This is a genomic window from Microbacterium sp. UBA3486, from assembly GCF_002377845.1.
Taxonomy (GTDB): Bacteria; Actinomycetota; Actinomycetes; order Actinomycetales; family Microbacteriaceae; genus Microbacterium; species Microbacterium maritypicum_A.
Genome location: NZ_DFQP01000098.1, coordinates 1 through 54,676, shown reverse-complemented (window position 1 = coordinate 54,676; position 54,676 = coordinate 1). Strand labels below are relative to the sequence as shown.

The following is a 54,676-nucleotide window of genomic DNA, read 5'->3' as shown; positions in this document are numbered from 1 at the left end:
GGGGCGGGCCGGCGGGGGCGGGGCTCGGGGCGCGAGGGCGTGGGGGCGTGGGCGAAAACCCAGACGAACTGCTCCGGCTCGGGCGCGCCTCGCCACAACACGCCGCAGGCGACGCTAGTGGTCTCCGTTTTCGCCTCGGCGCTCTGGGCACGCCTGCTCGACAGGCGCAAGATGTGCTATAGCATCGACCCCATGACTCGTCGCGCACTGATCACGGGGGCCAGTTCCGGTATCGGGACGGCCGCCGCCCTCGAACTCGCCCGCGAGGGTGCCGCCCTCTGGATCACGTATGCCGGACGCGAGGCGGAGGCCCTCCGCGTCGCCGACGAATGCCGTGCGGCTGGGGCGCCCGAGGTGCACGTGTCGCGCCTCGACCTGCGCGAGCGCGAGTCGATCGACGCGCTGGTCGGTGAGATCACGGACGCGTGGGGATCGCTCCATGTGCTCGTCAACAATGGCGGCGTCTGCCCGTACACCCCGTACGACGACATCGATTTCGATGAGTGGGACATGGTCCTCGAGACCAACGCTCGCGGTACCTTCTTCCTGACTCGCGGCGCTCTCCCGCTGCTCCGGGCCGCCGAGGGCGACCGCTCGGTGATCAACATCGCCTCGATCGCCGGCCAGGTCGGCGCGCTGCAGACCGGCATCCACTACGCCGCGAGCAAGGGCGCGATCCTCGCGATCACCCGCAGCTTCGCGCGGCACCTCGCGTCCGAGGGCATCCGCGTCAACGCCGTCACCCCCGGACCGGTCGCGAGCGCGATCACCGACCAGCTGCAGGGCGCGGGGCGCGAGAAGCTCGAAGCCGGCATCCCGCTCGGCGCGTTCGGACAGCCGGAAGACGTCGCCTGGATCATCGCATCACTCGCGTCGGAGCGCGCCCGGTTCATCACCGGCGCCACCTACGACGTCAACGGAGGAGTTCGCATTGACTGACCGCACCGCACTCGACCGCACCGCACTCGACACCGTCCAGGCACAGCTCGACGCGTTCAACGCACACGACCTCGACGCGTTCGTCGCGACCTATGCCGAGGATGCCGTGATCACCGGCATCGCGCCCGAGCCCGTGGCAGGATCGGCCGCGATCCGCGCGTTCTACGAGCCTCGGCTGCAGAACCCCGAGCTGTCGTGCGTCATCGAGACCAGCGTGCTGTTCGGCACCCGGTGGGTCGTCGCGCAGGAGCAGGTCATCAACGCGGGCGTCGCGACCGAGACCATCGCGACGTTCGACATCGTCGACGGGCTGATCGCTCGCGCGTCGATGCTCAAGGCCTGAGGCGCGGCAGCCTCCCGGGAGGAGAACTCCCTGTGGGGAGGAGCTTTCCTGCTCAGGAGTCCTCCCGACAGGGAGTTCTCCTCCCCACGCGGTGCGGCTCACTCGTGCTCGGGCAGGATCGGGGACGACCAGCCCGGATCACGACCCAGCTGAGCCGCCCGCGACACCGAAGTCGAACCGTAGCGGTCGCGCAGGGTGTCGAGCACGGTGTCGAGGCGGGCTTCATCGCCCCAGTCGATCGGCAGTTCGGGCTGCACGCGATCGGCGCGGTCGAGCTGCGACAGCGAGATGCCGATCAAGGTGATGCCGCGGTCGGTGATCTCGCTCTGCGCCGCGGCGAGCAGCGTGCGTGCGAGGGTGAGCAGGACGGCGGTGCGGTCGGTCGGCGCGCGGAGTGAGCGGGAGCGGGTGGCCTTCGAGAAGTCGCCGAAGCGCAGACGCAGCACGACGGTGCGACACACACGATCGCCGTCGCGGAGGCGGCGACCGAGCCGGTCGACGATCTGGGTGAGGATGAGGTCGAGTTCCTCGGGCGAGCGGGGGCGGTTGCCGAGAGCGCGCTGCGAGCCGATGGATCCGCGGCGCCGGGCGGTGTCGACCGGCCGCGGATCCCGCAGACGAGCGAGCGCATGCACGTGCGCCCCCGCGGCCTTGCCCAGCATCCGCTCGGCGGTGGCGGCCTCCAGCTCGGCCAGCTCTCCGACCGTACGGATGCCGTAGCGGTGCAGCTTCTCGGCGGTCACCGCCCCCACACCCCACAGGCGCTCCACCGGGAGGGGAAGCAGGAACTCCTCCTCGCGTTCGGGCTCGACGACCAGCAGACCGTCGGGCTTGCTCACGGCGCTGGCGACCTTGGCGAGGAACTTCGTGCGTGCGACCCCGACCGAGATGGCGAGCCCCGCTTCCGCCCGCACGCGTTCACGCAGCCGTGCCGCGATCTGCTCGGGGCTGCCGGCGATCCGCCTCAGACCCCCGACCTCGAGGAACGCCTCGTCGATCGACAGCCCCTCCACGAGCGGGGTGGTATCGCGGAAGATCGCGAACACGTCCTTGCTGGCGGCGGAGTACGCCTCCATGCGCGGCGGAACGACCACGGCATCGGGGCAGAGCTCCCGCGCCTGTCGGCCGCCCATCGCGGTGCGGACGCCGCGCGCCTTCGCTTCGTAGCTCGCGGCCAGTACGACTCCGCCGCCCACGATGACGGGTCGGCCGCGCAGTTCGGGCGCATCACGCTGCTCGACAGAGGCGTAGAACGCATCGAGGTCGGCGTGCAGCACCGTCGCTTCCCCACGCATCCCGTTCTCCTGTCGACGTGCGGATCGTCGCACGGACCGGCGACATCGGGATGGGTGGCGACTTCGCCCTCTCGCCCGGGATGTTGCGGTGTCGGTGCTCACGGATATCGTCGGCGCGTGCCGGAACCGGTGATGCAGTGGTGGGCGCGACGGCAGTTCTCCCGCGGTCGCGCTGTCCCGTATGAGGTGGGCACCTATCGCGCCGGGTGGGCGGCGTATCCCGAACTGATCCGGCAGTACCACCCGGAGCTCAACCACGGCATCGTGCTGTCGCAGATCCCGCTCGCGGCCGACGTGCTCCTGTGCTGGGAGTGCGCGGTCGGGCACCGGTTCGCCGCCACCCCGACCGAGCAGCGCGAGCGTCCTGGACAGGTGCGGCGCCGCTCCGCATGGTGCCCCGAGTGCTCTGCGCTCGCCCGCCCACGGCCGGTCGTGCTCGGCGAGGCTCGCGCGCTTCCACGTAGAGCCCCTCGCCCGGCGCCCGTACTCTGCACGAAGACGCCCGACCTGCCTGCGGGAACCGCGTTCGTCAGCGAGTGCGCCCCGAAGCCCGCGTCGGCCGTGGAGGGCCGCCTGCGAACGGAGCTCGGGGCGGTAATCGCCTTCGACCCGTCCGTGAACGCCGTGAAGGTGTCGCGCCCGTTCTTCCGCCACACCGAGGTCTGGCCCGACATCGTGTTTCCGGAGCTGCGGGTCGCGCTCGAATACGACACCGTCGGCCGTCACGGACTCGAGCACGTCGGCAAGCGGCAAGATGCCGATCTGCGCAAAGACCGCGCCCTCCGTGCCGCGGGCTGGGAGGTCATCCGCATCCGCACCGGGAAGCTCGAACCCCTCGGTCCGCACGACCTGGCGCTGTCGTCGGTGAGCGCGAAGAGCATCGCCCGGATCATCGACGAGCTGCGGGCCATCCGCGGGGCGCTGTTCGTGGACGCGTACCTGCGGTGACGCATCCCGCTCAGGCGTCGAAGCGCTCCCGCAACCCCGGATCGAGCGCGATATCCCCGAAGGATGCCGTCCACGCCCCGTCGACCGCGATCGACTGCCCCGACAGGTACGGAGCCTCGTCCGACAGCAGGAACGCCGTGAGCGCTGCCACCTCTTCGGCGCGGGCGATGCGGCCCATGGGCGGCCCCTCCGCGAGCGCTCGCTCTTCAGCCTCGGGGTCGGCCGCGCGCGCGATCTGCGCCTCCAGATGCGGGGTGCGCACGCCGCCAGGAGCGACGGTGTTGGCGCGGATGCCGAGACCGCCATACGACACGGCCACGCTGCGGGTCAGGGCGTCGATGCCGCCCTTGGTGAACTCGTAGGCGGCGTGGTCTGTGAAGGACGCGCGGCCGTGGATCGAGCCGATGTTCACGATCGCGCCCGGCACGCCCTGGTCGACGAAGGCCGAGACGGCGGTCGAGCAGCCCCAGATGTAGCCGAAGCCGTTGATGTCGAGCACCTCGCGCACGGTGTCTTCATCGAGCTCGTGCAGCGGTGTGCGCTTGGTGATGCCGGCGTTGTTCACCCAGCCGGCGAGGGGCGCTCGGGCGCGGGCGGCAGCGGCGGCACGCTCGTGCGCCGTGCGATCGGCGGCGTCGCCGAACACGACCTCGGCCACGATGCCGTCTTCGACCGAGCCGGATCCCGAAGAGCGCTCGAGCCCGACCACGATCCACCCATCGGCGGTGAGGCGTTCGGCGATGGCGCGGCCGATGCCCTTTCCGCTGCCGGTCACCACGACGCTTCGAGCAACGGAGCTGCGGGGGGCGTCTGTCATCTCAGTCCCTCTCGAATCGGAAGACGGTGGGGTCGAGCGCGAAGCCGAGGCCCGCCGCGTCCGTCGGCCGCACCCTGCCGTCGAACGACGGACCGCCGAGGATGAACGATGGCGCGGGATCGTACGGGTTGACTCCCCGGGCGAACGTCTCCACACCGATGCCCAGGTGCGCGGTGACCTCAGGATAGACATGCCCCGACACGGGCACACCGCGCGAGGCTGCCCAATCGATCATCTCGCGGGCAGGGGTCACGCCGCCGATCGCGACGACGTCGAGTCGCAGTACGTCGACACCGCCGACCTCGACCAGCGCCTTCAAAACGGCGGGGTCGGTGACCTCATCGCCCACGGACACGGGGAGTCCCGACTCCCGGCGGATGCGCGCGACCCCCTCGGCGTCTTCGGGGAGCAGGGGGTCTTCCACCCACGCGAGGCGCGGGTCACCCCACTGCGCGATCTCGACCAGAGCGGTGTCGGCGTCCGGCCAGCCGAAGCCCACGTCCACGACCAGACCGGTCGCATCGGGAAGCTCGGCGTTCAGCAGGGCGAGCAGTTCACGCATATATGCCGGATCCGGAATGCGGGAGATCTTCACATTCGTCCAGCCCTCCGCCTGTGCGAGAACCTCATCGGCCACCTCGCGGGGAGTCCGCTCGGCAGACGGGTACGCGGCGACGAGCATCGACTCCCGCGGAGCGTCACCCGTGCCGAGCAGCGTCCACAGCGGCACGCCCGCACGACGCGCGGCGATGTCCCACAGCGCGACGTCGACGAGCCCGATCGCGCGCCGCACCAGACCCACCCTTCCGACGATGGCACTGCCACGCAGCATCCGCTCCCACGTCGCCGCGGGGTCGTCGGCATCGGCACCCACCGCGTGCACGGCGACGAGGCGGTCGACGATCTCGGCCATCGGCGCCTCCCGCGAGAGGCAATAGGCCACCCCGGTCGTGCCGTCGTCAGCCGTCGCCTGCACGGCGCTGTACTCGCGGCGGGTCACCGTCATCGCCCCCAGGTGCAACGGTGCCGGGAGCGGCAGCACGGCCGTGGCCGTGTCGATGCGGGCGATCGCGCTCATTCGGGCTTCTTCGCCAGCGGCACGCCGTAGTCGACCATGAAGCCGCCGTCCACGTAGAGGGTCTGTCCGTTCATGTAGCGCGACTCGTCGGAGACGAGGAAGCTGACCGCGGCGGCGATCTCGCTCGCCTCGGCCAGGCGCTTCGCGGGGATGCGCGACAGGATCGTGTCGAGGCTGAGGGTGCCCGCCTCGACGCCTTGGCGGAAGACGCCGGTGTCGACGTAGCCGGGCGCGACCGCGTTGACCCGCACGCCGCGCGACGCCCACTCGGCACCCGCGGTCGAGGTCAGTCCGATCACCGCGGCCTTGGTCGTGGCATAGGGCGCACGACCGGCCGAGCCGCGCGACGAGATGGAGGAGATGTTGACGATGCGCCCATCGCCGCGCTCCAGCATCCGCTTCCCTGCCGCCTGCAGCGCCGAGAACACCCCGTGCAGGTTGACGTCGACCACGGCCGACCATTCGTCCCAACTGAGGTCTTCGATGCCGCGATGGCGCTGGATGCCGGCGTTGTTGACGAGCACCTCGATCGGCCCGAGCTCGACTTCGATCTCTCCGAACACACGGTCGACGCCGGCATGATCGGTGACATCGAGCTCGCGCCACAGGATGCCGGCGGGGTTGTCGTCGGCGGTGAGGCCCGGCACCCGGTCGGCGGCGACGACGAGGTAGCCGTCTGCGGCGAGGCGCTGGCCGATCTCCCATCCGATCCCGGCGGATCCTCCGGTGACGACGGCGACGGAGCCGGCAGGGGTGGGGGCGGTCATTGCTCTCCTCAGGTTCGAGTTTTGCTATAGCAAGTGTATCGGGGGCGCCGTCAGTGGTCGAGCAGCTCCGCCACGACCGCCACCGCATGCGTCTCGAGCAGGTCGAGCGCGCCCGGCGCTAGGGGCGTCTGCCACGCCTGATACGCCCCGCGGTCGTAGGCATCGCGCGTCGGCAGGTACACGAACCCCGGGCCGTTCGTGAGGTTCATCACCACGATCGGCGTCGCGGGGAACCGCGCGCGCAGCGTGGTCTGCAGCCGCGAGTACGCCTCACCCGGATGCCCCACGATCACGGCATCGCCGAGCCTCCAGGCCCAGACAGGGTGCCGCACGGTCGGACCGTCGATGTATCCGTCACGCAGATTGCGCGCGCGACCGAGACGCTCCTCCCGCGAGCGCGGGTCGATGTCCTTCCACTCCTCGGCGAGCGCGTCGAGCGTCGGCAGGTCGCGCAGCGGAAGCTCGACGCTCGTGACCGAACCCGCCGCATCCTCCCCGCCGTCCGCCGTCCGGCCCGTCCAGATCGCGAGCGGTGCACCGGACTCGACGATGCCGTCGAGCGTCAGCTCTTCTCCGGGAACGGGAAGCGCGTCCAACGCCGCGAGCACCGCGTGCCCGAGCGAGCGTCCGTGTCGATCGGCGACCGCGACGTCGCCGGTGTACTGCTCGCGCGGAGCCAACTCTCCCGATGCCCCCTGCACGAACAGGCAGGGCGCCCCCGTGGCCGACTCGATGACCTCGCGCATCGCCCCGACGTAGTCCGGCGACACCTCACGGCTCTGCCAGGCGAGCGTGGTCGGGTGGCACGCGTAGTTCACGAGCGTGCCTCGCACCGCACCGTCGACGCTGAGGCGTCCGATCGTGACGGTGTCGTCGGCCGTGCCCTGCGGGTTGTACCCCACGAGAGGGCGGCCGTCGACGTCGAGCTCACGGTCGGCGGCCAGGGTGCAGGTGCCGGTCGTCCACTCGATCAGGCCGGGGACCGCACCGTCGAGCGCCTCGCGCCCGGCGGCGACCCCTGCAGCGGCGAGCGCTTCGAGATATCCGGGGATCAGCTCGCCGCCCGGAAGATGCGCATCGGCGGCGCACAGCACCGCACCGGCATGGGTGTGCGAGAGCGAGAGCATCAGCTGGTCGGGGTCGAGCCCCAGCCCGTCGAGGATCGCCCCGCGCACGCCCTGCTCATCGGCGACGCGACGCCACCAGGTGCCGTCCACCGCGAGCAGCACGCGCGGGAGGTCGTCGGCGGCGATCACGGCGAGCGCGGTCAGCTCGAACGGACGATGCGCCCCCTCGGACCGCTCCCAGTCGGCGGGCCCCCAGTTCTTGGCGCGGATGCCGACCGGCGGTGTGATGTCGCGTCGGGCGACGCCGATGCGCGCCCGCGTGCGGGGGATGCGGATGCGGGCGCCGAGATGAATCGCCGCCACCATCGCATCATCCATCGAACACCCCGCCTCACAAGCAACCTTTGCTATAGCAGAGCCTACCGGCCGACGCGGTCCGATGATGCCCGTTGGCAGTTGCGCCGTGACGCATCTCACCAGAGCAGAGAGAGAGAGAGAGAGAAGAAGGTGGTCACCGAGGCTGGGGACCTCGGTGACCTTCGGAAGAGGACGAAGACCGACGCCGGCGCCCGCGTGGGGTTCAGGTGAGCCGCGTTATAGATGTCGATCAATGTCCTGATCCGCTACTCGCGTCCCCCCAGCGCGAGAGTCTGATCACGTCGCACGTCGTTGTCGACGCGCGACGGCGATTGCGTCCTGGATGCCATGTCTCAGGTTCGTTCCCGATCGCGCCCAGTCCGTACCTGGCTCGTACTCGCTGACGCGCGTCCATTACACGCGATCGGCGCGATCGGCACGTGAAACTTCACCCGTATGGGGTGAAGAACCCCGACGGCGGTGCTACGTTGACCGTGTGTCGTCCTCCCGCGCGGCTCCGCAAGCCGCAGTACACGCGCGCTTCACTCCGCCCGCTCGGCAAGGTGACTCGGTCGAAAGGCCACGGCTGAGAGCTATCCTCACGTCGGCCGTCGCCCGTCGGAAGTTGACGGTCGTGAGCGCGCCCGGCGGGTACGGCAAGACATCAGCGGTGGCCGACTGGGCCGCGAACACCGACACAACCGTCGCATGGATCACGCTCACCCGCTTCGACAACGAGCCATTGCGGCTGGCCTCCGGAATCTTGTCCGCGTTGCAGGCTGCTGCACGAAGATCCACCGACACGCAGTATGCCGCGCTCCTCGCACTCGATCCCCACCCCACCGACCTCGGCGAGACCTACCACGCCCTCTGCGAGACGATGGACGAGTTGGAAGGGCCTGTCGTGCTCGTCGTCGACGACGCGCAGCGCGCAGGGGCGCCGCAGCAGTGGGGATTGCTCGACGCGCTCATCGATACCGCGCCGTCCTCATTGCGACTCGTGCTCATCGGCACGACGCTGCTCCAGATGATGCTCTCGCGCCAGTTGCTCGCCGAGCCGGACTCCCTCATCGGGACGAGCGACCTGGCCTTCGACGAGAAAGAGATCGAGTCGCTGATGCCTGAGGGGCCGGGCGGCATGGCGCCGGGCTCGATGCTCGATCTGACCGGAGGCTGGCCGATGGCGGTGCGCGTCGTGCTGCTCGGCGGGGCCCGACCGGCTCGGACGAGAGCTTTCGCGGAGAATCCTTTGATCCGCGAGTACCTGAATGACCACGTCTTCTCGCAGCTTCCCTCCGATCTGACGCAGTTCATCCTGGACACCACCCTCGGCGTCGAACTGACGCCTCCTTTGGCAGCAGCGCTCTCCGGTCGAGCAGACGCCGCAACCGTTCTGGAGGAATGCGCACGACGGGGGATGTTCCTTGATCGCTTCAGTGACGAGCGTGGACCGGTCTACCGTTGGAACTCCATGTTCGCCCGTCAATGTCGCGCGATCAACGAGTCCGTCTCCCCGGGCCGCACCAAGGTGTTGCACGGCATCGTCGGTGCGCACCTCGTCGATACGGATCCATTGGCTGCCGCACACCACTTCCTGCGCGCCGAAGATCCTGCTGCCGCATATGAGACGATCCTCAACCGCTGGGTAGGACTTCTCGTCAATTCCGAAGCGACCGCACTCGATCAGCTCTGCGCGCTGTTCCCTGCGGGCTACGCCGCAGACCCCTGTCTCACCCTGATCCGTGCGTGCGCTCAAGACGTCCTCGGGCAACACGAGTCCGCGCGCATGCTCTTGGGCGAGGTTGCGGCGTCCGACCAGTCAACGAGTACCCCCGACTATCGGACAGTGCTCGCTGTCGCGCGTCTTTTCCTCCTGCAGGAACGACGAGAGGTGGGCGCAGCACTGGACGAGATGTCCGCCCTCCTCGTCGAGAACACGGGGCGATTCCACCGTGATCGGGCCGCCCTGCTCTACGTTCTCGGCTGGGCCCACATGCGGCAACGCAGCCGCCCGCAGCGGATCATCGAACTCTTCACCGCCGCCATCCGCGAAGCCCAGATCAGAGGAGAGGAAGAGCTCGTGCTGCGGGAGAGGGCTCATCTGGCGCTGACGCTGGGGTGGGCAGGGCGGATGACTGAGGCGCGCGCCCTCCTCCCACTTCTCGGTGACCGCATGGAGAGTCCTGAATCGCCCTGGACGTACTACGCCGGAGGAAGCGGCGGATTGACGGCGGCCTACGCCGCCTATTGGTCAAACGATCTCGACGAGGCGATGACGCAGAGCCTCCGCGTCATCCACAGCGGCGCCACGGCACTCTCCCTGGCCGGGGTCGCGCGCATCTTCTATGGGCTCGCTGCAGCAGCGTCGCGCGAACCCGCTCATTTGCGGATGGCGGCGCTCCAGATGCAGTCCCTGCCCGGCAATGAGACATATGGGTGGTCTTGGCCGATGTTCCGGAGGATGCTGACCGCTCTGCTCGAGGAGGCCGGCGGGCGCCGCGACCGCGCCGTCGCCATCATCAGCCGCGCGGGTGACATCAGTCGACTTCCGCTGGTCACAGTCTCTTTCGCCGGCATCCTGCGACGGTCGGGAGATCCGGTGTCTGCGGTTGCGCTCCTGCGCAATGCCCGCGAGCACGTCGACATCTCATACGTAAGAGTCGCGATGCTGACGACAGAGGCACTCCTGCATCGGCGACGCTCGGAGACCGGCCTGATGCACGATCTCTGCGAGCGCGCGCTCGAGATCGCCGCTGCGGAAGACATCCGGAGGCCGTTCTGCGACGGTGAGCTCGAACTTCGCCAGCTTCTCACCGAGCACATCTCCCGGGGTACACAATTCGAGGACTTCACCGCTCTCTGCCTGAGATCGCGGACGGAAGGCTCCCCGCTTGAGTCCCTCTCCCCCCGGGAGCGAGACGTGCTCGATCAGCTGCGGACCACCCGCACCATGCCGGAGATCGCCGCGCGCCTCGGTATATCCCTCAACACGGTGAAGACTCATCAGCGAGGCGTTTACCGCAAACTGGGCGTGGTATCCCGCCGCGAGGCGATCCGATTCTTCGCGTGAGCACGCCGGGCCCATGCCGACTTCCGTCCCGGGTTCCGACCCGACCGCGCCGTGTCCACTCATCCGGAAAATGCCATAGCATCGAGCGAACGAATGCGCGCCCGCTCGACGAGACGGAACCGCGGATCGAGAAGGGCACCGAATGCGCAGCGTCTCGGATCAGAACATCGCCGAACAGGTCGCAGACGAGCTGCGTGCGGCCATCCATTCCGGAGAACTCGCCCCCGGTGAGCGCCTCGTCGAACGCAAGCTCGCCGACCGGCTGGGCGTCAGCCACATCCCGGTACGCGAGGCACTGACCCGTCTCGCCGAGGAGCGCCTCATCACCCGGGAGCCCCGCCGCGGCGCCCGCGTCGCCCAGCTGAGCGCACAAGACCTCCAGGAGATCTCGAGCCTGCGAATCGTGCTCGAGCAGTTCATGGCGATCCGCGTGCAGGAGCGGTGGAACGAGGAATCCGCCGCCCGTCTCGGTGCCATCATCCAGGCGATGGCGGATGCGGCGCCCGGCGACATCGACGAGGTGCTGCGCCAGGACCGCCTGTTTCACGAGACGCTCGCCGACCTCGCCGAGCACCGCTTCCTCGACGAGTTGAGCGGCCAGCTGCGCGGACGCATCACCGGTTTCCTGCATGCCGCCAACGCCGCTCTCGACCCTGCCGAGCAGGAAGAGCATGTGCGCAGCCACCAGCAGATCGTCGATGCCATCGCGAGCGGTGACCCGGAGCAGGCGCAGGCCGTGATCGCCGCGCACGTGACCAGGGCGGTCGAGCGCATCACCCCGTCGACCGACGCGGACACCCCGTGACCGCGCGCACGATCGTCCTCACCGGAGCCTCCGACGGGATCGGCGCGGCGGCCGCCCGCCAGCTCGCGTCGTCCCCGCATCGACTCATCCTGGTGGGACGTTCGGAGGAGAAGACCCGTGCGGTCGCCGCGGAGACGGGCGCTGCGTGGTTCACCGCCGACTTCGCACGCCTCGACGACGTGCGGGCGCTCGCCACGAAGATCGCGGAGGCCGTCGGCGACGGCGGCATCCACGTGCTGGCGAACAACGCCGGTGGCATCTTCGGCGATCAGACCCCCACGGTCGACGGCTTCGAGAAGACCATGCAGGTCAACCACCTGGCGCCGTTCCTGCTCACGAACCTGCTGCGGCCTCAGCTGTTGAAGGCCGAGGGCGCGGTCATCAACACCTCCAGCATCGCGCACCGCCTGTTCGGCCACCTCGATGTGGACGACCTCGACAATCACCGCCGCTTCAGCGCGAACAAGGCCTACGGCGACGCGAAGCTCGCGAACGTGCTGTTCGCCAAGAGCCTGCACACGAAGTTCCACGCCGACGGGCTGAGTGCGGTCGCGTTCCACCCCGGCACCGTGCAGACGAACTTCGCTTCGGACTCGTCGAGCATCATGCGCCTGCTCTACCGCACACCGCTCAAGCACCTCATGCTCATCGGTGCCGACAAGGGGGGCGCGACCCTGCGCTGGTTCATCGAGGGCACCCCCGATGAGACATGGTTCTCCGGCGCCTACTACGACGAGCGTCAGCTGACCGCGAAGGTCAATCCGCAGGTGGATGACGCGGCCCTGGCCGAGGCGCTCTGGCAGCGCAGCGCCGAGCTCGTCGGCATCTCCTCCACCTAGTCCTGCCTCCTCCCGCCGCCTCGCTCCGGCACCTCTCCCGCCGCCTCCCCCGCAGGTGAGATTCGCCCTTCTCGCGCCCGGTCCACCGAATCGCCCATATACTTGCCACGGAAAGTAAGTCAGTGCTCGTGGAAAGGATGCGCCGTGGACCTGCATCGACTCTTCGATGATGTGATCCGCTTCGAGATGGAGATCTGGGAGGCGGTCGACCGACGTCTCCGCGCCGAGCATTCCCTGCCGCTGAGCTGGTTCGAGCCCATGCGGGCCATCGACCGGATCGAGAACTGCCGGGCCTCCGACATCGCGACCGAGCTCTCGATCACCGAGGGCGGCACCAGCAAGCTGGTCGCTCGCATCGAAGCAGCAGGCTATTGCGAGCGCACACCGAACCCCGACGACCGACGGGCCTCGTTCATCACGCTCACGCCGGCGGGCGAGGACATGTTGACGATCGCGACCCAGACCTTCGGCAGAGAACTGGAGCCGTGGTTCCAGAGCGTCTCCGCCGACGACCTTCAGCACTTCGCCACCACTCTCGCCACCCTTCGGGTGCGCAAGCCCATACCGACGACAGGAGTCACCCCATGACCGAGATGATGCGCGCGATCGTGCTCGACGCACCCGGCCCCGTTGAGGCCCTCACCATCCGCGAGCTGCCGATCCCGACACCGAGTGAGGGCTGGGTGCTGATCCAGGTGAAGGCGTTCGGCTTGAACCGCTCCGAACTCCACACCCGACTCGGCCTGGCGGAGGGCGTCACCTTTCCCCGCGTGCTCGGCATCGAGGCGACCGGAGTCGTCGTCGAGGCGCCCGGGGGCGAATTCACCCCCGGCCAGCAGGTCGTGGCGGTGATGGGCGGGATGGGACGCGCGTACGACGGCGGATACGCGGAGTACACCTGCGTTCCCGCGACCCAGGTGATCGCTTTCGAGAGCGACCTCGACTGGGGCACCCTCGGCGCCCTGCCCGAGATGCTGCAGACCTCGTACGGGTCGCTCACCGTGGGGCTCGACGCCCAGCCGGGCCAGTCGATCCTGATCCGCGGCGGCACCTCGTCGATCGGGATGGCGACCGCGGTGCTCGCGAAGCAGCGCGGGATGACGGTCTTCTCGACCACACGCAACCCCCGCAAGGCCGAGGCGCTCACCCGCATCGGCGTCGACCACGTGCTCATCGACGACGGCGACGTGCAGGCGCAGGTCAGAGCGATCCTGCCCGAGGGCGTCGACACGGCTCTCGAGCTGGTCGGCACGCCGACCCTGCCGGACACCCTCCGCTCGACGCGCGTGCACGGCGTGGTCTGCTTCACCGGGATGCTCTCGAACGAGTGGACCGTGAAGGACTTCTACCCCATCGAGTACATCCCCCGCGGCGTGCGCCTCAGCGCGTACGGCGGAGGCGCGGCCGACCTGCCGCCGGCTGTGCTCCAGGGCTTCCTCGATGCGGTCGCGGCCGGCGAGGCCACCGTGCCGATCGACCGGGTCTATGCCTTCGACCAGATCGCCGAGGCGCACACCGCGATGGAACAGGGCACCGCCGTCGGCAAGCTGGTCGTCGTCACCGGCCTCTGACCCGACACCCCCACACCCCACACCCCAACACCCCACACCCCACACCCCACACCCCGCCGAGTGCACGGGTTCTCGCCGAGTGCACGGCTTCTTCACGTCGAGAAGCCGTGCACTCGGCAGCATCCCGTGCGCTCGGCGGCATCCGCGGCACTCGCGCCAGCAAGCGCGCCCGGCTCAGACCCTCAGGTTCGCCGAGTCGACGACGCGCGGGCCCTCGGCGGGGAAGGCCGTGCGCGTGACGCCCGACTCGACGTTGCCGGTGTGCACCAACGTGGACGAGGCGCCGAACGCGGCATCCGCCAGCTCCAGCGCCCCGCCCTCGAAGCGGTTGCCGACCGCGCGGTAGTGAGTCGCGCCCTTCGTGACCGCGACGTGCGTCGCCGCCCCCTCCGCGCGGAAGGTGCTGTCGGAGAGCGTGAGATGCAGCTCGCCGTCGCCGGTCCGGGAGACGCCGGTGCCGCCCTTGACCGCCACGTCCGATCCCGCGATCTCCACGGCCTGCCGCTCTCCTCTGGCCGCGGCGATACGGGCGTTGCGGAGTGTCGATCCCTCGAACCGCAGACGCTCCGACGACGAGGCGATCGGCGCGGCATCGTCAGCCGCCGTGAGCGTCGATCCCCGGAACGTGACCGCTCCGGCTCCCGCGATCTTCATGCCGCCGACCCGGTCGAGCACCGTGTCGACGAACGTGACGGGTGTCTTCACCGTGGCGTTGGTGAGTTCTCCCGGCGCGACGAACGTGAAGTGCGAGTCGGCGATCACCGTCGGCCGTGCGGAATTGTCGGACGCCTGCGTGATCACGAGGGTGTCGGATGCCGTGCACCCGCGCAGCTGCGCGCCGTCGGCGTTGATCCACAGCATGCCGGAGCCGGCGAGCGAGGGCTTGCCGATCACCTGCACGTCTTCGAGCGTGAGGTCGGTGATGCGCACACGGGCGACGAACCACGAGCACACGTGCTTGCGCACCGTGATGCGCTTGGCCGCCGAGCCCCAGGCCGCACCGGAGTTCGCGAACGTCATGAGACCGGAATTGCCGGTGTACGTGAGGTCGTGCTCGTACTGCCCGTGGGTGACGAACGGACCCTGGTCGTCACCGTCGCCGTGGCAGTTCTCGACCAGGCAGTAGGCGCTCGCGGTGAAGTCGTTCAGGTGCCGGGCGTTCGCGGTGTGGCAGTTGGCGACGTATCCGTAGAGGCAGTAGATCTGCTGCGTCAGGTAGCCGGCCCCACCCCAGGTGACCGAGGTCGGGTTCTTGAGCGTGCAGCTCACGGTCGAATAGTAGGTGTTCCACCGGCGCTGGATGAGCGGCCAGAAGGTCCCCGTGCCGTCGATGTGGTCGACGTCGCAGCGCACCGCGTACTCGAACGCCAGCGGGTGCGATCCCGTGTACTCGTCGGTACCGGTGCCGAGGAACTTCAGGTTCGACACCGTCACGTCCTGCACCGGCACGACCCGGCGCCAGGTCATCGTGCGATCCTTGCCCAGCGGCCAGCCGTTCTTGTAGTTGATGCGGATGTGCGTGCCGTCCACGATCTGCGTGACCTGCACCATGCGCTGCAGCTCGCGCTCCCAACGACCCGACAGCGCGTTCACCTCGGCCGCGTACCAATCGCCGACAGCGAAGAACGACGAATCGGCGACCGGGAAGATGTCGCCGAGATCCGGCACCACCTCGCCGAGTTTCGCCTCCTGCACCGCATCGGTCACTTCGCCGCGGAAGAACATGACCGCCGCGAACGGATCGTCTTTGCCGGCGTTCTCGATGCCGACCGTGGTCATGAGGTGTCCCCCGAAGTCGAAGGCGATGTTCGACCGTGAGAACGTGTGGCGGCGCACGAAGTTGAGGGGGCTGTGCCCCTCGATGCGATGGATGCTCGCGTCGTTCACCATGGCGTCGAGGGCGTCGTCGGCGTTCACGCTCGCATCCATGATCCCGAACATCCGGAAGTCCACGACCCCGCCGTGCACGAGCAGCCACGCTCCGCCCTTCGGAGCCGCCAGCACGGTGCCGCCGTTGGCCGCCGGAGCGTCCTTCTTCACGAAGCGGTACAGCCCGGCACCCCCGTCGCCGGCTGCGGCGTAACCGGTCGTACGGACCAGATCACCGTCCTTGCCCTTGCGCTTCACGAGCGTGGTCGCCGTGCCGCCGTTCGCCACCGACGACGATCCCGAATCGCCCCGCGTCACGATCGGGCCGGCAGCCTGCGCCGGAGTCTGCGCGCTGACGGCCGCCACCCCTCCGATCGCCGCCGCGCCGAAGCCGGCGAGCAGCATGCGCCTGCTGCGCAGGGTGGCGGTCGGGCTCTCGAGAGCGGCCGTCTCCTTCTGGGTCGTGCTCATCTTCTGGGTCATGCTCATCCTCCTTGCGGCGTCATCGCCGCGGTCAGGCGTCCGGTCCTTCGGCCGGGCCGCATCATCCGATCGATCCCCCGTCCCCAGCGCTTTTCCGAGCGAGGCGCTCAGAAGTAGTCGCCCGCCGTGAAATGGCGGATGCCGTCGAGCCGCGGCGCACGCCGCAGCGCACGGATCATCCCGGTGCGGTCGTCCTGCCGCACAGCCTCGGGGGCAAAGGCGCGGAGCGCGCGATCCTCCTCCGGCAGGGCGGGAACGGCGAGCTCGCACGATGTCACCCCGGCGGAGTGCCAGTCGACGGCGATGGCGGAGAGCAGCTCATCGCGCACCTCGTCGCCGTCCATTCCCGGGAGCACAGCGCTCTCCAGGAGCGTGCCGATCCCGCCGCGACGCTCGGCGACCGCGTAGCCGAGCACCGTCGACCCCTCGGTCCGGCAGTACAGCGTCGCACCCCGCATCCGCACCTCCGCCATCGCCCTGTCGCGGTCACCACGCACCGGGGCGAGCACGACCCTGCCCGCACGTGAGCACTCGTAGACCTCGCACAGTGGGCGGAAGCTCCCGAGTCCGACGGTCGCGCGCTCGACTCGCGCATCGGTCCCGGCCGACACGGGTGCCGTCCAGGAGCCGGCCAGAGTGCGCGCCATGGAGAAGGTGTCGAAGCCGCTGGACCGATACACCTCCGGGGTGCCGGTGAACAGCAATGCCCAGTCGGCGTCGCCGCCGGTCTGCAGGGTCGCCGCCACGAGTCGACGGGCGAGGCCCTGTCCTCGCGCCCGCTCGGCCACCGCGACGCTGCCGATCGCGTGCACCTCGGCGACGCCATCGGACTCGCGCAGCTGCTTGGGCAGACCGTAGATCGAACCGCACAGGCCGTCATCGTCCTCGGCGACGAGTGTGTGCGCGAGCCGCTCCTGATCGATGAGCCACTGGTCGGGGGCGAGCGGCGGCGTGAACGCCTGCGCCCACAGCGCGGTGAGCGCGGTCTGATCCTCGGCCCGAGCCGCACGGATGATCGGTGCACTCATGCGTCGCTCCGGGCGATCTCGGCCGCGCGGATCGTGTTCGCCACGACCACCCGCGACTCGCCCCAGGGAGCCACGGTCGCCCCGCGCGGTGCCGCATCGAGCAACGCGTGGATCAGGTCACGGAACCCCAGCGTCTCGTTCGGCCCCTCACCCTGATCGCCCCCCGCGTCCTGATCGCCGTCCACGTCGAGCGAGACCGAACGGATACCGGCGGCCGTCACCGCCTCCGCTCGGTACGCATCCGCGCCCGGCGTCCCCGTGACGAGCACCTGCACCGGCACTTCGCGCTCCGCGCCGGGAACCTGCAGCAGACCCTCGATGCCCGCAGCATCCTCCGACGCGGTCGTCGATCCGGGGCGCGTGCGCGTCCAGCCGGATCCCGAGACGAGAGCCGCCCCGGGCAGCAGCACATCGACCATCTCCCAGGCGTGCACCCCGACCGTCACGGCCGTACCGCCACCGCGCCGCGGGTCGTCCTGCCACGCCCGGTCCGGCAGTTGGAAGGCGGCATTGTCGTGCTGTGCGTGCACGCGGAGCGCGAGCACATCCTCGCCCCCGATCTGCCCGGCCAGCGCGACGAGCGCCGGAGCGAAGCGCAGGACGGAGCTCGTGCCGACGGGGGCCGACGATGCCGTCAGCACGCGGTCGATCTCGGCGAGTCGAGCCCCGGTGGGGGCGATCACCTTGTTCACGAACACCGGAGCGTCTCGGCTGCCGAGCAGGTGCAGAAAGCCCCGGACATCGTGCGGGCGCGGTGTCGCGATGACCAGGTCGGGACGCAGCGCCGTCAACAGATCGAGCGAGGCCACCGCCGCGCCACCGAAACGCAGGGCAAACTCCTCGGCCGCCCCCGCATCCGCATCGTGCACCCCGACGACTTCGGCACCGAGCGCGCGAACGTTCGCGGCGTCGCTGTAGGGGTGCGAGTGCGCGAGTCCGGCGAAGGCCACACGCAGCGGGGTGCCGGTCATGCCATCGACGACAGCTGGTCGCGGGAGACGGCGTGCGCGAGGAGACGCCCCGCGGCGAAGGCCTCGACCTCGTCGGCGACGATCCGCCCCTGACGCCGTCGTCCCTGGGTCGTCCCGGCGGCTCGGTGCGGGGTGACCAGCACTCCGGGAAGCGCGCGGAACGGGCTGTCCGCGGCAAGCGGCTCCTCGTCGAACACGTCGATCGCGGCGCTCAGCCGTCCCCGCTGCAGCTCGTCGATCAGCGCCGCCTCATCGACGATCCAGGAGCGCGCGGTGTTCACGAGCCCCGCGCCGTGGGGCATCAGCGCGAGCTCCCGCCGACCGATCAGGTGGTGGGTCTCGGGCAGGGTGGGGGCATGCACCGCGACGATCTGGGCACGCTGGAGTGCCTCGTCGAGCGGGACGAGTGCGGCTCCGAGAGCGGTGGCCGCCTCCGCATCGATCGTCGGGTCGACCAACAGCGGCTCGGCGCCGAGCACCCGGATCAGTTCGAGGTAGGCCCGCCCGGTGCGGGACGCCCCGATCACCGCGATGGGGGTGCCGAGGATCTCGCGCTGCACGCCCACGGCATCCGCGTCGTACCAGCCGTCGCCGGCGCGCAGGGCGTTGTGCATCTCGGGCACCCGGTGCAGCAGGGCGAGCGTGAACGTGAGCGACACCTCGGCGACCGGCCGCGCCATGCCCGCACCCGCCTGGGTCACGACGACACCGCGGTCGAACAGCTCATCGGTCGCGAAGGGCTTGATCGTCGCACCGGTGTGTGCGATCAGTTCGAGCTTCGGCAGCGCCGCGAGCACGGCCGCGTCGAAGGGGCCGACGCCCCAGCTCGTGATGACGATGCGTGCGGCGCCGAGCTCTGCCTCTGCGAGTCGATCGACCCGTGCGAACCCGCCGCCCAGACCCGCGGCGACCGCACGCAGGCGTTCGGCATCCGCGTCGGAGAAGAACTCCGTGAAGAGCTCCTCCGAGACGACCGCGACCACGGTCGGCGCACTCATGCCCACGCTCATCTCGACACTCACCTCAACACTCACCTCAACCAGGTCTCGAGGTTCTCGGCGATGAAGGCGTCGTCGTTCAGATCGGGATACGCGAGACGCACCCGGGCGATCTCCTCCGCCTGCCCCGGCGAGAGACCCTCGGCGGGGTCGAGGCACCAGGTGCCATCGAGCAGCCCCTGCTGGCGGAGCATCTCGTGCACGCCGGCGATGACGCCGTGGAAGTCGTTGCCCGGATCGAACACCGCCTGGTTCACGTCGACCATGTCGGAGGCGATGAGGCCCAGCTCGCGGTAGGCGTCTTCGTCTCCCCCCATCGCCCGCTGCGCGCGTTCGAGCAGCGAGACGGCGGCACGCGTGCCCACGGCCCACTGGCCGAGCAGGCCACCGACGAACCGGAGGGTGCGCGGACCGGTCGGCGAATCCACGTGGAACTCGGAGAGCAGGTCGGCCACGATCGCGTCGTCGTTGCCGGTGTAGAGAGCGATCTCGTCGGCACGGCCGGAGGCGGCGACCCCGCGCACCAGCTCCAGCGTGCGGTAGCGGTCGAAGGGAGCGGCCTTGACGGCGACGACGGCCGGGATCGAGGCGAACTCGCGCCAGAAGTCGCGATCGAGCACAGGCCCGCCGATCGCCGTCTGCAGGTAGAAGCCGACCACCGGCAGCACCTCGCCCACCGCGCGGGCGCGTTCGAGCAGAGCCCGCTCGTCGGCACCGGCGACGCGCGGGCTCACGAGCACGGCGTCGTAGCCCAGGTCGCGGGCGAGCTCGGCTTCGGTGACCGCCTGGGCCGTGCCACCGGCGACACCGGCGATGCGCACCACGTCGGCATCCGCGCGGGCATCCAGCTCCTCCGCGGCGAGCGCGAGGACCGGTTCGAACAGGGCGTGCTCCGGATCGCGGATCTCGAACTGGGTCGTGTGCACCCCGACCGCGATGCCTCCGGCTCCGGCGTCGAGGTAGTAGCGGGTGAGCGCGCGCTGACGGCGTTCGTCGATGCGTCGCTCGGCGGTGAGGGCGAGCGGATGCGCCGGGATCACGGCGCCACGGGCGAGGGTCGCCGCGGCCTCCGGGCGCAGAGGGGGAACGGCCATCAGAACTTCCCGTCCCGCACGGCCCACTTGGTCGGCTTGGCGATCATCGGCAGCTCCTTCTCGATCCAGTCGGCCTGCAGGCCGATCAGGGTCTCGGCGGAGACCGCCGGGTATCCGAACAGCGCCATGCACCGGCGGGCGTCGCTGAGCAGCGCGGTGGGCTGCGGCTCGTCGACGATCTCGACCTCGCGGTCGAACAGGGTGCCGAAGCGACGGGCGATCGATTCCACGCTCAGCAGCTCCGGGCCGGTGAGGTTGATCGTGAAGGGGTCGGTCGAGGCGTGCACGAGGCTGCGCAGCACGACCTCGTTCGCGTAACCCTGCCAGATCACGTTGACGTTGGCGGTGGCGACCGACACGGGCTGCCCGGCGTGCACGGCGCTGCCGATGTCGGCGAGCACGCCGTAGCGCAGGTCGACGGCGTAGTTCAGGCGGATGATCGCGACCCTGGTGCCGCGCTCCTGGGCACCGAACTCGAACACCCGCTCGCGTCCGAGGCACGACTGCGCATACTCGCCGATGGGTGCGGGCTGCACCTCCTCAGACGCTCCACCCGAAGCCGCAGGAAGGAACGGGTAGACGTTGCCGGTCGAGAGCACCGAGATCGCGCTGTCGCGGTAGCGGCGGGCGACGCGGTCGGGCAGCGCGGCGTTGACCTCCCACGCCCACGACGCGTTGGTCGCGGCGCCGAACTTCGCACCGACCATGAACACCACGTTCGGGGCATCCGGGAGGGATGCGAAGTCGTCGTTCTCGATCAGGTCGAACGGGACGACCTTCACCCCGGCGCTCTCCAGGCGCTCGCGGATCGCGGCGTCTCCGAAGCGGGAGACGGCGTAGACCGTGTCGCCCTGGCGTCCGGCGGCATCCATCCCGCGGCGCGCGAGCATCGCCAGGGTCGGGCCCATCTTGCCGCCGGCGCCGAGGATCACGAGGTCGCCCGCACCGCGTGCGAGATCGGCGATCAGCGCGGCGCTCGGTGTGGCGAGCGCCTCCTCGAGTTCCGCCTCGGAAGTGAACTGGTGCTGAGTCATGTGGTGCTTTCCCTTCTTCTCAGCCCTTGATGCCCGTACCGGCCACGCCCTCCTGCACGTACCGCTGAGCGATGAGGTACGCGAGGAAGATGGGCAGCAGTGCCACGACGGATCCGGCGAGCATGGTGCTCAGCGGCACGTTCTGTTGCTGCAGCGACGAGATGCCGACGGTGAGTGTGAACATCGCGTTGGACTTCGCGATGATGAGCGGCCACAGGAAGTCGTTCCAGTGCCACAGGAAGACGAAGATGCCGAGCGTCGCCAGGATCGGCTTGCACAGCGGCAGCACGATCCGCAGGAAGATGCGGAACTCCCCGGCGCCGTCGATGCGTGCGGCCTCGAACAGCTCGTCGGGCAGCCCCTGGATGAACTGCCGCATCAGGAACACGGCCTGTGCGTTCGCGAGTGACGGCAGGATCAGGCCCCAGTACGTGTCGACGCCACCGAGGTTCGCCATCAGGATGAACGTCGGGATGAGGGTGACATGGAACGGCACCATCACCATCGCGAGGAACGACCAGAACATCACCTCCTTGCCGCGGAAGCGCTTCTTGGCGAACGCGTAGCCGGCGAGCGCCGAGAGGAACAGCACCGCGACGACCGAGACGAGCGAGTAGATGAGGGTGTTGCCGAGCCAGCCGAGGATGTTCTGCCCGGCGAGCACCTGCTCGTAGGCGTCGAACGAGATGTCCTGGAAAGGCAGCAGGGAACCCGGGAGCTCGACGACCATGCCGGGCTTCAGGCTCAGCACGACCATCGCGTAGAAGGGGAAGAAGCTGAGGATGCCGGCCAGGCTCAGCCAGATCCATCGCCCCACGATCCCCCAGCCGGTCGGCTGCAGCGCGCGGTAGGCGCGGCGCTGCCTCGTCGACGTCTTCGGCGGCGTCGCCGGGGTCTGGGTCGGCGGCTGCAACAGAGCGGTCATTTCTGCTTTCCGATCACCAGGCGCTGGATGAGCGCGACGACGAGGGTCATGACGAACAGGGCCACACCGATCGCGGCCGCGTAGCCGTAGTCGAAGTAGCGGAAGCCCTGGTCGTAGAGCATGTAGACGAGCGAGTAGCTGGCGTTCGCCGGCCCGCCCTGGGTCATCACGTAGATGACGTCGAACACCTGGAACGCGGCGGTCGTCTCGATCACCGCCAGGAAGAAGAACGTCGGCCGCAGCACCGGGAGGATCACGTAGCGGAAGCGCTGCCAGGCGTTGGCGCCGTCCATCAGCGCCGCCTCTTCGAGCTCGCGCGGCACGTCCTGCAGCGCGGCGATGAGGATCATCATCCCGTAGCCGAATCGCGACCAGACGCCGACGACGACGATCGCGGGGATCACCAGGACGGTGCTGCCGAGCCAGGATCCGCCGAGACCGAGGGGCGCCATCAGCGCCGACCAGGGTCCGTTCGCGGAGAAGATCCAGACGAAGATCGACCCGGCCAGCACGAGCGAGGTGATGACGGGGAGGAAGAAGATCGAGCGGAAGAAGCGTGCGCCGCGGAACGCCCGACGCACGCCGAGGGCCATCACGGTCGAGAGCACCAGCGCGATCGGCACTGCGCACACCGTGTAGATGAGCGTGGTGCCCATCGCCCGCCAGAACAGCGGGTCGGCGATCATGCGCTGGAAGTGGTCGAGACCCCGCCACGAGATCTCACCGGTGATGTCGTAGTCGAAGAAGCTCAGCGCGACTCCGGCGATGCTCGGGCCGAAGCGGAAGGCGATGAACAGAAGGAAGGCGGGGAGCACGAACAGGAACGCGATCCGCGCCTCTCGTCGTGCGAGCACCCGCGTGACCCGCCCTGCGGGCTTCTTCGCCGTGGTTGCCGTCGTCATCAGTGGTACCTCACGTGGGGGGAGTGAAGGGGTGCGGGGGCGTGCGGAGTTCGGGCTCCGCACGCCCCCGAGGTGTTACTTCTTGACCAGCGGCGCCGCGGCGGTCGCGGCATCCTTCAACGCGTCCTCCGGCGACTTGTCGCCGAGGAGCGCTGCCTGGATCTCCGGCGCGAGCACGCCCATCAGCGCACGGGACGAGGCGTTGAGCTCGCCGACCGTGGTGTCGGGAACATACTTCTCGACCTCGCCGAGCAGCGGGTCGTCCGCGTACAGCGGCTCGGTGGTGCTGAGTGCGGAGAAGTAGCCGGCGGCCTTGAGGTACGGTTCGACGACGTCGGCGCCGGTGGCGTACTCGACGAACTTCGCCGCCGCGTCCTGCGCCTTGGAGCCCTTGAGCACCGAGAGCGATCCGACCGTGCCGTAGGCCACGGACTCCTTCTCGGTCAGCGGCGCCATGACCTTGACGTTCTCCTCGCCCCAGAAGGGCACGACCTCGTTGACCGCGTTGTTCCACGTGCACGCGACCTTGCCCTGGGCGACGGCGGTCTGCTCGAGCGGGACGTTGGTGGTGAGCGCCTCGGGGTCGAGAGCACCCGCCTCGGCCAGGTCGGTGAGGAAGGTGAGCGCCTGCACGCCTTCCTTGCTGTCGAAGCCGACGTCGCCGTCCTTCGTGTAGACCTCGCCACCGGCCTGCCACAGCAGCGGGTAGTAGGTGAGGTTGAGGGTGTTCTCCGCGGATGCCGGGTAGTTCAGGGCGTACATGCCCTTCTCGGTGAACCGGGGGGCCATCGCGGTGACGTCGTCCCAGGTCTCGGGGTACTCGGTGACGCCCGCGGCCTCGAACGCGGCGGCGTTGCAGATGAGCGGCTGCGCGCTGGTGAGGATCGGGGCTCCGAGGATGTCGCCGTCGAGCGTGACCGACTTCTTCACGTTGGGCAGCAGGTCGTCCTGACGCTCCGTGCTCAGCAGGTCGTTGAGCGGGGCGATCGACTTCTGGTACGCCGCGAGCTGGTCGGGGATCAGGTAGACCACGTCGGGCCCCTTGCCGGCCGCGATCGCGGTCTGGAGAGCCTCGTCGCGGTTCGCCCACGGGAAGATCTCGTACTTCACGTTGATGTTCTCGTTCTGCTTCTCGAAGTCGGCGATCGTCGAGTCCCAGAAGTCCTTGTGCACCGCCTCGTCGGCGATGACCGGGTAGAGCCAGACGGTGATGTCCTGCTCTCCCTCTGCGGTGTTGCCTCCGCCGGCCGAACATCCGGCCAACAGGGTGGCGGCCGCGATTCCCGCGACGACGCCGGTGATCTTGCTGACGCGCATGGTGCTCCTTTGCTTATACCGTGCTGAGTACGGTTCATTATGACACTGCAATGGGATAATTCGTCAAGTACAAGTTCTCAGAGCCATGTTTCCGCCGTGTTTCCCGTTCGAGAACATCAAAGCTTGATCTGAGAATTGGGTGTGCTAATTTGATCGCACCCGACGACGGAGATGAGGAAGGGACCGCACATGGCCGTGAACAGCCCGCTCTCGATCGTCGCGCGATCCGCTCTGCAGCTGCGCGACTCGGGGCCTGCGACCGTGAACGATCTGTCCCGCTCGCTCGAGATCTCGCGCACGTCGGTCGAGAACGCGGTGACCGTGCTGGCCGACTCGGGCCTGATCGTCGACGCCCCCGCCCAGAACGGCGGCGGTGCCGGTCGCCCCGCCCGTCGCTATTCGTTCCACGGTGCCGGCGGGACCGTCGTGGGCGTCGACATCGGTGTCGCGAGCGTTCGCGTCGTGCTCGCCGATCTGTCAGGGGTCGTGATCGCGCAGCGCAGCTACTCCGGTGTGGCCGAGCAGCTCGACGGCGCAGCCAAGCTCGCGGCCGTGATCGACGACGTGCGCCGCACCCTCTCGGTCGTGTCGATCCCCGCATCGAAGGTACGAGCGGTCGGGGTCTCGCTCCCCGGCATCGTCGACGATGCGGGACGCGTGACCACCTCGGTCGTGATCCCGGAATGGTCGGGCATCGACATCGGCTCGCAGCTGCGGCACGCGTTCGGCTGCCCCGTCGCGGTCGACAACGGGGTGCGGCTCGCGGCCGTCGCCGAGCACCATCTCGGGGTCGCGCAACTCGTCGACGACGTGATCTACCTGTCCGTCGGCAACCGGATCGCGATGGGACTGATCCTCGGCGGACGACCGCGCCGCGGCATCCACAACGCCGCGGGCGACATCGGCCGCCTCGCCTTCCGCGGGCTGAACACCGAGACGGGCCAGATCACGTGGCGCACCGCCCCGACCGCCGCCGAGGTGTTCGCTCTGGTCCGAGGGGGCGATCACGCCGCGCAGCAGGAGCTCGACGCCTTCATCGACGAGCTCGCGCACGGCATCGCCACCCTGACCATGACGGTCGACCCCGCCATGATCGTGATCGGCGGCGGGCTCTCCGCCGCGCACGAGCAGCTGCTCGATCCGCTCCGAGCGGCCCTGCCCGGCCACCTGGGCCTGCCCTTCCAGGTGCCGATCGCCGAAGCACGGCTGGGCGCCGAAGCCGCCGCGCACGGAGCCGTCGTGCACGCGTTCCAACGGCACGCCGCCGAGATCTACGGCATCGAGGACATGCCGGCGCCGCCCATCACCCCGCGGCCGCTCGAACCGGTGGGGGCGGAAGACACCGTCATCGACACAACCGAGGAGAAGCAGTGAGCACGTTGAAGGTCGGACTCATCGGCGCGGGCGGCATCTCCCGCGTGCATGCCGACGCCTGGCGGGCGCTCGGGGCGGAGGGGTACGTCACCTCTCTCGTCGGAGCGGAGGAGATCGCCGAGGAGTACGGATTCGAGCTCGTACCCGACGTCGACACCCTCATCGGGCTGGTCGACATCGTCGACATCGTGACCCCCAGCAGCACCCACGCCGACTTCGCGCAGCGCGCCATCGCCCGGGGACTCGACGTGATCTGCGAGAAGCCGCTCGCGGCGACGGCCGAAGCCGCGGCGACCGTGGCCCGATCCGCCGAAGAGGCCGGGGTACGGCTCTTCCCGGCCCACGTCGTGCGGTACATGGGCGAATACGCCCAGATCAAGGCCGGCATCGACGCCGGTCGCATCGGCACGCTCGCCGTGCAGCGGTTCAGCCGTGCCGGCTCCGCCCCGCAGACGCCGTGGTTCTTCTCCGAACGCGCGGGCGGGGGCGTCATCCGCGACCTGATGATCCACGACATCGACCAGGCCGTCTGGTTCGCCGGTCCCGTCGCGAGCGTCTACGCAGTGCAGAACCCGCCGACGATCGACGACCGCGTTCCCGCCCCCGTCACGTCGCACGTGGTGCTCACGCACCGCAGCGGCGTCATCAGCCACATCCACGGCAGCTGGGTCGCTCCGGGCATGCCGTTCCGCACGAGCGTCGAGGTGTCGGGCTCCGAGGGGCGCCTCCGCTACGACAGCGCCGAGGACCATGCGCTGCGCACCGACGCCGTGCTCCCCGCGGGCGACGCCGACTACCTGCCGCCGATGTCTCCGCAGGAGAGTCCGTACTACGCCGAGATCGCCGACTTCGTCGCCGCGCTGCGCGAGGGGCGGGAGGCGAGGGTCAGCCCTGCGGACGGCATCGAGGCGGTCGCCGTCGCCGAGGCCGCATACGCGTCGATCGCTTCCGGCGCCCCCGTGGCGCTGTCCGAACACCGCGCTCCTGAACATTTCGCGCCCGATGCCGAGGAGGCCGCCCGATGACCGCTTCCGCCCCGCTGCGCATCGCCGTGCTCTCGTTCGCGCACACGCATGCCCTCAGTTATGTGCACGCGCTGCAGACGATGCCGGGAGTGGAGCTGATCGCGGCGGACCCCGACGGCGCTTCGGCTCCCGACGACGCCCCTCGCGGCGCAGACCTCGCGTCCGAGCTGGGCGTCGCCTACGTCGAGACCTACGACGAAGCCTTCGCCTGGAAACCGGATGCGGTCGTGATCGCCGCCGAGAACTCCCGGCATCGTGCCCTCGTCGAGCGCGCGGCCGCGGCCGGGGTGCACGTGCTCTGCGAGAAGCCGCTGGCCACGACGGTCGCCGACGCGATCGCGATGCGCGAGGCGTGCGACCGCGCCGGCGTGATCCTGATGGTCGCCTACCCGGTGCGGTTCGCGCCGAGCGTGCGCGAGGCGATCGCCGAGCTGCGCAGCGGCCGTCTCGGCACGATTCTCGGCGTCACCGGCATCAACAACGGCAAGCTGCCTCAGGATCGCGCCTGGTTCACCGATCCGGAGCTGGCCGGAGGCGGCGCACTGGTCGACCACGTCGTGCACTGCGCCGACCTGCTCGACGAGCTGCTGGGTGAGCGCGCCCAGTCGGTCCGCGCCGTGTCCAACAGCATCCTGCACGCGCAGAGCGAACTCGACGTCGAGACCGGCGGACTCGTGACCATCCGGTATCCGAGCGGGGTCATCGCCACGATCGACTGCTCCTGGAGCTGGCCGATGAGCTCGGCCACCTGGGGTGGACTCACCCTGCAGGTCGTCGCCGAGCGCGGAACGGTCACGGTCAGTCCCTTCGCCAAGGGGGTCGCCGGGCACGATGCGCACGGCGAGACCTGGAGCCCGGTCGGCGCCGACCTCGACGCGCTGCTGCTCGACGAGTTCGTGCGCGCCGTGAGCGAGGGGCGCCAACCGCAGCCCGACGCCGGCGTGGGCATCCGCACGGTCGAGATCGCCACGGCCGCGCAGGCCTCCGCCGCCCGCGGCGGCGCGGTCATCGCCCTCTGACGCTCCTCGGTTCCCGCCACTCGAGGGAACGGCCGGTCGGAGCGCTCCCGACCGGCCTTCCTCGACGCTCCCGCCTCGGCCCGCCTCAGCTCACGTGTCCGTTCAGATCAGCTCACGTCGTGGCGAGCCCCACGGCGCCCGCGGAGGACGAGCCCTGCACCGACGGCGATGACCAGCACGGCGCCCACGATGCCGCCGATCGCGACTCCGCCTCCCGTGGTCGCGAGGCCTGCAGCGGGGGGCGGGACCCGGTCGTGCGTGGTCGTGCAGGCGGTGCTGCACCCCGGGCTGGTGACCGTGTTGACGAGGTCACCGTCACCGCGCGTTCCCACGGTCACCGAATACGTGATCGTGACCACGTCGCCCGCTGCCAGGTCGCCTCTCCACGAGAGCGTCCTCGCGGCCACGTCGAAGGATGCGGCACCGGCAGAAGCGGAGGCATCACCGTTGTAGGCGGCGTCGTCCAGCACCTCGGCGAGATCATCCTCGAGCACCGCTCCGGGAACGGCCGCCAGGCCGCGTTGGGTCACCGTGAGCGTGTAGGTGATGACGGAACCCGCCGCCACCGAGCTGCCAGACCGGGGGTCCGACTCCTTGGTCACGGTGTAGCCGCCGACCGGTGTCTCCGTGGTGTCCGGAGGGGTGATGACCGGGGGCTTGCCCGGGGGCGTGCCTGCCCCCGTCGCCGTGTTGACCACCGCGCCCGCGGTGAGATCGGCCGCCGTGATCGTATAGGGCCGGTCCGCCGTGCACACCACCGACTCCGTCGGGGCGAGCGCGTCCGGATCGCAGGTGATGCCGATACCTGCAGCAGCGAGCCTGTCGTCGTCGATCGTGAGTCCCGTGAGCGGAGTCTCGCCGGTGTTGGTGAGCTCGAACTCCCACGTGATCCGGTCGCCCACATCGCTGTAGCCGTTTCCATTGGCGTCGACGACTCCGCTGACCCTCTTGTCGAGGCTCATCCCGGGCACGAGCGGGGCGTTGAACACGGTGCAGACCACGGCGACGCCGGCGATCTGCGGAATAGTGACGCTCCCCGACGGACCGGTGCCGGAGCCGATCGTGGCCCCCGCGGGTCCCTGCGCATCGACGCACTCCCAGCGGGAACCGTAGTCCGCGAGATTCGTCGTTCCCGCGGCGGTCTCGCCGAAGTCGTAGGTGGTGTTCGGCTGCACGATCACCGATCCGGCGGTCTCGGCCGGCGACTGCGTCTGCAGCCCGGGCTCCGCACCCTCGGTGACCCCGATGCTGCCTGGCCCCGGCACGATGCCGCCGCCGGTGATCGAGAGGGCGAACTGATCGGTGGGCTGCACCCGCCCCGCCACGTTCTTCTGCACCGTCATGGTCGGCGGCGCGCCACAGGTCGCGAAGTCCGTCATGTTCGAGGCGACGGCCCCCGAGACCGGCACGTTCCCGACCAATGCCCCGGTGGTGGCGTTCACCCGGAGGATCGGTCCCGCGCCTCCTCCGATGTACACCTCGCCCGTCCCGCCGAAGGCGATGGCGGCATAGGTCACACCGGCGACGGGCTCGATCGTCGTGAGCAGCGACGAGGCGAGTGCGGAGTTCGACCCCGTCGAGGGGATCGAGCCGTCGACGCGGATCAGCGCACCACCGGTCGGCGTGCTGCCCACGATGTACATCTGACCGAGGGTGTCGAACGCGAAGTCGCTGTTGGTGAGCGCGACGCCCTCGGGCAGACGGATCGTCGAGGCGACGCCCCGATTCGTGTTCGTCACGGGGTCGTAGACGGCGATCTGGTACTCGGTGCCGCCGGCGCCGATGCCCCCGTAGTAATAGAGCCCGCTCGTCGGGCTCACCGCTCCACCGACGGCCGAGTAGCCCGCGAGCACCTGGGCCGGTGTGGAGTCGAAGGAGTCGGTCGCGAGCGTGTAGTCGTACACGGTCCCCGCCTTGGTGAACAGGAAGTTCCCCCCTCCCGGCGCGATGCCCAGCTGATTGACGACGTTGTCACCGGGAAGGTCGATCAGCGCGGTCGCCGTCCCCGTCGTCGCATCGATCTGCCAGAGGTCGCCGTCGCCCGCACCCTGGTTGGTGACGTAGACCGTCGACCCCGTGCACTGCAGGACCGGCGCCGCCTGAGCGGCGGGTGCGGTGGCGATGGAGGCCCCGACGAGCCCGGCCGACACCATCAGCACGGCGGCGATCCCACCCCACAGACCGCGGGCTCGAGGATGACTGAGGGCAGCGGACATGGAGTCTCCTTCGTGCGGCGCATCGTCCGCACACACCGGGCGCACGAAGAGGCTGCGCCGGGAACGGACGGATCGATGCGGAAAGGGGCGACGCCGGACTCTCCGCATCGCTTCGAGGTCCGATGCTACTAGCAGGTAACGTGCTACTCCACCTCTCGCTAAGCAGAATACTGCTCTGATCGGGGCAGCAGCGCGGCCAGGAAGCCTCACAGCAGACAGGAGTATGCTGACGTGTTGGGTCGCCCGACCCCGAAGAGTCCCGAAAGGCGGTGATGGCGATGTCCGGTGATAGTTACGACGCCGCCTTCGCTGCGTCGCGACTCCCTGCGCTAGCGCGTTGACCTTCCGGTCCGCTTTCGCACGTCCTTCTCCGCAGCCGTCGGCGGCGTCATCCGCCCCCTGACGAACCCGAGCACGGAGCTCTCTGCTGCCGTGCACCTGCGAGAACGGAGCCGCATCATGGCGCTCATCGACAACGGCGTGTACGTCCACGGACGTCGCGTGGAGACCCCCAAGAACCTGGACGAGACCTACCGGATGCTGGATGCCGCCGGTGGCATCGCCTGGATCGGCCTGTACCGGCCCAGCCCCGAAGAGGTGGCGTCCGTCGCGCGCGAGTTCGACCTGCATCCCCTCGCCGTCGAGGATGCGCTCTCGGGGCACCAGCGCTCGAAGGTGGAGCGCTACGGCGACACCCTGTTCGCGGTGCTGCGTCCGGCTCGCTACCGCGACGAGCAGGAATCGATCGAGTTCGGCGAGCTGCACCTGTTCGTCGGCCCCGACTTCGTGGTGACGATCCGGCACGCCGAGTCGCCCAACCTCGCCGCCGTGCGCGCACGCATGGAGGCGAACCCCGAATTGCTCGCGATGGGGCCCGAGGCCGTGCTCTACGCGATCCTCGATGAGGTCGTCGACGGCTACGAGCCGATCGTGGCGGGTCTGCTGAACGACATCGACGAGATCGAGGACCAGCTCTTCGGCGACGGCGACGACGACAGCGCGCTCTCCCGCCGCATCTACGAGCTGTCCCGCGAGGTCATCAACTTCCAGCGCGCCGTGCACCCGCTGAACGGGATGCTGGAGTGGCTGCGTCGGGGATCGGCGAAGTACCGCATCGACGAGGAGCTGCAGCGTTCGCTGCGCGACGTGCTCGACCACACGATCCGCGTCAACGAGAAGATCGACTCGTTCCGGGCGATCCTCGAGAACGCGCTCACCGTGCACTCCGCGCTGGTCGCACGCCGCCAGACCGAAGCCGGGCTCGCGCAGAACGACGAGATCAAGAAGATCTCCTCCTGGGCGGCGATCATCTTCGCCCCGACGCTGGTCGGCACGGTGTACGGGATGAACTTCGACGTGATGCCCGAGCTGCACTGGGCCTTCGGCTACCCGATGGCCATCGGCGCGATGGTCGCGTTCGCCGTCGGCCTGTTCGGGGTGTTCAAGTACAAGAAGTGGCTCTGACCCGACGGCCTCACCCGAGTGGCTCACCGGTGCTGATGAAGCGGGGGTCGTTGCGCCGGGCGAAGCTCCGGGCGCTCTGCGCCGACAGGGCGAGCAGCACGAGGATGTCGAGCGCGACGCTCGCGAGCGAGGTGCGGAACGTGACGGGGATGCCGGCGTTCCACCAGTCGAGGAAGACGACGATGATGCTGAGCGAGGCGAAGCTCATCGCCACGATGCGGGCCCAGTTCGACCCGGCGAACACCAGGCCGGCGAGCACACCGTAGAACAGGTACCAGACGCCGAGCGCGCTGAACCCGACGATGAGGAGGACGTCGGCGACATCCGGCGGAACCAGCACGGTTCCGTCGCCGGTGGAGAAGATCTCCTCCCTGATCGCTGTCCAGTTCAGCACGTAGACGAGGATCGAGACGAACCCCCAGATCACCCGGAGCGACATCAGCACCGCGCCGAGGCCGGTGGCCAGAGGACGCTTCACGACAGACCCCGCAGCTCGGTGACCGGCGCCTCCTCGACGGCCTCCTCCGCGGCATCCGCCGACCGCGCCTGCACCACGCGGCGGAGATCGACCACGGGCAGATCGCCATCGGTGTGGATGCTGTCGCCCCCGCCGTTTCGGGAGTGGTATCCCGTGGAGAAGTCACGGATGATGACGATGCGCACCCCGGTGTGCGCCTCGCGAAGAGTGCGGACGATGTGATCGCGTTCGATGTCGATGTCCGCATCGATCTTGTGGGTGATCTGGAGGGTGAACAGCGAGAACCCGACCGCACGGTCGAACGTGCCGGCGGCCACCCAGTCGACACGGTGCCCACCTGGCAGCATCCAGCCGTCAGGGCAGCGCCAGAATCTGACATGGTGCCGCTTGGCCGGGTTGCCCTCGACCTCCTGCTGATAGGCGAGATCCTGCCGTCTCCCGAACAGGAAGAGCGGGCTGACCGGGGCCTCGTCGTAGCTGCGCCTGAGCATGGTCGACGACACGATGCGCCAGGTCGACACGGCCGTGATGTCATCGGCGCGTGTCCACCCGGCCTCGGCCATGCACCGGGTGAGCTGCTCCTCGGTGCCGAGGACGGCGAGGTTCACCGGGTCTCCGAGCAGGCCGTCGCTCGTTCGCGCCCGCCCGATGAAGTAGCTGGGCACGTAGATGCGCGTGAGGATGGAGTGCAGTCTCGGCAGCACGAGGTAGGCGAGGATCAGCCAGAACGCCACCGCGAACCCGATGGCCCACCAGCCCCACGAGAACGCCTCCGTGATGATGAGATACGCGAGCCAGATCGCGGCGAGACCGGCGAACACGAAGAAGACGTCGTCGAGAGCCGCGTTGACGGAGAACCGTCGGCGCGGGACCAGAGGGTCCCGCCGCTTGATCGGTTCCGTCATGTCCACATCCTAGGAACTGCGCGCTCGGGTGAGAAGACGCCGAGGGACCGCCCCCTCAGCGCGACCTCTCCTCTGCGGAGCCGAGATCCGCCAGGGCCAGCGCATCCGCTGCACGCACGAGCGCGAGGTGCGAGAAGGCCTGCGGAGTGTTGCCGAGTTGCCGCCCCGCCACCGGGTCATACTCCTCCGACAGCATCCCCACGTCGTTCGCGAGCCCGCACAACCGCTCCATGAGGGCATGCGCATCCGCACGCCGCCCCGTCAACGCGTACTGCTCGACCAGCCAGAACGAGCACGCCAGGAAAGCACCTTCCGAGCCCGAGAGTCCGTCGACCCCCGTGCCGGTGCGATACCGACGCACGAGTCCGTCGGACATCAGCGTCTGCTCGATGCGTGCGACCGTCGCCAGCATCCGGGGATCATCCGGCCGGCAGTACCCCACCTGCGGAAGGAGGAGCAGCGAGGCGTCAACCTCGATGGTCGCGTAGTGCTGCACGAAGTGACCGTCGACGACACCGCCGCGATCGATCTCCTCGCGCATCCGATCCCGCAGCCCGCGCCAGCGCTCCACGGGGCCTTCGAGTCCGTGCTCCTCGACCGCGCGCACCGCGCGATCGAACGCCGCCCACATCATCACCCGTGAGTGCGTGAAGAGACGGGGCTCACCCCGGATCTCCCACAGTCCCTGATCCGGGCGCTCGATCTGCTCGGAGGCGAATCGGACCAACTCGCGCTCCAGCGGCCAGGAGAAGCCCGACTCGTTGAGTCCAGCCGCCCGCGCGGCCGACAGCGTCACCAGCACCTCGCCCACGACGTCGGCCTGATACTGGTCCGCCGCACCGTTGCCGATCCGCACCGGTGCGGATCCCTCGTATCCCGGGAGATTCGTCAGCACGCGCTCCGCGAGATCTCTCTCCCCCGCCGGGCCGTACATGATCTGGAGGTCGGCAGGGTCCCCGGCGACGGCCCGCAGCAGCCATTCCCGCCACTGCCCCGCCACCCCGAGGAACCCGTGGGCGAGCAGCGCTTCGAGGGTGAGGGCGGCATCGCGCAGCCAGACGTAGCGGTAGTCCCAGTTGCGCACGCCCCCGATCTCCTCCGGCAGGGCCATGGTCGCCGCGGCGGCGATCCCGCCCGTCTCGTGGTTGGTGAGTGCCCGCATGATCAGCAGCGACCGGACCACCTCGTCCCGGTGCGGGCCGTCGTGCGAGATCCGATCGGCCCAGTCCTGCCACCAGGCCTTCGTGGCGTCCAGCTCGTTCTGCACGTCGAGCGCATGGGGGAGGTCGAGGTGCGAGGGGAACCACGTCAGCTGCAGGTCACGCACCTCTCCGGCGTCGACCGCCAGCTCACCCCGGTGCTGATGGTCGATCGGCTTCAGCGGTGCACCGCGCAGGGCGAGGGCATCCGGGCCCCCCATCGCGACCAGACATGGGTCTCCTTCCGGCCCGACCTGGCGCACCCAGGGCATCACCCTGGCGTAGTCGAAGCGGATGCTCAGCCGCTGCTCGAAGACCATGGAGCCGCACACTCCCACGATCCGGCGGACCAGATCGGTCCGCCGGATCGCCGCATCGGGATCGAGTCCCATCGGCATGAAGTCGTGCACCTCGGCGACCGCATCGCCGCTCTCCCATCGGGTGACCAGCACGAAGGTCTCCCGGTCGTAGCGTCGCGTGCTCGTCGCAGCGGGGTCGGTCGGATGCAGCAGCCACCGCCCGTGGGACTCGTCGCCGAGGATCGCCGCGAACGTCGATGCCGAGTCCAGCCGCGGCAGGCACAGCCAGTCGATGCTGCCCGCACACGACACCAGCGCCGCCGTGCGGCAGTTGCTCAGCAGCGCGTAGTCCTCGATGCGGACGCCCGCCTCATCCCCCACGGCGCCTCATCCCCTCGGGCCGGATGATCGGAGGTCGATGTCCGCGAGGTCGATGTCCGCGATGTCGATGTCCGCGATGTCGATGTCCGCACTGTCGAGCAGCGACACGGCCCTCGAGCCCGCTCCCGTGGCGCGGACGCCACCGGCTATCGACACCTCGCCCACACGTCCCCCCACTTCCAGTGTGACCACGTTAGCCCCCGCGGTGACGAGCCGTCCGCCGATGCGGAGCGCGTCGACGGATCCGGTCCCCGTCACGCTCAGCGCGATCGCCGGGAGCGTCATCTGCACGCCTTTGACGAGGCTCAGCCCCTCACCGCCGCTCGTCGTGACATCGCCATCCACCGCAAGCCTCTCCATCGGCCTGCTGATCTGGATGCCGATCGACCCGTCGCCCGTCGTGCGGATGCTCTGGAACCTCGCCGCCCGCAACGTGCCGTCGTAGAGGTTGAAGCCCCGGGCGCCCCTCCCCGTCGTGACGATCGGCGCGCGCACGTCGAGGGTGTCGATATCGCCGAAGTTCACGACCCCGATACCGCTCGGCCCGTGCGACGCGACCTCTCCCGTGGCGATCCAGGTGCCCACCGATCCCCAGTTGTCGAGCACCATGTCGTTCGGTCCGTACGTCGTGACGGCCCCCGCGGTGCGCACCGCGTCGACCGTCGCCCCGCTGAGCACGAACACCCCGGCCGAGATCAGATCCGGCGTCCCCGCCGGGATCGCCCCGTCGGTGTGCACCTCTCCGGTGCGCAGTCGGGTGACGTGCACGGTTCCGCCCGCACCGCGCCCGTCCCGGCCTCCGTGTCCCCCGACGAAGATCCCGCTTCCGTACACCGGCTCGGCCTCCGTCCCCGCAGAGATCTCGAGCAGTTCCGCCGTCAGCTCCACCTCGGGATCCGCCTGCCGGTTCCACAGCGTGAAGCCTCCTTGCAGGACGTCCACGCCGAACCCGTGCGGACGGTGGAACCGTCCACGCAGGTCGGCGGTGAGCACCCGCACGTTCTCGGCCTGCACGTGCCCGCCACGCACACGGTCCTCCGCCAGGATGACGATCTGCCCCCGCGTGGTGACGTTGCGCAGCGTGAGGGTGCCGAGATCGGTCACCCCGGTGTCGTTGAGGATCGCCGCCTCCTCATCAGCCGTCAGGATCGAGATGTCCTCGAGCGTGTTGTCCGAGGTCAGCCGCACACCCCTGGCCCCGAACTGCAGGGTCCCTCCGCGAAGACTCACACCGGGCGCGAGGGTGAATCCCGGCGCCCCGACGATGCTCCCGCGCACCTCGATGTCCTCGACACCTGCGCTGACGGCGGCCAGCAGCTCCCGAGCCGTCGAGACGGTCACCGTGTGTTCGCTCATCGTCTACTCGGCCGTCAGCAGCGCGACGTTCTCCTGAGCCCACGTGCGGAAGTCCTTGAGCCCGGGAACGATCTTCCGCAGTGACGTCAGGTCGCGCGCCCCGGTGAACTCGGCGTCGAAATCGCCGTAGTACTGGAACATGTTGCCGAACTCGTCACTGCCGGGAGCGCCCGACCTGCGCGCGTCGTCGTACGCGATCGACCGGAATCGCACGGGTTCCCCGAGCACGTCGCTCAACACGGACGCGTACTCGGCTCCCGTCAGGTGGTCCCCCGCCAACCCGACCGTCCGGCCGATGTACTCGTCGCCCGCGGCCAGGATCGCGAACGCGGTCCGTCCGATGTCCGAGACGTCGACCGCCGACATCCGCTTCCCGTCCTCGAGCGGAAGCGTCAGCGTCAGCACACCGTCATCCTCTCGACGCGCCCCCATCGCGGAGGCCGCGAGGTTCTGGAAGAAGAATGCCGTGTTCAGGTAGGTTGTCGGCACTCCTGCCGCGGCGAAGAAGGCGTTGCCCTCGCCCTTCGCGTCGAAGTGCGGCACGTTGTAGTGATCCTGCAGCACAGGCATTCGCGGATCTTCCAGGGGCAGCAGATCGCGCGTGTCCTCCAGCGTCGACCACACCACGTGGCCGACGCCGCTCGTGGCGGCGGCTCGGGCGAGCGTCGCGATCTCCTCGAGCTCCCGGGCGGCGGATCCGTGCGCCCAGAAGTTCGTCACCAGGAACGCGCCATCGACGCCGGTGAGTGCGGCGACCACGCTCGGCTCGTCGGCGAAGTCGGCCTGCACCACCTCCACTCCGCGTGCGGCGAGCGCGCGTGCGGCCGGGGACGACGGGTCGCGCGTGAGCGCGCGGACAGCGAATCGCTGCTCGGGGTCGGCGAGAATGGCGTCCACGACGCCACCGCCCTGGGAACCGGTCGCACCGGCGACCGCGATCTTCTTCTGTTCCTTCATCGGTTTTCCTTCTGTTGCTCTTCGTGAGGTTGCTGTTCGTGCCGTAACGGGTTCGGGAAGATCGATCACAGGGCGGCGCGGGCTTCCTCCGCGGTGACGGTCCTGCCGAGCCCACCGATCTCGTGCAGTTCGCCGTACACCTCGATGCGCACGGACTGGTCGAGTCCGCCGACGTTCACGGGTGCGAAACCGGCGGAGCGGATCAGCGAGGCGACGGCCTCCCCGGCCGCACCATCGTCGGTCGCATAGAGGAGTGCGATCGCAGGATCCTGCCGAGCGCTCACCTTCATCGATTCCGCGCCCAGCGTTCCGAAGGCCTTCACGAGGGATGCTCCGGCGGGGAGCTTCTGGGCCAGGATCTGCCCCGAGGACTCCTCGGGCGCGAGGATCTTCACGTATCCGCCGTTCCCGTCCGGGCCGAGCGGATTGGAGGGGTCGACGACGATCTTGCCGTCGAGAGCGTCGCGGTTCTCGTCGATCAGCTTCTTCGACACGTCGAACCAGACGGCGAGGATGACGATGTCGGCAGCGGCGATCGCGGCGGGCACCTCGGCCGCACGCGCACTTCCGCCGACCGCGGCGGCGAGCGACGCCGCCTTCTCCAGGTCGCTGCCGGCGATGATCAGGTCCTCTCCTCCGTCCGCGAGGTCCTGGGCGATGATGCTGCCGATCTTTCCGGTTCCGATGATGGCGGTGGTCATGGTGATCTCCTGTAGGTCTTGTGCGGTCGGTACTATGCGGACTTGTTGAACATGTAGCGGCTGATCTTCCATCGGCCGTCTTCGACGGCGAAGGTGAACAGCTCGCGATTCGACTCCGGCGTGGTGGTCGACGTGGCGCGGACGGTCTGGGTTCCGTTGCTGCGGGTCAGCGCGGCGGCCGCGGTGTCGCTGAACACGGTCACCTCGTCGATCGTGAACACCACCGCGAGGTGGATCGCCGCGAACACGGCGTCGTAGGCCTGTGCGAGCTCCGGGCCCACGGCCGTGGGCAGCGTCGTCGGCATGAACATGCCGTCTTGCGTGTAACATGACACGGCAAGCGCGGTGTCATCGGTATTTAGTGCCCGCTCGTAGGTGGCGAGCAGCTCGCGGATATCTTCTTCGGCTGACATGGTGTCCCTCCCGGTTCCTGCGATGCCTAGATTACTTTCCGTGGAAAGTATATGGTCGGAGTACGGTAACCGATCCAATGCAGGAGGTATTCCCATGACCACGAAACCGACGATCATCCTGGTTCACGGATTCTGGGGCGGCGCCGCCCACTGGGCGAAAGTCATCGTCGAACTGCGGCGGCGCGGGTACGAATCGATCCAGGCGGTCGAGAACCCGCTCACCTCGCTCGCCGACGACGCGGAGCGCACGCGCACGATGATCCGGCAGGTCGACGGCCCTGTCCTCCTGGTCGGGCACTCCTACGGCGGGGCGGTCATCACCGAGGCAGGAGACCTGCCCAACGTCGTCGGACTCGTCTATGTCGCGGCCTTCGCTCCGGATGCGGGCGAGAACCCCGGGCAGATCAGCGCGGAGCACCCGCCCGCAGCGTTCGAGAACATCGTGCCGGACAGCGACGGCTACCTCTGGGTCGCCCAGGACAAGTTCCAGGAGAGCTTCTGCCAGGATCTGACGGACGATGAAGCGCTCGTGATGGCCGTCACCCAGAAGGCGCCGCTCGCCTCCACGTTCGGCGACGACGTCACCGCACCCGCCTGGAAGGTCAAGCCCACCTGGTACCAGGTGTCGACCCAGGACCGCATGATCCACCCCGACAACGAGCGGCGCATGGCGGCGCGGATGTCACCGCGCAAGATCGTGGAACTGGATGCCAGCCATGCCTCGCTGGCCTCGCACCCCGCCGCGATCTGCGATCTGATCGACGACGCGACAACCGCCCTCGCCGGCGCCTGACCCCCGATCGACCGTCGGATGCCGCGGGCCCACGCCGNNGGGCGGGGGGGGGGGGGCCCCACCCCCCCGCCCCCCCCGGGGAGGCGGGCGGCCCCCACCGGGTCATCCGACGGTCACTTCTCGTCGGGACCGCTGATGTGGTCGAGCAGCTCGTCGAGCGTCTCGAAATCGATGCTCTCGGAACCGTCGAGCTCTCGCACCTCGACCCCGTCGACGTCGAGCTGGTCGTCGAGCTGCACGAGGATGCGCGAATCGGGGAACTGCTTCGGCGCGACGAAGGCGAGCAGCACGGCGTCGGCGAACACCACGACCGAGGTCGCCTCGAGATCGTCTCGCAGGTCGATCTGCTCGACCACGGGCTCGTCGTCCACCGCATCATCGATGTCGGTCGCCACCTCGTCGATCACCGCGCGCCAACGGGATTCCCCGACGGAGAGGATGCGCGAGACGGCCGCGATCAGCACATCGAGATCGACGTCGTCGCCGTGTTCGTCATCGTCGTCGAGCTCCGGGTCGACGTTGACGTTGACCACGGTTCCCGCCGCGTCGATGCTCGCCCGCCCGTAGACGAGGCCGTTCTCGGCGATGGGATCTTCGAGCAGCCCGCTCTCGACGATGCGGGCCAGGAGGGAATCGAGCGCAGGCGAGGTCATGCCTCCAGTCTTTCGCATCGACCGGGTTCCGGGGCGGTCATCGCGCGCGAAGGAGGGGAGCGAGGAGCACACCGACGGCCGCCAGACCGGCAGCCGCGACGAGTACCCCGGGCGCTCCGGCCTGCGCGTAGGCGAAGCCGGCAGCCACGGGACCGACGAACGCCCCCAGGTTCAGCGCTGCCGTGGCATAGGCGCCGCCGAGGACCGGGGCACCCGACGCCTGCCCGACGATGCGGGCGATCAGGGCCGAGCCCACGGCGAACGACAGCATGCCCCCGGCCGCGGCGCCGAAGAACACCCCCGGCACGGAATCGACGGACAGGGCGAAGACGCTCCAGGCCGTGGCCGTCACCGCGGCACCCACCACGATCCAGCCCCGCTCGAAGCGGGCCGCCCATCGGCCGGTCGCGGAGACGCCCACGAAGGCTCCCACCCCGAAGGCGGCGAGCAGCAGGGGGATCCCGGTCTCCTCCACCCCGGCATCGGCACCGATCACAGCGAGGAATGTGAAGACGCCGAAGGTCGCGGCGTTCACGAGCACCGCGAGCACCACGGCGACGACCACCGGGCGACGCCTCAGTTCCCCGAGCTCTGCACGCACGGCGATCCTCGGCGAACGCGGCACCGCGACGAGAGTGCGGTCCCGCAGCAGGGCGACCACAGCGGGCAGGCACAGCAGCGCGACGGCCCAGAAGGTCGAGCGCCAGCCGTACGCATTCGCGAGCGCCGCACCGGCGGGGACGCCGACGATCGTGGCCAGGGTCGTGCCCGAGAGGAGGACGGCGACGGCGCGCGTCACCGTCGCCGGATCGACGACGGCCCGGACCGTCGCCAGAGCGATCGCGAGGAATCCCGCGTTCGCCAGGGCAGCGAGCACGCGCGTCGCGAGCAGCAGCCAGAAGGAGGACGCGAGCGCGCCGACGAGGTGCGCGGCGATGAAGACCACCAGCAGCAGCACGAGAGCGCGCCGCGGAGCCCAACGGCTGGCGAAGACCGCCATGGTCGGGGCGCCGATCACCATGCCGACCGCGAAGGCCGAGGTCAGCAGGGCCGCCGTCGACGGATCGACATCGAGATCGACGGAGAGGGGGAGGAGGAGGCCGGCGAGCATGAACTCGCTGGTGCCCTGGGCGAAGATCGCCAGAGCCAGGACGGGGACGAGCAGGGGCATGGAGCATCCAGACACGAAGACGCCGCTCGAGTCGCACAGCGCGATGAACAGCGGGTGAGAAGGGTCGACAGCGGATGCGGGGAGCGCGCGGAAGGCGCTCGACCCGCGATCTACGGTCTGTCGGAATCAGGGCTCACGGTCCCAACCTAGCCGATGCCGAAGCGGCCGATAGGCTCGGTGCCGTGTCGAACGCCGAATCCTCCGTCTCCGCATCCGCCGCCTCCGACCTCCGCCGCATCGCTGCGGCCCTCGCGGATCCGGAGCCGCTGAACTGGGTCATCACGGGCGACTCGATCACCCACGGGCTGGTGCACACACAGGGCGGGCGCAGCTACCCGGAGCACCTGCACGAGCTGATCCGCGGCGAACTGGAGCGCGTGCGCGACGTCGTGCTGAACACCGCGATCAGCGGCAACCGCATCGTCGACCTCCTCGGAGACTGGGACCGTCGCGTCGCGTCGTGGCACCCCGACGTCGTCACGCTCATGATCGGAACGAACGACGCCTCCGACGGTGGACCGCGCGAGGTCATCACGGCGGACGACTACGCCGCGTCGCTGCGGGAGTTCGTCGAGCGGGTGCGCGGGCTCGGGGCGATCCCGGTGCTGCAGACCCCGCCCGCGATCGACACCCGCAACGCCCCGGAGCGGGCGCGCATCGGCGAGTTCGCCGATGCCGTGCGGCACGTCGCCGCGAGCGAGGACGTGATCCTGGTCGACCAGTACGCCCGCTTCGCCGATATCGGCGCCGGTGGCGTCCCGTGGGGGCTCATGAACGATCCGTTCCACCCGAACACCGAAGGGCATGCGGCCCTCGCGCTCGAACTCGCGCACGTGATCGGCATCCGCCCCGACGGGCCCCGCGCGCGCACCTTCGCCCTGCTCGAAGGAATGGTCGCGACCGCCCGGCTGAACGGCTAGGCCGCTCGGACGCCCTCACCCTCGGTGGACGAAAGGCCTCTGGACGACGCCGCGGGCCCCCGCTAGGTTGAGCGCATTCGCAGTCGTCGGAGAGGTGGGGGCATGTCTCACGTGGTGGCAACAGGGGCCGGGAAGGCCATGATGGAGCGTCGGAACGACCCGACGCACGATTACATCCTCGAGCTCACCGGCAAGGAGCGACCCCGCGTCCTCTTCGTCGGCACGGCCACGGGTGACGACAGCGCGTACATCGTGAGCTTCTACTCCACCTACGACTCCGACAGGTGCGCGCCGCACCACCTGCCGCTCTTCCACCGCGCGGTCGACGACCTCGCCGGCTTCCTCAAGGGCTTCGACGTGATCCACGTCGGCGGCGGCAACACCGCGAACATGCTCGACGTGTGGAAGCGTCAGGGCCTCGACGAGATCATGCGCGAGATGTGGGAGGACCCCGACTCGAACGTGGTGTTCACCGGAGGCAGCGCCGGGGGCATCTGCTGGTTCGAAGGCGGCACCACCGACAGCTACGGCCCCACCCTGCAGGTCCTTCCCGAGGGACTCGGGTTCCTGCACGGCAGCTTCTGCCCGCACTACGACGCCGAGGACCAGCGCCGTCCGCTGTTCCACGCCTCTCTGCTGAGCGGCGAGCTCTCCACCGGGTACGCGGTCGGCAACCTCCAGTCCCTGCACTTCGAGAACTCCACCTTCGTGACCGCGGTCAGCCCCGTGGAGGACGCCCTCGCCCTGCGCGTCGAAGCCATCGACGGCAAGATCGTCGAGACCGAACTCCCCACGACGGTGCTCGCCGGGAACGCCCCGATCGTGAAGGGACCGTCGTCATGAACGACAACGTGTGGATCCTCGTCGCCGAGCTGATCGTCGTCATCGGCGCCATCTACATGGGCACCCGCACGAGCGGGATCGGGCTCGGCGTGTGGGGGCTGGTCGGCGTGGCCGTCCTCATCTTCTTCTTCGGCGAGGCGCCGGGCAATGCGCCGGTCGATGCGGTCTTCATCGTCATCACCGTCATCACCGCCGCATCGACCATGCAAGCCGCCGGCGGCATCGACTGGATGGTGTCGGTCGCGGCGAAGGTGATCAGACGCAGGCCGAGATCCGTGGTCTTCCTCGCCCCGGCGATGTCGTTCCTCTTCACGGTGGGTGCCGGAACGGGGAACATCTTCTACCCGTTGCTGCCCGTCATCTACGACGTCTCGTATCAGCAGAAGATCCGTCCGGAGCGGGCACTCTCGGTCTCCGCCGTCGCCTCGCAGGTCGGCATCCTGTGCTCCCCCGTCTCCGCAGCCACCGCCTCGATGGTGGTGCTGCTCGCCCCTCAGGGAGTCGACCTCGGCGGGCTGCTGCTCATCATGTGGCCGGCCTCGATCGTCGGGCTCTTCGTCGCCGCACTCGTCATGATGCGTCACGGCAAGGACCTGGAGGACGACCCCGAGTTCCAGAGGCGCCTGGCCGATCACCAGATCAAGCCGCCGGAGACCGACGCCCACGAGAAGAAGCTGCCGTCGACCGCCGTCCTCTCCGCCTCGCTGTTCCTGGCCGGCGTCGGCGTGATCGTGCTCTTCGGCCTGTTCGAGAATCTGCGTCCGGTCATCGGCACCGACGACGCCGGCGACCCGGTTCGACTCAGCGTCACCGTGATCATCGAGGTCGTTATGGGCATCATCGCCGCCCTGATCTTCGTCTTCTGCAAGGTGAAGGCGGCCGACGTGCCCAAGCAGCCCACGTTCCCCGCCGGCATCGTCGGCGCCATCGCGCTCTTCGGCATCGCCTGGCTGGCGAACACGTTCGTCGCCGCGAACCAGACCCTCATCGTCGACGGACTCGGCTCGGTGGTCTCCGGGTCTTCGGCTTTCCTCGGCGCGCTGCTGTTCGCGCTGGCGCTGTTCGCAGTCGCGATGCTCACGACCAGCCAGTCGAGCGCCACGAACGCGATCGTGCCGATCGGCATCACGATCGGCCTGCCCGCCTCGCTCCTGGTGGGGCTCTGGCCGGCGGCGATGGGCATCTACACGCTGCCGGCCAACGGCAGCCAGGTCGCGACCGTGGCGTTCGACCAGACGGGAACCACCAAGATGGGCAAGTTCGTCTTCGACCACTCGTTCCAACTGCCGAACCTCATCTACGTGGCCGTGGCGATCATCGTGGGCGTGCCGCTCTCGTTCCTGTTCACGTGAGCTGAGCGGTCGTCCACGACATGACCGACGGCGTCGACCGGACCGCACTGCGACAGTTCCTGCTCGGGTTGGCGCAGGGCATGAACGCCTCGGCCGAATCGGTCGACCGCATCCGCGACACGATGACCGACGTCGCGAAGGCCTACGGCGGCGGTGACGCCGACTTCGTCGTCCTGCCGACGATCATCCTCGTCGAGACCGGGGAGTCGGAGGAAGCCCGCGTCGCGATCCGCTCCGCCACGAACGCCTCTTTCCGCTTCGATCAGATCGCCGCGCTGTACGAACTGATCGGCCAGGCGCGGACGGGGGCGATCCCGCCACTCGACGGCATCAGACGACTGAACGAGATCGGAGCCATGCGCCCGCGGCTCGACTGGTTCACGCGCACCCTGGGTCACGCCATCCTCACCACCGGGCTCGCCCTGCTACTCGCGCCGACCTGGCAGGGCGTGATCGTCGCGTTCGTGCTCGGCTTCGGTATCGGGCTGCTCAAGCTGGTGCGGTCGCCGACACTCCAGCTGATCCTGCCCATCGCCGCCGCGTTCGTGTGTGCGGCGGCGGTCTTCCTCCTGGCCGAGGTGATCGAGATCGGCGATCCGATCCGTCTTCTCATCGCGCCGCTGGTGACGTTCCTCCCCGGCGGCGTGCTGACCACGGCGACGGTCGAGCTGGCGGCCGGACAGATGATCTCCGGCGCCTCCCGCCTGGTCTACGGCTTCGTGCAGCTGGCCCTCCTGGCGTTCGGCATCCTCGCCGCCGGCACCGTGGTGGGAGTGGAGTCGCGATCGTACGAACCGTTGGAGGCCACCTCCCCCCTGCCGTGGTGGGTGGCGATCATCGGCATCCTCGTCTTCGCGCTCGGCAACTATCTGCATTTCTCGGCGCCGCCCTCGACCTTCGGCTGGGTGCTGATCGCCCTGGTCGTCGCGTATTCGGGGCAGTGGGCAGGCAACGAGTTCGTCGGCCCCACGGTCGGAGGTTTCGTCGGCGCGCTCGTGATGACCCCCGTCGTCTTCTGGATCGCGGGGCTCCGGCACGGCGCGCCGTCGCAGCTCACGTTCCTGCCGGCGTTCTGGCTGCTCGTCCCCGGAGCGGCCGGTCTGGTCGGACTCACCGAGGCGGTCGCCACCGACGGCGGACTCTCCGACTTCGTCGCGGCCCTCGTCTCGGTCATGTCGATCGCCCTCGGTGTGCTCATCGGCACCGCGCTGTACCGCGTCGTGCATCATGGTGCGGAAGAGATCGTGCAGTTCGCCGTGGCCCTGCCCGCGCCCGACGAGACCACGTCTACTCCGAGATTCTGGTCACGGCTCACGGCTCCGTGGCGTCGGTCGGCCGACCGCTGACGCGACCGGACGGCGCAGAGTCCGGCATCCCTCCCCCGGGTATCACCGGCACTCCCTCCCCTTGGCTTGCCCCTCTGGCTTGCCCCTCTGGCTTGCCCCTCTGAGATTTCGGAATATCGTAGGGGTGGGGACCTGGGGAGGTAGGGTGTCGGCATTTGTCGCGCAGGGGGACGGACATATACCGCGAGTGTCGGCGCACGCCATCAGTCGTCCACGACTGATCGCCGCGCTCGAGACCGAGACGCCGTTGACGCTGGTCCGGTCGGCATCGGGGTCGGGCAAGACCACCGCCCTCGTCGATTGGGCGGCCGCGACCACCTCACGTGTCGTGTGGATCACCGTGACGCCTTCCATCGCGACCGGCGACGCCCTCGCCCGCGCGCTGCTGCGGGTACTGCCGGGCACGGCTCCCGCGCACTCCGCCGCCGCGGAAGACGGCTGGGCCGCCGTGACCTCGCGTCTGTGCGACGTGGACGGTCCACTGGTCGTGGTGCTCGATGATGCGGCCGCCGTGGACCGCGAGGGCGTGTTCGCACTGTGTCGAGCCGTCGCCACCACCCCGCTGACCCGCCTGATCGTCGCCACGAACCGCCCCAGCCCCTTCGACAGCGAGGGCCTCGACCTCGTGATCGACACGACGCTCCTGGCCCCCGAAGAGCTCATGTTCGACGCCGAGGAGATCCGCCGGGCGCTCGATGTCGACGAAGACACGGCCATCGCCACGCGCGAAGCGACGGGAGGGTTCCCCGCTCTCATCCGTGCGCTGGCCCTCCGCGGCGCCGGAACGGACGCGGTGTCGTTGCGCGCCGCCACCACCGTGATCGAGGACTACCTGCAGGATCGGCTCGCCGAATGCGCCTTCGATCGGCAGACCCTGCAGGGCCTGTTGCGGATCAGCGTCACGGAGTCGGTCGACGTTCCGCTCGCGGTGGCGCTGACGGGTGACGCCGAGATCCCCAGAGCCCTGGACCAGGCCGAGACGTTCGGCTTCGGTCGCTGGGCCGCCGACGGGCGCAGCGCCTTCGCCCTGACGCCGCTCACGCGAGGCATGCTGCGCCGCGAGCTCCGCCGGGTCGCTCCGCACGAGATCCCCCAGCTGCGGCGCATCGCGGCAGAAGGTGCGGTGCGCCGCGACCTCCCGCTCGAGGGACTCCGCCTCGCCCTGGAGGACGACGACCTGCGCCTCGCGACGCACGTCACGATGTCGGGATGGAACCGGCTGCTCCACCGTGATCGGAATGCGGTGGTCGAGCTGCTCGGGGATGTGCCCGTGGCGCGGCTCAAGCGGGAGCCCCTCGTGGCCATGCTGCTCGGGATGTGCCTCAAACCCAACCGGCTCCGACGCCAGCGCGGGCTCCAGCTGCTGCGCATGGCGGTGGCGGCGGCGAACGCCCGCCGCACGACGCTCTCGGCCACGGAGCGGATCTTCATCTGGGCGGCCGAGAGCGCGTCGCTGCGAGCCATCGGTCGACCGGAGCGGGCGGCCCAGGTGGCGGCGCGCGCACTGGCGCTGTTCCACGAGACCCCCGAATCGCAGTGGCAGCAGTACGCCCGCGACATGCCGCTGCTGTGCACCCATCTGGGCATCTCGCTCTATTACGGCGGAGAGCAGGATGAGGCCATCCGGCTGTGGGAGGAGGCCACCGCCCTGGCCGCGGCGCACGGGAGCACCAACGCCTTCCACGGGATATGCCTCCTCGCCGGGGTCCACGCCCTGAACGGGGATCTGCCGGAGGCGCGTCATTATGTCGGTCTCATCCGCGACGGCGAATGGGACCCGGTGCTCCTCGACAGCTATCGGGGCACCTACTACCGGGTGGCCGAGGCGATGCTCGCGGTCGAGGACGGCGACATCGCCGCGGCGAAGCGGCACATCCGCTTCTTCGAGCCGTACCGGGCGACGAGCGAGCACTGGACGACGATGGCCTCCGTGGAGGCATGGATCGCTCTGCACGAGGGTGAGGCCGCTGCCGGACTGGAGCGCCTGGAGTCGTTCGTCCGTCTCCGGGGAAAGGAGGCGAGTGCACCTCACGTGCGCCACGCCCTGTCGCGCCCGAGGACGCTCCTGCACCTCGCCCTCGGTGATGTGAGCACCGCCAGGAACATCGTGCAGCGGGATACGCTTCCCGACCGCTTCGGCACGGTCCTCAAACGGGCGCGTCTGGCACTCGTCGACGGCAGGACCGCCGACGTGGTCCGGCTTCTGGGGCAGACCCGCCTGCGCCCGTCCACCGCCCGAGAGCGCGCCGAAGCAGCGGCCGTGCACAGCGCCGCGCTGCACCGGGTGTCCGCTGCGGCCGCGCAGCCGTCGAGCGAGGCCCTGAACGCCCAGCTCACCGACCGGGGACTCACCACCCCGCTCGTGCTCCTGGGCGCCGAGGACTTCGGCGCCGTGCGATCCGATCTCGACCCCACCGGTCGGGCGACCTTCCCGCTACGATCGGCGCTGCCGTCGTTCGCGACCCGGCCACGACTGTCATCCCGCGAGCAGATCGTGCTGCGCGCCCTGACGTCGGGAGCGCCGCTGCCGGCGATCGCCGACGAGCTCCGCGTCTCGCAGAACACGCTCAAGACCCAGCTCCGCAGCATCTATCGCAAGCTCGGCGCCCACAACCGCGCCGAGGCGATGGAGCAGGCGGCGCGCCACGGCCTGCTCGCGGAGTGACCCGCGGTCCCGCGGGAACGCGGAAGGCCTCGTCCGTTGCATGCGACGGACGAGGCCTTTCCCGTGTCCGCTAGACCTGCGCCCGGCGACGACGCACGATCAGCAGCACGGCACCGCCGAGCAGCAGCGCGATCGCGAGAGCCAGCACCCACGGGGCCAGCAGGCCGCCGGTGAGAGCGAGCGGCGTGAGCACCGGGTTCTCGGTCACGCTCGTCGGCGGAGTGATCGTCTCGCCACCGGGAGGCGTGGCCGTCCCCACGGCCACGTTGCGCAGATTCGCTCCGGCGGCGTCGGCGTGCACGGTCACGGAGTACGTGATCGTGACGCTCTCGCCCTCGGCGAGACTGCCGGACCAGCGCAACTGCGTGCCTTCCACCGTGGGAGCGGCCACCGTGCGTGCGGATGCCGTGCCGTCGCCCACGACGGCGGTCGCGCCGGCGCGGAGGTCGGCGTGCCGCAGCACTCCGGAGAGATCATCCGTGATGACGACCTCGTCGAGGCCCGTCTCGCCGGTGTTCGTGCCGACGAGCGTGTACGTGACGACGCTTCCCGTGGCGACGGCCGTACCCGTTCCGGGATCGGCGGTCTTGACGAACGCGAAGCCGGGGGTGCCGACAGGGTTCTCCGTCGTGACGGGCGGAGGCGTGATCACCGCACCACCCGGCGGGGTGGCGGTACCGGAGACCGTGTTCGCGATCGTCGCACCGCCCGCGTCGCCGTTCACGGTGACCGAGTACGTGATCGTGACGCGCTGGCCCACGGCGAGAGCGCCCGTCCAGGTGAGCGCGTCGCCGTCCACGACAGGAGCCGGGGCTGACCCGTCGACCACCGTCGCGGTGGCGTCGCCGTTGTAGGCGGCGTGGGCGAGCACTCCCGACAGGTCGTCACCGATGCTCACAGGCGCCAGTGCGGTCTCACCGGTGTTCACGCCGGTCACCGTGTAGGTGATGACGCTGCCGGGGTCGACCCGGGTTCCCGAGGAGGGGTCGGCCGACTTGCGCACCTCGAAGCCGGGCTCGTTCACCGGATGCTCCGTCGTCGCGGGAGGCGTCTCGATCGGCGGCACACCTCCCGGCGGGGTCGCCGAGCCCGAGACCGAGTTCGCGATGACCGTTCCCCCGGCGTCGGCCTGCACGGTCACGGAGTACGTGATCGTGACGGTCGCACCGACGGGGAGGACACCATCCCACGACAGCCGGTCACCGGTCACCACAGGGGCGGTCGCCGCGGTGGTGCCGATCCTGGCGGTCGCGTCGCCGTTGTAGTCGGCGTGCGAGACCACTCCCGAGAGGTCGTCGACGATCGTGACCGGGTCGAGGATCGTCTCGCCGGTGTTCACGCCCGTCACCGTGTAGGTGATGACACTGCCGGGGTCGACCGCGGTGCCCGCCGCCGGATCGGCGCTCTTCGACACCGAGAATCCGGGCACGTTGACGACGTTCGTCGTGATGCCGGGCGGCGGGGTGATGACCGATCCTCCCGGAGGGGTCGCGGTCGCGGTCGCACTGTTCTCGAGCACGGACCCCACGCCGTCCGCCCCGACCGTGACGGAGTACGTGACGGTGACGGTCTGGCCGACCGCGAGCGCGCCCGACCAGCGGAGCTTCGCTCCGGCGACGGACACCGCACCGGCGGGCTGCCCGCCGATCACGGCCACGGCATCGGAGTTGTACGACGCGTACGGCAGCACCTTCGACAGGTCATCCGTGATCTCGACCGGGTCGAGGGCGGTCTGACCGGTGTTGACGGCCGTCAGCGTGTAGGTGAGCACGTCACCGGGGTCCACGGCGGTGCCCGGTGCCGGATCGGCCGTCTTGGCGAACGTGAAGCCGGGTGCGTTGACCGGGTGCTCCGTCGTCGAGGGCGGCGGGGTGATCGGCGTGCCCGGGGTCGTCGGGCTGTCGGGGTCGCTCGGGTCCGTCGGGATCAGCGGAGTCGCCGTGCCCGTCGCCGTGTTGGCGACCGTCTCGCCACCGGCGGTCGGATCGACCGTCACCGAGTAGACGATGACGACGTCCTGACCCGGGCGCAGCATTCCGCTCCAGGACAGGGCCCCGCGAGCCACGCTCACGTCCCCGCGGGTGGCGGTCACGTCGTCGTTGTACGACGCGTGGGCCAGCGCACCGCGCAGGTCGTCGGCGATCGAGGCCGGGTCGAGCACAGTGTCACCCGTGTTGGTGCCGGTGACCGTGTAGGTGATGACGCTGCCGGGATCGACGCGCGTCCCGGTGACGGGATCGGCCGACTTGGTCACCGTGAATCCGGGGGTGGCGACCGGGTGCTCCGTCGTCGACGGGGGCGTCGTCACCGGGGTTCCCGGTGTGGTCGGGCTGCCCGGGTCCGTCGGGTCGACCGGAATGAGGGGTGTGCCCTCACCGGTGACGGTGTTGCGCAGCAGCACACCGGTGGCATCCTCGTCGACCGCGACCGTGTAGGTGATCTCGACCCGAGCGCCGGGAGCGAGCGTCCCGTTCCAGGTCAGGGTGGTGCCGTCGAGGGCGATCGCGCCGGTCGAAGCGGTCGCGTCGTCACCGTACCGGGCGTGCGCGAGCACGGCCGACAGGTCGTCGACGATCGTCGCCGGATCGAGCGTCGTGTTGCCCGTGTTGACACCCGAGATCGTGTAGGTGATCGTGTCACCCGCACGCACGGCGGTACCGGAGGCCGGGTCAGCGGACTTCACGACCTCGAAGCCGGTGTCCACGACCGGGTGGTTCGTCTCCACCGCCGGCGGGACGATCGGCGTTCCCGGGGTCGAGGGACCGGCGGGGTCGGTCGGGTCGACGGGGATCTGCGGCGTGGCGGTGCCGGTGGCGACGTTGTGCAGCAGCGCCTTCTGGACACCCGCGTCGACGGTCACCGAGTAGCGGATCGTGACGGAGGCTCCGCGGGGCACCTCACCCGACCAGGTCAGCGTGCTGCCGGTGACGGTGACGGAGCCGCGGTCGGCGGTGACGTCGTCGTTGTAGCCGGCGTCGTCGAGCACACCCGAGAGGTCGTCGACGATGCGGGCCGGGTCGAGGTCGGTGTCACCGGTGTTGGTACCGGTGATCGTGTACGTGACCGTGTCGCCGGCCGAGACCGCCGTGCCCGACGCGGGATCGGCGGACTTGCTGATCGTGAAGCCCGACCCGATGACCGGGTGCTCGGTGGTGACGGTCGGCGGGACGATCGGCTCGCCCGGCACCTCCGGCCCCTCGGGATCACCGGGCTTCGGCGTGGTCGGCGTCGCGGTGCCGGTGACGGAGTTCTTCAGGATCTCTCCCGAAGCGTCCGCATCCACGGTCACGGAGTACGTGATGGTCACAGCCTGCCCGGGGGCGAGCGCGCCGGTCCAGGCGAGGTCGTCACCGGTGATGGTGGCGGCGCCCGTGGTGAGAGGCGTGCCGGCGACCGAGGTCGCGATGTCGGAGTTGTAGGCGGCGTGCGCGAGCACACCGGACAGGTCGTCGGCGATCGACGCGGGGTTCAGCGTGGTCGCGCCCGTGTTGGTCCCGGTCACCGTGTACTCGATGACCTGACCCGGCTCCACGACCGTTCCCGCTGCGGGGGTGGAGGTCTTGGCGACGGTGAAGCCCGCGACGGGGTGCTCGGTGGTCACGGGCGGGGTGACGGGCGGAGGGAGCGTGCCGGGCGGGGTGCCCGAGGCGGTGACGCTGTTGGCGATCCGCTCACCCTCGACGCCGGCGTCGACGATGACCGAGTAGGTCACGGTGAGCACCTGACCGGGCTCGAGCGCACCTGTCCAGGCGAGGTCGTCACCTGTGACGGTGGCGGCCCCAGACGCCACGGGCGTGCCGTCGATCTCGGTGACGACATCACCCTGGTACTCGGCGAACGCGAGCACGCCGGAGAGGTCGTCGTTCACCTGCACGGGGTCGAGGACCGTGTTCCCGGTGTTCTCGGCCTCGACCGTGTACGTGAGGCGCTGGCCGGCCTGCACGGCGAGGCCGTCGGCGGGATCGGACGTCTTGCGCAGAGCGAGGCCGGGCACGAGTCGCACGTTCGTGAACGTGCACGTGACGTCGGTGCCGCGCGAGCCCGACGGCTGCGTCACCTCGCCCGAGGCGGTCACCGCCACCGGGGTCGTGGTCCCGTTGGGGTTCACCTGCACGCAGTCCAGCGACTCGGCGTACCGGGTGCGATCCGTCGTGCCGGATGCCGCCTCGGACAGGCGGAAGGTGTCGCCCTGGTTGGTGAAGACCGGGCCCGCGTAATCGGGCTGCAGGCCCGTGCGCTCTCCGCGCGTGGTGGCGTCGGTCTGCGCGACCTGGTAGCCGGCGGGCGACTGCACACGCAGCGCGAACTGGTCGGTGGCCGAGTGGCGCCCCGCGGGGAGGTCCTTCTTCAGCGTGAGGGTGTTCGGGAAGGTGCAGCTGGACATGTCGGTGGGAGCGAAGGACCCGAGCGACGTGGTGTTGACGGTCTGCCCGCGGGGCAGGTCGACCTCGATGATGCGGTTTCCGCCACCGGACGCGGAGACGAAGATGTGCCCGAGGTTTCCGAACGCGATGCCGTTGCCCTGCACACCGGCACCCATGTCGTGCACCTGCTTGGCCTCGATGGTGGCCGTGCTCGGCGTGACCGTGGCGGGCAGGTCGGCGGAGTAGATGAAGTTGTCCGCGACCAGGACGAGCTGACCCGAGGCACTGAAGGCCATGTCGCCGTTGGCGCCGAACGCGCTGCTGCCGGCGGTCGGGCGCAGGGTTCCGACCTGCACGTAGGTCTGCGGCGTGAGGTTCTCCTCCCACGCGTAGATGTTGATCGCGCCGTTGATCGTGCCGCTGGCGAAGTAGTAGACGCCCGTGTCGGGGTGCACGGCGCCACGCAGCACCGACGAGTTGAGGGTGAACGACGTGCGCGTGGTGACGTCGGTCACACGGTCGTGCTTGGCCAGCACCTTGCTTCCGGCGGCGTTGGTGACCGTGTAGGCGTACTGGCCGCTGGACGAGATGCCCAGGGCGTTGTTGGAGTGGTCGACGCCGAGGGTCGTGGCACCGAGCGTTCCCCCTTCGCCGGGGGCACCGCCCTGCTCGTTCACGACGAACTCGCGCACCTCGGTCGCGCTCTGCACGTACACCGCTCCGGGGGTGCAGAGGAACGGATCAGCCGCAGCTGCCGGCGCTGCCGTCAGCGTCCCGCCGATGAAGACCATCGACGAGGCGACGAGCGCCGTGCTCACGGCGCCGCCGATCAGCCTTCTCGCGCGGCCCCGCCAGCGGCTGCGCCGCTCGGACGGAAGGCCATCGGATGTGCGGTCCTTGCGGGCAACACGAAACGCCATGACTGTCTCCCCATTCATCGCTTCCCCGGCGCGCACTCGCGCACGGAAGCCCCCGCCCCCTCAGGCGACCGCCGAGCACCATTCGGGCATGGTGAACTCGGTCCGGGCCACCGCCAGCCTGCCCGTCGGCCGAGACGCGATCCTGCCGATCCCGGAGAATTCACCCCGTCTTTTCACCCCGTACGACGGCTTCCCCCGATCACGCGAAGAGGGGCGCACCGACGACTCCGGCGCGCCCCTCCGCAGCGTGGCTACTGCCGGGACCCGATCTCGTCGATGGGACGGGTGCGCATGGTCGCCGTGGTCCCGACCCACATCGCCACGAGCGCCAGCGCGCCCATCGCCCCGACGATCAGGAACGACCCCAGCACGGGCAACGCGGGGATCGGCTGCCCCGAGATGCCCATGCTCACGCCGATGAGCGGAGGGATCGCGACGACCACGCCGAACACCATCGCGATCACCGCCACGAGCACGGCCTCGATCCGCATCATCGAGCGCACCTGCCCGCGGGACGATCCGATCAGCTGCAGCAGAGCCAGCTCCCGTGAGCGCTCACCCGTCGCCATGACGAGCGTGTTCACCACGGCGATCGCGATGTAGCCGAGGATCACCAGCAGGGCGACGAGGTTCACCCACCCGTTCTGGGCGTGCGCTCCGGCCCCCGCGGCCCCCTGCCCCGATCCGTCGGTCACGAGCAGACCGCGCGCCTCCAGCGCGGCCCGGACCTCGCCGGTCGCCGCCTCGTCGACCGCCACGAGCGCGAAGGCATCGAGACCCGTCGTGGTGTGGGCTCTGACCTCTTCGGCGGCCATGGTGAGGTCGCCGAAGCCCAGACCCCGCTCGTACACCGCGACGACCGTGGCCTTCAGCGGCGAACCGTCTCCGAGGTGTCCGACGACCGTGCCGCCGATACCCAGCCCGAGCGTCTGCGCGGCATCCGTGCTCACCGCGACCGTCGCGATGCCGTCGAGGTCGGCGAGCGATCCTTCGCGCACGCGGAGATCGAGACTGTGCGCGATGTTCTCCGGGTCGACGCCCTGCAGCACATGCTCGGCACGCTCCAGCTTGCCCTCGAAATCGAACGAGTCCACCACCGCCGCGCTGAGTGCGACCCCTGACGCCTCGGTCACCCCCGGCATCTCGCGGATCACGTCGACCGCCTCCGGCGAGAGTCCCGACGGCGCGGCCACCCGCAGGTCGGCGATCACCCCGGCGCTGGCCTGGGTCGCCGCCTCCGCGGCGATGATCGACGGCGCCCCGATCTGCACGAGGCCCAGCCCGATGCCGAGAGCGACCGGCAGGATGGCCGACGCCAGCCGCCTGCTGTGCGCCGCGGCGTTCG

44 protein-coding genes are annotated in these 54,676 nt (G+C 69.6%); 18 read left to right on the top strand and 26 right to left on the bottom strand.

The window, feature by feature from the left end; genetic code table 11:
* Positions 1-192 precede the first annotated feature (192 nt).
* On the top strand, positions 193-939 hold the full coding sequence (locus B2869_RS15165; protein ID WP_292768322.1) for an SDR family NAD(P)-dependent oxidoreductase: 747 nt from the start codon (positions 193-195) through the stop codon (positions 937-939).
* Complete coding sequence (locus B2869_RS15160) at positions 932-1,282, top strand: nuclear transport factor 2 family protein (RefSeq protein ID WP_292768320.1); 351 nt, start codon at positions 932-934, stop codon at positions 1,280-1,282. Before B2869_RS15165 ends, B2869_RS15160 begins: the two co-directional genes overlap by 8 nt.
* A 98-nt stretch (positions 1,283-1,380) precedes the next feature.
* On the opposite strand, the gene dinB is transcribed toward B2869_RS15160, so the two are convergent.
* Positions 1,381-2,577 carry a DNA polymerase IV gene (gene dinB, locus B2869_RS15155; protein ID WP_292768317.1) on the bottom strand — a complete coding sequence of 399 codons (1,197 nt, stop codon included), beginning with the start codon at positions 2,575-2,577 and terminating at the stop codon, positions 1,381-1,383.
* Positions 2,578-2,694: 117 nt separating this feature from the next.
* Here dinB and B2869_RS15150 point away from each other — a divergent pair, with 117 nt between their 5' ends.
* The gene (locus B2869_RS15150; RefSeq protein WP_292768314.1) at positions 2,695-3,525 is read left to right on the top strand and encodes a zinc-ribbon domain-containing protein; all 831 of its coding nucleotides are present in this window, start codon (positions 2,695-2,697) and stop codon (positions 3,523-3,525) included.
* Between the two features lie 10 nt (positions 3,526-3,535).
* Here B2869_RS15150 and B2869_RS15145 read toward each other — a convergent pair whose 3' ends face one another.
* The 4 genes from B2869_RS15145 to B2869_RS15130 are packed head-to-tail and all read right to left on the bottom strand — an operon-like array spanning position 3,536 to position 7,632.
* Positions 3,536-4,342 carry an SDR family NAD(P)-dependent oxidoreductase gene (locus B2869_RS15145; RefSeq protein ID WP_292768311.1) on the bottom strand — a complete coding sequence of 269 codons (807 nt, stop codon included), beginning with the start codon at positions 4,340-4,342 and terminating at the stop codon, positions 3,536-3,538.
* A gap of 1 nt (position 4,343) precedes the next feature.
* The gene (locus tag B2869_RS15140) at positions 4,344-5,420 is read right to left on the bottom strand and encodes an enolase C-terminal domain-like protein (RefSeq protein ID WP_292768308.1); all 1,077 of its coding nucleotides are present in this window, start codon (positions 5,418-5,420) and stop codon (positions 4,344-4,346) included.
* Positions 5,417-6,187, bottom strand: a complete 771-nt coding sequence (locus B2869_RS15135; RefSeq protein ID WP_292768305.1) for an SDR family NAD(P)-dependent oxidoreductase — start codon at positions 6,185-6,187, stop codon at positions 5,417-5,419. Before B2869_RS15135 ends, B2869_RS15140 begins: the two co-directional genes overlap by 4 nt.
* A 50-nt stretch (positions 6,188-6,237) precedes the next feature.
* Positions 6,238-7,632, bottom strand: coding sequence for a hypothetical protein (locus B2869_RS15130; protein ID WP_292768302.1), 1,395 nt, complete (start codon positions 7,630-7,632; stop codon positions 6,238-6,240).
* A 322-nt stretch (positions 7,633-7,954) separates the two neighbouring features.
* Here B2869_RS15130 and B2869_RS15125 point away from each other — a divergent pair, with 322 nt between their 5' ends.
* The 5 genes from B2869_RS15125 (at position 7,955) to B2869_RS15105 (ending at position 13,896) form a co-directional block, all read left to right on the top strand.
* Positions 7,955-10,681, top strand: a complete 2,727-nt coding sequence (locus B2869_RS15125; protein ID WP_292768299.1) for a LuxR C-terminal-related transcriptional regulator — start codon at positions 7,955-7,957, stop codon at positions 10,679-10,681.
* 142 nt (positions 10,682-10,823) lie between these two features.
* Entirely contained in the window at positions 10,824-11,486 is a 663-nt protein-coding gene (locus tag B2869_RS15120; RefSeq protein ID WP_021200229.1) for a GntR family transcriptional regulator, read from the top strand.
* Positions 11,483-12,325 carry an SDR family NAD(P)-dependent oxidoreductase gene (locus B2869_RS15115; protein WP_292768295.1) on the top strand — a complete coding sequence of 281 codons (843 nt, stop codon included), beginning with the start codon at positions 11,483-11,485 and terminating at the stop codon, positions 12,323-12,325. The genes B2869_RS15120 and B2869_RS15115 overlap by 4 nt, the downstream gene beginning before the upstream one ends.
* A gap of 144 nt (positions 12,326-12,469) precedes the next feature.
* Positions 12,470-12,913 (top strand): MarR family winged helix-turn-helix transcriptional regulator, encoded by a 444-nt coding sequence (locus B2869_RS15110; RefSeq protein WP_029258875.1) that lies wholly within the window; start codon positions 12,470-12,472, stop codon positions 12,911-12,913.
* Complete coding sequence (locus B2869_RS15105; RefSeq protein WP_021200226.1) at positions 12,910-13,896, top strand: zinc-binding alcohol dehydrogenase family protein; 987 nt, start codon at positions 12,910-12,912, stop codon at positions 13,894-13,896. Before B2869_RS15110 ends, B2869_RS15105 begins: the two co-directional genes overlap by 4 nt.
* A 174-nt stretch (positions 13,897-14,070) precedes the next feature.
* On the opposite strand, the gene B2869_RS15100 is transcribed toward B2869_RS15105, so the two are convergent.
* The 9 genes from B2869_RS15100 to B2869_RS15060 form a co-directional block, all read right to left on the bottom strand.
* On the bottom strand, positions 14,071-16,248 hold the full coding sequence (locus B2869_RS15100; protein WP_292768290.1) for a peptidase C14: 2,178 nt from the start codon (positions 16,246-16,248) through the stop codon (positions 14,071-14,073).
* A gap of 107 nt (positions 16,249-16,355) precedes the next feature.
* Positions 16,356-17,276, bottom strand: coding sequence for a GNAT family N-acetyltransferase (locus B2869_RS15095; protein WP_021200224.1), 921 nt, complete (start codon positions 17,274-17,276; stop codon positions 16,356-16,358).
* The gene (locus B2869_RS15090; RefSeq protein WP_292768286.1) at positions 17,273-18,247 is read right to left on the bottom strand and encodes a hypothetical protein; all 975 of its coding nucleotides are present in this window, start codon (positions 18,245-18,247) and stop codon (positions 17,273-17,275) included. Before B2869_RS15090 ends, B2869_RS15095 begins: the two co-directional genes overlap by 4 nt.
* The gene (locus tag B2869_RS15085) at positions 18,244-19,245 is read right to left on the bottom strand and encodes a hydroxyacid dehydrogenase (RefSeq protein WP_292768283.1); all 1,002 of its coding nucleotides are present in this window, start codon (positions 19,243-19,245) and stop codon (positions 18,244-18,246) included. The genes B2869_RS15090 and B2869_RS15085 overlap by 4 nt, the downstream gene beginning before the upstream one ends.
* A gap of 32 nt (positions 19,246-19,277) precedes the next feature.
* Complete coding sequence (locus B2869_RS15080; RefSeq protein ID WP_292768280.1) at positions 19,278-20,339, bottom strand: dihydrodipicolinate synthase family protein; 1,062 nt, start codon at positions 20,337-20,339, stop codon at positions 19,278-19,280.
* Complete coding sequence (locus B2869_RS15075; RefSeq protein ID WP_021200220.1) at positions 20,339-21,373, bottom strand: NAD-dependent epimerase/dehydratase family protein; 1,035 nt, start codon at positions 21,371-21,373, stop codon at positions 20,339-20,341. The genes B2869_RS15080 and B2869_RS15075 overlap by 1 nt, the downstream gene beginning before the upstream one ends.
* Before the next feature lie 19 nt (positions 21,374-21,392).
* On the bottom strand, positions 21,393-22,298 hold the full coding sequence (locus B2869_RS15070) for a carbohydrate ABC transporter permease (protein WP_292768275.1): 906 nt from the start codon (positions 22,296-22,298) through the stop codon (positions 21,393-21,395).
* Positions 22,295-23,200 (bottom strand): carbohydrate ABC transporter permease, encoded by a 906-nt coding sequence (locus tag B2869_RS15065; RefSeq protein ID WP_021200218.1) that lies wholly within the window; start codon positions 23,198-23,200, stop codon positions 22,295-22,297. Before B2869_RS15065 ends, B2869_RS15070 begins: the two co-directional genes overlap by 4 nt.
* A 75-nt stretch (positions 23,201-23,275) precedes the next feature.
* Positions 23,276-24,517 (bottom strand): ABC transporter substrate-binding protein, encoded by a 1,242-nt coding sequence (locus B2869_RS15060; protein ID WP_021200217.1) that lies wholly within the window; start codon positions 24,515-24,517, stop codon positions 23,276-23,278.
* Between the two features lie 189 nt (positions 24,518-24,706).
* Here B2869_RS15060 and B2869_RS15055 point away from each other — a divergent pair, with 189 nt between their 5' ends.
* The 3 genes from B2869_RS15055 to B2869_RS15045 are packed head-to-tail and all read left to right on the top strand — an operon-like array spanning position 24,707 to position 27,935.
* The gene (locus tag B2869_RS15055; protein WP_292768270.1) at positions 24,707-25,891 is read left to right on the top strand and encodes an ROK family transcriptional regulator; all 1,185 of its coding nucleotides are present in this window, start codon (positions 24,707-24,709) and stop codon (positions 25,889-25,891) included.
* Positions 25,888-26,916 (top strand): Gfo/Idh/MocA family protein, encoded by a 1,029-nt coding sequence (locus B2869_RS15050; RefSeq protein WP_029258868.1) that lies wholly within the window; start codon positions 25,888-25,890, stop codon positions 26,914-26,916. The genes B2869_RS15055 and B2869_RS15050 overlap by 4 nt, the downstream gene beginning before the upstream one ends.
* Positions 26,913-27,935: a Gfo/Idh/MocA family protein gene (locus tag B2869_RS15045; protein ID WP_292768266.1), complete on the top strand. Its 1,023-nt coding sequence runs from the start codon at positions 26,913-26,915 to the stop codon at positions 27,933-27,935. Before B2869_RS15050 ends, B2869_RS15045 begins: the two co-directional genes overlap by 4 nt.
* Before the next feature lie 107 nt (positions 27,936-28,042).
* On the opposite strand, the gene B2869_RS15040 is transcribed toward B2869_RS15045, so the two are convergent.
* Positions 28,043-30,151: a DUF7507 domain-containing protein gene (locus B2869_RS15040; protein WP_292768263.1), complete on the bottom strand. Its 2,109-nt coding sequence runs from the start codon at positions 30,149-30,151 to the stop codon at positions 28,043-28,045.
* Between the two features lie 459 nt (positions 30,152-30,610).
* Here B2869_RS15040 and B2869_RS15035 point away from each other — a divergent pair, with 459 nt between their 5' ends.
* Positions 30,611-31,615, top strand: coding sequence for a magnesium and cobalt transport protein CorA (locus tag B2869_RS15035; RefSeq protein ID WP_029258864.1), 1,005 nt, complete (start codon positions 30,611-30,613; stop codon positions 31,613-31,615).
* 10 nt (positions 31,616-31,625) lie between these two features.
* On the opposite strand, the gene B2869_RS15030 is transcribed toward B2869_RS15035, so the two are convergent.
* From B2869_RS15030 to B2869_RS15000, 7 genes are all read right to left on the bottom strand, one after another.
* On the bottom strand, positions 31,626-32,093 hold the full coding sequence (locus B2869_RS15030) for a hypothetical protein (RefSeq protein ID WP_292768260.1): 468 nt from the start codon (positions 32,091-32,093) through the stop codon (positions 31,626-31,628).
* A complete protein-coding gene (locus tag B2869_RS15025) occupies positions 32,090-32,998 on the bottom strand; it encodes an LssY C-terminal domain-containing protein (protein WP_051667880.1) in 909 nt (302 codons plus the stop codon). The genes B2869_RS15030 and B2869_RS15025 overlap by 4 nt, the downstream gene beginning before the upstream one ends.
* Before the next feature lie 55 nt (positions 32,999-33,053).
* A complete protein-coding gene (locus B2869_RS15020; RefSeq protein WP_292768256.1) occupies positions 33,054-34,877 on the bottom strand; it encodes a glycoside hydrolase family 15 protein in 1,824 nt (607 codons plus the stop codon).
* A 6-nt stretch (positions 34,878-34,883) separates the two neighbouring features.
* On the bottom strand, positions 34,884-36,233 hold the full coding sequence (locus B2869_RS15015) for a hypothetical protein (protein ID WP_292768253.1): 1,350 nt from the start codon (positions 36,231-36,233) through the stop codon (positions 34,884-34,886).
* A gap of 3 nt (positions 36,234-36,236) precedes the next feature.
* Positions 36,237-37,190: an NmrA/HSCARG family protein gene (locus B2869_RS15010; protein ID WP_292768250.1), complete on the bottom strand. Its 954-nt coding sequence runs from the start codon at positions 37,188-37,190 to the stop codon at positions 36,237-36,239.
* Between the two features lie 65 nt (positions 37,191-37,255).
* Positions 37,256-37,891, bottom strand: coding sequence for an NADPH-dependent F420 reductase (locus B2869_RS15005; protein ID WP_021200205.1), 636 nt, complete (start codon positions 37,889-37,891; stop codon positions 37,256-37,258).
* A 32-nt stretch (positions 37,892-37,923) separates the two neighbouring features.
* On the bottom strand, positions 37,924-38,304 hold the full coding sequence (locus B2869_RS15000; protein WP_292768245.1) for a YybH family protein: 381 nt from the start codon (positions 38,302-38,304) through the stop codon (positions 37,924-37,926).
* Between the two features lie 94 nt (positions 38,305-38,398).
* Here B2869_RS15000 and B2869_RS14995 point away from each other — a divergent pair, with 94 nt between their 5' ends.
* Positions 38,399-39,097 (top strand): alpha/beta hydrolase, encoded by a 699-nt coding sequence (locus B2869_RS14995; RefSeq protein ID WP_292768242.1) that lies wholly within the window; start codon positions 38,399-38,401, stop codon positions 39,095-39,097.
* Between the two features lie 113 nt (positions 39,098-39,210).
* Here the strand turns inward: B2869_RS14995 and B2869_RS14990 are convergent, their stop codons facing one another.
* Together B2869_RS14990 and B2869_RS14985 are read right to left on the bottom strand one after the other, a co-directional pair.
* The gene (locus B2869_RS14990; RefSeq protein ID WP_292768240.1) at positions 39,211-39,750 is read right to left on the bottom strand and encodes a cytochrome C5; all 540 of its coding nucleotides are present in this window, start codon (positions 39,748-39,750) and stop codon (positions 39,211-39,213) included.
* A gap of 37 nt (positions 39,751-39,787) precedes the next feature.
* Positions 39,788-40,921: an MFS transporter gene (locus B2869_RS14985; protein WP_292768236.1), complete on the bottom strand. Its 1,134-nt coding sequence runs from the start codon at positions 40,919-40,921 to the stop codon at positions 39,788-39,790.
* Between the two features lie 182 nt (positions 40,922-41,103).
* On the opposite strand from B2869_RS14985, the gene B2869_RS14980 reads away from it, so the two are divergent.
* The 5 genes from B2869_RS14980 to B2869_RS14960 all read left to right on the top strand — a co-directional run bounded on the left by B2869_RS14980 (position 41,104) and on the right by B2869_RS14960 (position 48,047).
* Positions 41,104-41,841, top strand: coding sequence for an SGNH/GDSL hydrolase family protein (locus B2869_RS14980; RefSeq protein WP_021200191.1), 738 nt, complete (start codon positions 41,104-41,106; stop codon positions 41,839-41,841).
* Between the two features lie 102 nt (positions 41,842-41,943).
* Entirely contained in the window at positions 41,944-42,684 is a 741-nt protein-coding gene (locus tag B2869_RS14975) for a peptidase E (protein ID WP_292768232.1), read from the top strand.
* Positions 42,681-44,036 carry an anaerobic C4-dicarboxylate transporter family protein gene (locus B2869_RS14970; protein WP_021200189.1) on the top strand — a complete coding sequence of 452 codons (1,356 nt, stop codon included), beginning with the start codon at positions 42,681-42,683 and terminating at the stop codon, positions 44,034-44,036. The genes B2869_RS14975 and B2869_RS14970 overlap by 4 nt, the downstream gene beginning before the upstream one ends.
* A gap of 20 nt (positions 44,037-44,056) precedes the next feature.
* On the top strand, positions 44,057-45,382 hold the full coding sequence (locus B2869_RS14965) for a threonine/serine ThrE exporter family protein (protein ID WP_292768227.1): 1,326 nt from the start codon (positions 44,057-44,059) through the stop codon (positions 45,380-45,382).
* 187 nt (positions 45,383-45,569) lie between these two features.
* Entirely contained in the window at positions 45,570-48,047 is a 2,478-nt protein-coding gene (locus B2869_RS14960) for a LuxR C-terminal-related transcriptional regulator (RefSeq protein ID WP_292768224.1), read from the top strand.
* A gap of 70 nt (positions 48,048-48,117) precedes the next feature.
* On the opposite strand, the gene B2869_RS14955 is transcribed toward B2869_RS14960, so the two are convergent.
* Both B2869_RS14955 and B2869_RS14950 read right to left on the bottom strand, forming a co-directional pair.
* Positions 48,118-53,331 carry a beta strand repeat-containing protein gene (locus tag B2869_RS14955; RefSeq protein ID WP_292768221.1) on the bottom strand — a complete coding sequence of 1,738 codons (5,214 nt, stop codon included), beginning with the start codon at positions 53,329-53,331 and terminating at the stop codon, positions 48,118-48,120.
* A 251-nt stretch (positions 53,332-53,582) separates the two neighbouring features.
* Positions 53,583-54,676 (bottom strand): ABC transporter permease (locus B2869_RS14950; RefSeq protein ID WP_292768218.1); only part of this gene is annotated, 1,094 nt, incomplete at its 5' end.

Excerpts from the sequence above, each read along its gene's own strand:
- B2869_RS15165 (WP_292768322.1), top strand. The coding sequence starts at position 193 with ATGACTCGTCGCGCACTGATCACGGGGGCCAGTTCCGGTATCGGGACG.
- dinB (WP_292768317.1), bottom strand. The coding sequence starts at position 2,577 with ATGCGTGGGGAAGCGACGGTGCTGCACGCCGACCTCGATGCGTTCTAC.
- B2869_RS15145 (WP_292768311.1), bottom strand. The coding sequence starts at position 4,342 with ATGACAGACGCCCCCCGCAGCTCCGTTGCTCGAAGCGTCGTGGTGACC.
- B2869_RS15140 (WP_292768308.1), bottom strand. The coding sequence starts at position 5,420 with ATGAGCGCGATCGCCCGCATCGACACGGCCACGGCCGTGCTGCCGCTC.
- B2869_RS15135 (WP_292768305.1), bottom strand. The coding sequence starts at position 6,187 with ATGACCGCCCCCACCCCTGCCGGCTCCGTCGCCGTCGTCACCGGAGGA.
- B2869_RS15130 (WP_292768302.1), bottom strand. The coding sequence starts at position 7,632 with ATGGATGATGCGATGGTGGCGGCGATTCATCTCGGCGCCCGCATCCGC.
- B2869_RS15125 (WP_292768299.1), top strand. The coding sequence starts at position 7,955 with ATGCCATGTCTCAGGTTCGTTCCCGATCGCGCCCAGTCCGTACCTGGC.
- B2869_RS15120 (WP_021200229.1), top strand. The coding sequence starts at position 10,824 with ATGCGCAGCGTCTCGGATCAGAACATCGCCGAACAGGTCGCAGACGAG.
- B2869_RS15105 (WP_021200226.1), top strand. The coding sequence starts at position 12,910 with ATGACCGAGATGATGCGCGCGATCGTGCTCGACGCACCCGGCCCCGTT.
- B2869_RS15100 (WP_292768290.1), bottom strand. The coding sequence starts at position 16,248 with ATGACCCAGAAGATGAGCACGACCCAGAAGGAGACGGCCGCTCTCGAG.
- B2869_RS15095 (WP_021200224.1), bottom strand. The coding sequence starts at position 17,276 with ATGAGTGCACCGATCATCCGTGCGGCTCGGGCCGAGGATCAGACCGCG.
- B2869_RS15090 (WP_292768286.1), bottom strand. The coding sequence starts at position 18,247 with ATGACCGGCACCCCGCTGCGTGTGGCCTTCGCCGGACTCGCGCACTCG.
- B2869_RS15085 (WP_292768283.1), bottom strand. The coding sequence starts at position 19,245 with ATGAGTGCGCCGACCGTGGTCGCGGTCGTCTCGGAGGAGCTCTTCACG.
- B2869_RS15080 (WP_292768280.1), bottom strand. The coding sequence starts at position 20,339 with ATGGCCGTTCCCCCTCTGCGCCCGGAGGCCGCGGCGACCCTCGCCCGT.
- B2869_RS15075 (WP_021200220.1), bottom strand. The coding sequence starts at position 21,373 with ATGACTCAGCACCAGTTCACTTCCGAGGCGGAACTCGAGGAGGCGCTC.
- B2869_RS15070 (WP_292768275.1), bottom strand. The coding sequence starts at position 22,298 with ATGACCGCTCTGTTGCAGCCGCCGACCCAGACCCCGGCGACGCCGCCG.
- B2869_RS15065 (WP_021200218.1), bottom strand. The coding sequence starts at position 23,200 with ATGACGACGGCAACCACGGCGAAGAAGCCCGCAGGGCGGGTCACGCGG.
- B2869_RS15060 (WP_021200217.1), bottom strand. The coding sequence starts at position 24,517 with ATGCGCGTCAGCAAGATCACCGGCGTCGTCGCGGGAATCGCGGCCGCC.
- B2869_RS15055 (WP_292768270.1), top strand. The coding sequence starts at position 24,707 with ATGGCCGTGAACAGCCCGCTCTCGATCGTCGCGCGATCCGCTCTGCAG.
- B2869_RS15045 (WP_292768266.1), top strand. The coding sequence starts at position 26,913 with ATGACCGCTTCCGCCCCGCTGCGCATCGCCGTGCTCTCGTTCGCGCAC.
- B2869_RS15040 (WP_292768263.1), bottom strand. The coding sequence starts at position 30,151 with ATGTCCGCTGCCCTCAGTCATCCTCGAGCCCGCGGTCTGTGGGGTGGG.
- B2869_RS15035 (WP_029258864.1), top strand. The coding sequence starts at position 30,611 with ATGGCGCTCATCGACAACGGCGTGTACGTCCACGGACGTCGCGTGGAG.
- B2869_RS15025 (WP_051667880.1), bottom strand. The coding sequence starts at position 32,998 with ATGACGGAACCGATCAAGCGGCGGGACCCTCTGGTCCCGCGCCGACGG.
- B2869_RS15015 (WP_292768253.1), bottom strand. The coding sequence starts at position 36,233 with ATGAGCGAACACACGGTGACCGTCTCGACGGCTCGGGAGCTGCTGGCC.
- B2869_RS15010 (WP_292768250.1), bottom strand. The coding sequence starts at position 37,190 with ATGAAGGAACAGAAGAAGATCGCGGTCGCCGGTGCGACCGGTTCCCAG.
- B2869_RS15005 (WP_021200205.1), bottom strand. The coding sequence starts at position 37,891 with ATGACCACCGCCATCATCGGAACCGGAAAGATCGGCAGCATCATCGCC.
- B2869_RS15000 (WP_292768245.1), bottom strand. The coding sequence starts at position 38,304 with ATGTCAGCCGAAGAAGATATCCGCGAGCTGCTCGCCACCTACGAGCGG.
- B2869_RS14995 (WP_292768242.1), top strand. The coding sequence starts at position 38,399 with ATGACCACGAAACCGACGATCATCCTGGTTCACGGATTCTGGGGCGGC.
- B2869_RS14990 (WP_292768240.1), bottom strand. The coding sequence starts at position 39,750 with ATGACCTCGCCTGCGCTCGATTCCCTCCTGGCCCGCATCGTCGAGAGC.
- B2869_RS14985 (WP_292768236.1), bottom strand. The coding sequence starts at position 40,921 with ATGCCCCTGCTCGTCCCCGTCCTGGCTCTGGCGATCTTCGCCCAGGGC.
- B2869_RS14975 (WP_292768232.1), top strand. The coding sequence starts at position 41,944 with ATGTCTCACGTGGTGGCAACAGGGGCCGGGAAGGCCATGATGGAGCGT.
- B2869_RS14970 (WP_021200189.1), top strand. The coding sequence starts at position 42,681 with ATGAACGACAACGTGTGGATCCTCGTCGCCGAGCTGATCGTCGTCATC.
- B2869_RS14965 (WP_292768227.1), top strand. The coding sequence starts at position 44,057 with ATGACCGACGGCGTCGACCGGACCGCACTGCGACAGTTCCTGCTCGGG.
- B2869_RS14955 (WP_292768221.1), bottom strand. The coding sequence starts at position 53,331 with ATGGCGTTTCGTGTTGCCCGCAAGGACCGCACATCCGATGGCCTTCCG.